This is a genomic window from Corynebacterium sp. ACRQJ (assembly GCF_022346045.1).
Lineage (GTDB): Bacteria > Actinomycetota > Actinomycetes > Mycobacteriales > Mycobacteriaceae > Corynebacterium > Corynebacterium evansiae.
Window position 1 is genome coordinate 1 of record NZ_JAKRMT010000017.1, and the last position, 48,675, is coordinate 48,675.

At 63.3% G+C, this 48,675-nt stretch carries 40 protein-coding genes and 1 tRNA gene; 31 read left to right on the top strand and 10 right to left on the bottom strand.

Annotated features, from left to right (window positions below; genetic code table 11):
* Positions 1–220: 220 nt before the first annotated feature.
* Complete coding sequence (locus tag MHX52_RS08620; RefSeq protein WP_239317722.1) at positions 221–1,408, top strand: IS481-like element IS3514 family transposase; 1,188 nt, start codon at positions 221–223, stop codon at positions 1,406–1,408.
* 97 nt (positions 1,409–1,505) lie between these two features.
* Here MHX52_RS08620 and MHX52_RS08625 read toward each other — a convergent pair.
* A tRNA-Arg gene (locus tag MHX52_RS08625) sits at positions 1,506–1,578 on the bottom strand.
* Between the two features lie 127 nt (positions 1,579–1,705).
* Here MHX52_RS08625 and argS point away from each other — a divergent pair.
* The 5 genes from argS to thrB all read left to right on the top strand — a co-directional run bounded on the left by argS (position 1,706) and on the right by thrB (position 8,377).
* Positions 1,706–3,376, top strand: coding sequence for an arginine--tRNA ligase (gene argS / locus MHX52_RS08630; RefSeq protein ID WP_239317723.1), 1,671 nt, complete (start codon positions 1,706–1,708; stop codon positions 3,374–3,376).
* 70 nt (positions 3,377–3,446) lie between these two features.
* Positions 3,447–4,859 (top strand): diaminopimelate decarboxylase, encoded by a 1,413-nt coding sequence (gene lysA / locus MHX52_RS08635; protein ID WP_370642239.1) that lies wholly within the window; start codon positions 3,447–3,449, stop codon positions 4,857–4,859.
* A 136-nt stretch (positions 4,860–4,995) separates the two neighbouring features.
* A complete protein-coding gene (locus MHX52_RS08640; RefSeq protein WP_034985613.1) occupies positions 4,996–6,321 on the top strand; it encodes a homoserine dehydrogenase in 1,326 nt (441 codons plus the stop codon).
* A gap of 56 nt (positions 6,322–6,377) precedes the next feature.
* Positions 6,378–7,451 carry a threonine synthase gene (thrC, locus tag MHX52_RS08645; protein ID WP_035003552.1) on the top strand — a complete coding sequence of 358 codons (1,074 nt, stop codon included), beginning with the start codon at positions 6,378–6,380 and terminating at the stop codon, positions 7,449–7,451.
* A complete protein-coding gene (thrB, locus tag MHX52_RS08650) occupies positions 7,451–8,377 on the top strand; it encodes a homoserine kinase (RefSeq protein ID WP_049049871.1) in 927 nt (308 codons plus the stop codon). Before thrC ends, thrB begins: the two co-directional genes overlap by 1 nt.
* A gap of 9 nt (positions 8,378–8,386) precedes the next feature.
* Here thrB and MHX52_RS08655 read toward each other — a convergent pair whose 3' ends face one another.
* Both MHX52_RS08655 and MHX52_RS08660 read right to left on the bottom strand, forming a co-directional pair.
* Positions 8,387–9,067 carry a DedA family protein gene (locus MHX52_RS08655; RefSeq protein WP_239317725.1) on the bottom strand — a complete coding sequence of 227 codons (681 nt, stop codon included), beginning with the start codon at positions 9,065–9,067 and terminating at the stop codon, positions 8,387–8,389.
* A gap of 151 nt (positions 9,068–9,218) precedes the next feature.
* Positions 9,219–10,916, bottom strand: a complete 1,698-nt coding sequence (locus tag MHX52_RS08660) for a long-chain fatty-acid--CoA ligase (protein WP_035003550.1) — start codon at positions 10,914–10,916, stop codon at positions 9,219–9,221.
* A gap of 293 nt (positions 10,917–11,209) precedes the next feature.
* Between MHX52_RS08660 and rho the strand changes: the two genes are divergently transcribed.
* The 17 genes from rho (at position 11,210) to MHX52_RS08745 (ending at position 27,480) form a co-directional block, all read left to right on the top strand.
* Positions 11,210–12,958, top strand: coding sequence for a transcription termination factor Rho (rho, locus tag MHX52_RS08665; RefSeq protein WP_239317727.1), 1,749 nt, complete (start codon positions 11,210–11,212; stop codon positions 12,956–12,958).
* 3 nt (positions 12,959–12,961) lie between these two features.
* Positions 12,962–14,038, top strand: a complete 1,077-nt coding sequence (gene prfA, locus MHX52_RS08670) for a peptide chain release factor 1 (RefSeq protein ID WP_034985602.1) — start codon at positions 12,962–12,964, stop codon at positions 14,036–14,038.
* A gap of 66 nt (positions 14,039–14,104) precedes the next feature.
* Complete coding sequence (locus tag MHX52_RS08675) at positions 14,105–15,031, top strand: HemK/PrmC family methyltransferase (RefSeq protein WP_239317730.1); 927 nt, start codon at positions 14,105–14,107, stop codon at positions 15,029–15,031.
* 55 nt (positions 15,032–15,086) lie between these two features.
* Positions 15,087–15,746 (top strand): L-threonylcarbamoyladenylate synthase, encoded by a 660-nt coding sequence (locus MHX52_RS08680; RefSeq protein ID WP_034985601.1) that lies wholly within the window; start codon positions 15,087–15,089, stop codon positions 15,744–15,746.
* Positions 15,746–16,918 carry an MraY family glycosyltransferase gene (locus MHX52_RS08685; protein WP_239317733.1) on the top strand — a complete coding sequence of 391 codons (1,173 nt, stop codon included), beginning with the start codon at positions 15,746–15,748 and terminating at the stop codon, positions 16,916–16,918. The genes MHX52_RS08680 and MHX52_RS08685 overlap by 1 nt, the downstream gene beginning before the upstream one ends.
* 5 nt (positions 16,919–16,923) lie before the next feature.
* Positions 16,924–17,394 carry a hypothetical protein gene (locus MHX52_RS08690; RefSeq protein WP_049049868.1) on the top strand — a complete coding sequence of 157 codons (471 nt, stop codon included), beginning with the start codon at positions 16,924–16,926 and terminating at the stop codon, positions 17,392–17,394.
* 501 nt (positions 17,395–17,895) lie between these two features.
* Complete coding sequence (gene atpB / locus MHX52_RS08695) at positions 17,896–18,696, top strand: F0F1 ATP synthase subunit A (RefSeq protein WP_070488303.1); 801 nt, start codon at positions 17,896–17,898, stop codon at positions 18,694–18,696.
* A 93-nt stretch (positions 18,697–18,789) separates the two neighbouring features.
* Positions 18,790–19,032, top strand: a complete 243-nt coding sequence (locus tag MHX52_RS08700; RefSeq protein WP_005292984.1) for an ATP synthase F0 subunit C — start codon at positions 18,790–18,792, stop codon at positions 19,030–19,032.
* 69 nt (positions 19,033–19,101) lie between these two features.
* Complete coding sequence (locus MHX52_RS08705; protein WP_034985593.1) at positions 19,102–19,662, top strand: F0F1 ATP synthase subunit B; 561 nt, start codon at positions 19,102–19,104, stop codon at positions 19,660–19,662.
* Between the two features lie 5 nt (positions 19,663–19,667).
* Entirely contained in the window at positions 19,668–20,486 is an 819-nt protein-coding gene (locus MHX52_RS08710) for a F0F1 ATP synthase subunit delta (RefSeq protein ID WP_034985591.1), read from the top strand.
* 86 nt (positions 20,487–20,572) lie between these two features.
* A complete protein-coding gene (atpA, locus tag MHX52_RS08715; RefSeq protein WP_034985862.1) occupies positions 20,573–22,210 on the top strand; it encodes a F0F1 ATP synthase subunit alpha in 1,638 nt (545 codons plus the stop codon).
* A gap of 66 nt (positions 22,211–22,276) precedes the next feature.
* Positions 22,277–23,257, top strand: a complete 981-nt coding sequence (locus MHX52_RS08720; RefSeq protein ID WP_034985590.1) for a F0F1 ATP synthase subunit gamma — start codon at positions 22,277–22,279, stop codon at positions 23,255–23,257.
* 2 nt (positions 23,258–23,259) lie between these two features.
* Positions 23,260–24,705, top strand: coding sequence for a F0F1 ATP synthase subunit beta (gene atpD, locus MHX52_RS08725; protein WP_005292972.1), 1,446 nt, complete (start codon positions 23,260–23,262; stop codon positions 24,703–24,705).
* Positions 24,706–24,717: 12 nt separating this feature from the next.
* Positions 24,718–25,089: a F0F1 ATP synthase subunit epsilon gene (locus MHX52_RS08730; protein ID WP_034985587.1), complete on the top strand. Its 372-nt coding sequence runs from the start codon at positions 24,718–24,720 to the stop codon at positions 25,087–25,089.
* 103 nt (positions 25,090–25,192) lie between these two features.
* The gene (locus MHX52_RS08735; RefSeq protein WP_035003544.1) at positions 25,193–25,612 is read left to right on the top strand and encodes a DUF2550 domain-containing protein; all 420 of its coding nucleotides are present in this window, start codon (positions 25,193–25,195) and stop codon (positions 25,610–25,612) included.
* 36 nt (positions 25,613–25,648) lie between these two features.
* Entirely contained in the window at positions 25,649–26,374 is a 726-nt protein-coding gene (gene nucS / locus MHX52_RS08740) for an endonuclease NucS (RefSeq protein ID WP_034985584.1), read from the top strand.
* Between the two features lie 98 nt (positions 26,375–26,472).
* Complete coding sequence (locus MHX52_RS08745) at positions 26,473–27,480, top strand: tetratricopeptide repeat protein (protein ID WP_239317736.1); 1,008 nt, start codon at positions 26,473–26,475, stop codon at positions 27,478–27,480.
* 6 nt (positions 27,481–27,486) lie between these two features.
* Here the strand turns inward: MHX52_RS08745 and glgB are convergent, their stop codons facing one another.
* Both glgB and MHX52_RS08755 read right to left on the bottom strand, forming a co-directional pair.
* On the bottom strand, positions 27,487–29,622 hold the full coding sequence (gene glgB, locus MHX52_RS08750) for a 1,4-alpha-glucan branching protein GlgB (RefSeq protein WP_239317739.1): 2,136 nt from the start codon (positions 29,620–29,622) through the stop codon (positions 27,487–27,489).
* Positions 29,623–29,633: 11 nt separating this feature from the next.
* Entirely contained in the window at positions 29,634–31,658 is a 2,025-nt protein-coding gene (locus MHX52_RS08755) for an alpha-1,4-glucan--maltose-1-phosphate maltosyltransferase (RefSeq protein ID WP_035003532.1), read from the bottom strand.
* 69 nt (positions 31,659–31,727) lie between these two features.
* Here MHX52_RS08755 and MHX52_RS08760 point away from each other — a divergent pair, with 69 nt between their 5' ends.
* The 5 genes from MHX52_RS08760 to MHX52_RS08780 all read left to right on the top strand — a co-directional run bounded on the left by MHX52_RS08760 (position 31,728) and on the right by MHX52_RS08780 (position 36,714).
* On the top strand, positions 31,728–32,669 hold the full coding sequence (locus MHX52_RS08760; protein WP_141741141.1) for an ABC transporter ATP-binding protein: 942 nt from the start codon (positions 31,728–31,730) through the stop codon (positions 32,667–32,669).
* A gap of 41 nt (positions 32,670–32,710) precedes the next feature.
* The gene (locus MHX52_RS08765) at positions 32,711–33,622 is read left to right on the top strand and encodes an NUDIX hydrolase (RefSeq protein WP_239317742.1); all 912 of its coding nucleotides are present in this window, start codon (positions 32,711–32,713) and stop codon (positions 33,620–33,622) included.
* A 9-nt stretch (positions 33,623–33,631) separates the two neighbouring features.
* Positions 33,632–34,858: a hypothetical protein gene (locus MHX52_RS08770; protein WP_035003526.1), complete on the top strand. Its 1,227-nt coding sequence runs from the start codon at positions 33,632–33,634 to the stop codon at positions 34,856–34,858.
* Between the two features lie 92 nt (positions 34,859–34,950).
* Complete coding sequence (locus tag MHX52_RS08775) at positions 34,951–35,739, top strand: electron transfer flavoprotein subunit beta/FixA family protein (RefSeq protein ID WP_034985575.1); 789 nt, start codon at positions 34,951–34,953, stop codon at positions 35,737–35,739.
* Between the two features lie 21 nt (positions 35,740–35,760).
* Complete coding sequence (locus MHX52_RS08780; protein ID WP_035012055.1) at positions 35,761–36,714, top strand: electron transfer flavoprotein subunit alpha/FixB family protein; 954 nt, start codon at positions 35,761–35,763, stop codon at positions 36,712–36,714.
* A gap of 90 nt (positions 36,715–36,804) precedes the next feature.
* On the opposite strand, the gene MHX52_RS08785 is transcribed toward MHX52_RS08780, so the two are convergent.
* On the bottom strand, positions 36,805–38,004 hold the full coding sequence (locus tag MHX52_RS08785; RefSeq protein WP_239317745.1) for an ATP-binding protein: 1,200 nt from the start codon (positions 38,002–38,004) through the stop codon (positions 36,805–36,807).
* 338 nt (positions 38,005–38,342) lie between these two features.
* On the opposite strand from MHX52_RS08785, the gene MHX52_RS08790 reads away from it, so the two are divergent.
* The 3 genes from MHX52_RS08790 to MHX52_RS08800 are packed head-to-tail and all read left to right on the top strand — an operon-like array spanning position 38,343 to position 41,984.
* Positions 38,343–39,608 carry a cysteine desulfurase family protein gene (locus MHX52_RS08790; RefSeq protein ID WP_370642240.1) on the top strand — a complete coding sequence of 422 codons (1,266 nt, stop codon included), beginning with the start codon at positions 38,343–38,345 and terminating at the stop codon, positions 39,606–39,608.
* A gap of 29 nt (positions 39,609–39,637) precedes the next feature.
* Entirely contained in the window at positions 39,638–40,861 is a 1,224-nt protein-coding gene (gene mnmA, locus MHX52_RS08795) for a tRNA 2-thiouridine(34) synthase MnmA (protein ID WP_239317748.1), read from the top strand.
* A 7-nt stretch (positions 40,862–40,868) separates the two neighbouring features.
* Positions 40,869–41,984, top strand: a complete 1,116-nt coding sequence (locus tag MHX52_RS08800) for a hypothetical protein (RefSeq protein ID WP_239317751.1) — start codon at positions 40,869–40,871, stop codon at positions 41,982–41,984.
* A 7-nt stretch (positions 41,985–41,991) separates the two neighbouring features.
* On the opposite strand, the gene MHX52_RS08805 is transcribed toward MHX52_RS08800, so the two are convergent.
* The 4 genes from MHX52_RS08805 to MHX52_RS08820 all read right to left on the bottom strand — a co-directional run.
* On the bottom strand, positions 41,992–42,810 hold the full coding sequence (locus MHX52_RS08805) for an aldo/keto reductase (RefSeq protein WP_239317754.1): 819 nt from the start codon (positions 42,808–42,810) through the stop codon (positions 41,992–41,994).
* A gap of 23 nt (positions 42,811–42,833) precedes the next feature.
* On the bottom strand, positions 42,834–44,891 hold the full coding sequence (gene ligA, locus MHX52_RS08810; RefSeq protein WP_239317757.1) for an NAD-dependent DNA ligase LigA: 2,058 nt from the start codon (positions 44,889–44,891) through the stop codon (positions 42,834–42,836).
* Positions 44,892–44,916: 25 nt separating this feature from the next.
* The gene (locus MHX52_RS08815; RefSeq protein WP_239317760.1) at positions 44,917–46,809 is read right to left on the bottom strand and encodes a VWA domain-containing protein; all 1,893 of its coding nucleotides are present in this window, start codon (positions 46,807–46,809) and stop codon (positions 44,917–44,919) included.
* Between the two features lie 112 nt (positions 46,810–46,921).
* Positions 46,922–48,675, bottom strand: a 1,754-nt coding sequence (locus MHX52_RS08820; protein ID WP_239317763.1) for a VWA domain-containing protein, incomplete at its 5' end; no start/stop codon positions are given.

The window sequence follows — 48,675 nt, forward strand, 5'->3', positions numbered from 1 at the left end:
GCAGACGACACTCCTGGTGCAACCTTCTAGCCCCCGATACCTTCGAAGCACTTAATTCAGCTACACTGACCCAAGCAGCATAGCTAACCCCCGACGTGTCTACTTTCCGGGGGTCAGGCCCTTGTGACGGTTGTCAGATCAGCCGCGACATAGTTGACAGTTAGCCACCACAAAGCAAAAGCAGTGATGGTTGACACCTCAGTTGCGACATTGTTGACAGATGAATAGTCCCAACCGCAACCTCGCCATCGTCAAGGCAGTCCGCGAACAAGGCGAACCCGTCACCAAAGTCGCCAAGCGCTTCAGAATCTCACGGCAACGTGTCTACAAAATCCTGTCCCAGTTTGATGCCGGAGGCGCTGATGCCATCGCCCCGAAATCCCGCGCCCCGCATACCCACCCGCAAGCAGTACCAACATCTTTACGCAATCAGATCATCGACATGCGTAAGCAACTGGTCAGATCCGGTTTAGACGCAGGCCCTGAGACCATCGCTTTCCACCTTCACCGCCAGGGGTTGCGAGTACCGTCAACGTCGACCATCCGACGGATCATCACCAACGCAGGCCTTGTCACGCCACAACCGCAGAAAAAGCCACGCAGTTCTTTCATCCGCTTCGAAGCCGCTATGCCCAACGAATGCTGGCAGGCAGACATCACCCACCTACACTTACTCGACGGCACTCGACTCGAAGTCCTCGACTTCATCGACGATCACTCCCGTTACCTGCTATCGATCACCGCAGCAGCATCCTTCAGCGGACCGGCTGTTGCAGCTGAACTGCAACGCCTCATCGCCACCTACGGCCCGCCAGCGTCCACCCTCACCGACAACGGACTCGTATTCACCGCCCGCCTAGCTGGAGCCAAAGGGGGACGCAACGCCTTCGAAAAAACCCTCAACAAATACCACATCCAACAGAAAAATGGCCGGCCAGGCCACCCCCAAACACAAGGGAAGATCGAACGGTTCCACCAAACCCTTAAAAAATGGATTGCTGCCCAATCCCCAGCGATCACCCTGGTCGAACTCCAACGACAACTCGACACCTTTGCCGACTATTACAACACTGTCCGACCCCACCGAGCCCTCGGAAGACGGACACCACATGAGGTCTACACCACCGGCCCCAAAGCCGAACCCAACGACAAACCGGAAGAAGAATGGCGCGTCCGCAACGATGTCGTCACCCCAAACGGCAAGGTAACCGTCCGTTACGCAAGTAGGCTCTACCAACTTGGCATCGGGCGAAAATACACGGGCGAAACCGTCCTTATGGTCATCACCGACAACCATGTCACCACATCATTAAAAGAAACCGGCGAGATCATCACCGAGCACTACATCGACACGTCCCGCAATTACCAAAAACCTTATTGGAAGAAAGGCCAACCACCCCTGACCTAAAAGCGAAAACGGCGCCCCGGAAAAGAAAAACCGAGACGCCGGTTTGTCCATGATGTCGCGACTGAAGTGTCAACTATGTCGCGACTCATGACAAGAGTGCCCTCGGCGAGATTCGAACTCACGACCCCTGGTACCGGAAACCAGTGCTCTATCCCCTGAGCTACGAAGGCGCGTATCGGCGGTTCATTTTGTGTTCGCGTCAATACGGGTTGAAAGTCTAGCACTGCACCGGGGCAGTAGTTCAATCACCTCCGCCACTGCGTAAGCTGTCCGGCCTCACTGCTAGTGTTTAATGCTGTGACTCCTGCTGAATTGTCTGAACTGATTACCGAAACTGCCCGCACGACCCTGGATGCCCACGGTCTGGATTCCTCCGTGGTGCCGGAGAGCGCCACCGTGGAGCGCCCGCGCAACCCGGAGCACGGCGACTACGCAACGAACATCGCCATGCAGGTGGCCAAAAAGGCCGGCACGAACCCGCGCGAGTTCGGCACCTGGCTGGCGGAATCCCTCGGCGCGCACGAGGGCATCGACGAAGCCACTGTCGCAGGCCCGGGCTTCATCAACATCCGCTTGGCCGCCGCTGCGCAGGGCAAGATCGTCGAGGACATCCTCACCGCCGGTGCAGACTTCGGCCACGGTGACGAGCTCGCTGGCTCGGCCATCAACCTGGAGTTCGTCTCCGCCAACCCAACTGGCCCGATCCACTTGGGTGGCACCCGCTGGGCGGCCGTCGGCGACTCCCTGGGGCGCGTGCTCACCGCCCGCGGTGCGAAGGTCACCCGCGAGTACTACTTCAATGATCACGGCGCGCAGATCGACCGCTTTGCCCGCTCCCTGGTAGCCGCCGCGAAGGGCGAGCCCACTCCGGAGGACGGCTACGGCGGCGACTACATTCAGGACATCGCCTCCCAGATCGTGGAGGCCAACCCGGATTGGCAGCAGCTCGGCGCGGACGAGGCACAGGAACTGTTCCGATCCCAGGGCGTGGAGCTGATGTTCGCCCACATCAAGCGCACCCTCGCGGAGTTCGGCACGGAGTTCGACGTGTACTTCCACGAGAACTCCCTGTTCGAGTCCGGTGCGGTGGAGGCTGCGATCCAGAAGATCAAGGACAACGGCAACCTCTACGAAGCCGACGGTGCATGGTGGCTGCGCTCCACCAACTTCGGTGACGACAAGGATCGTGTGGTCATCAAGTCCGACGGCAACGCGGCGTACATCGCCGGCGACATCGCCTACGTGGCCGACAAGTTCGACCGTGGCCACAACCTGTGCATCTACATGCTGGGCGCCGACCACCACGGCTACATCGCTCGCCTGCGTGCAGCGGCTGCTGCCATGGGTTACGACCCGCAGCAGGTGGAGGTACTCATCGGCCAGCTGGTGAACCTGGTCAAGGATGGCAAGGCCGTGCGCATGTCGAAGCGCGCGGGAACCGTCATCACCCTGGATGACCTGGTAGAGGCCATCGGCGTGGACGCTGCCCGCTACGCCATGATCCGCAGCTCCGTGGACTCCTCCCTGGATATCGACATGGATCTGTGGGCCTCGAAGTCCAACGACAACCCGGTGTTCTACGTCCAGTACGCGCACGCCCGCCTGTGCTCCCTGGCGCGCAAGGCTGCGGACCTGGGGGTTAGTCGCGAGGGCGCCGACCTTTCCCTGCTGACCCACGCCCGCGAAGGCGACCTGATCCGCACCCTCGGCGAGTTCCCAGCCGTGGTGAAGACCGCCGCCGAGCTGCGCGAACCGCACCGTGTGGCCCGCTACGCCGAGTCTCTGGCCGGCACTTTCCACCGTTTCTACGATGCCTGCCAGATCCTGCCTAAGCCGAGCGACGACGAGCAGACTGTGGCTGAGAACCAGGCCCTGTTCGCCGCCCGTCTCTCCCTGGCTGCGGCTTCCCGCCAGACCCTGGCCAATGCGCTCGAGCTGTTGGGTGTGTCTGTCCCGGAGCGCATGTAGTTGTTGTTTTTCTTTGTGACGCCACCACCTCCCGCCCCCTGCCGATAATTCACTCACCTAGGAGATTCCCTTGGATCCGGAGACTCACCTGAACTCCACGCCGTTGCGCCGTCGCACGGCCAGCACCGCGGAGTTCAACGCGATTCCCGCGCACGTCTACCCGCTGGCCCTTCGTCGCGAAACGGCAGGGGAGCGACAGGGCGAGGTCACCATCGGTGGCGTGCCGATCACCGAGATCGCCGACACGTTTGGCACGCCGGCGTTCGTGATGGACGAGGAAGACTTCCGAACCCGCTGCCGCCGCCTGGCGAAGGCTTTCGGTGGCGGGCACTTCGTGCACTACGCTTCCAAGGCATTCCTGTCGAAGACTGTCGCCCGCTGGGTGATGGAGGAGGGGCTATCCCTGGACGTTGCCTCCCTCGGCGAGCTGCAGGTCGCCCTGGCGGCGGGCTTCCCCGCCGAGCGCATCACCGTGCACGGCAACAACAAGTCCCCGGAGTTTTTGCGCCTGGCAGTCTCCGAGGGTGCGGAGTTGATCGTCGTGGACTCGCTGCAGGAGATCGAGGCGCTGTCCACGGTCGCCGGCGAGCTGGGGAGGTCCCAGGATGTGCTGGTGCGTGTGACCCCTGGCGTGCACGTCGATACCCACGAGTTCATCGCCACTAGCCACGAGGATCAGAAGTTCGGATTCTCCCTGGCCTCCGGGGCGGCCCATCATGCGGCCATGGCGTGCCACGCTGCTGATGGCGTGCGCCTGCGCGGCTTGCACTGCCACGTCGGCTCCCAGGTGTTCGAGGCCTCCGGATTCGCCCTGGCCGCCGAGCGCCTGCTGGGCCTGTGGAAGCAGCTGTTGGATTCCACCGCGACGCTTTCGGACGCCCCCACGTCGCTGGATACCCTCGATCTCGGTGGTGGCTACGGTATCGCCTACATGCCGGATCAGGAGGCTCTGGACGTGGAAGAGGTGGCGTCCGAACTCAAGAGCAAGGTGCGCAAGGCAGCAGAGGCGGCCGGCGTGCCCGAGCCGAAGCTCAACGTCGAGCCGGGCCGAGCGATTGCCGGACCATCGATGATCACGCTCTACCGGGTGGGCACGGTGAAGGACGTCGAGGTGGCCGAGGGCATGACCCGCCGCTATATCTCCGTTGACGGCGGTATGAGCGACAACATTCGTCCCGCTCTCTATCAGGCGGAATACGACTGCCGCGTGGCCAATCGCGAGGTCGACGGAGAGTTGCTGCCGACCCGCATCGTGGGCTCCCACTGCGAGTCGGGCGACGTGCTGGTCAATGACGCGCTGGTGCCGGAGGACGTTCGTCCCGGGGACCTGTTGATGATCGGCGCTACCGGCGCGTACTGCTACGCGATGGCCTCTCGGTACAACATGATGACCCGACCCCCGGTGGTGCGAGTAGCCGACGGCGAGGCGCGGTTGATGATTCGCCGCGAAACCATCGACGACGTGCTGGCTTTGGAGGAGTAACCTCCTGGATACAGGGCAAAATAGGGGTAATGGACAGCTTTGTCTAGTCGCACGGTAGATTGGTGCGATAACCTAAGAAAAAATTACCAGCTTTCCTCTCATTTGAGACCTTACAAAGGAGCGACAAAGGAGCGACATGACCGAGCAGAAGTTTAAGCCAGGCAAGGGAATCGGCCAGACCGTAGGTGTGGCTCTGCTGGGCATGGGTACCGTTGGTGCAGAAGTGCTGCGGCTGCTGGAGGAGCGCAGTGATGAATTCGCAGCCCGCATCGGTGGCCCGCTGGAGGTCCGGGGTATTGCCGTCAGCAACTTGTCCAAGCCCCGCCCGGGTGTGGATCCGGAGAAGCTGACCGACGACGCGCTGTCTCTGGTGGCCCGCGACGACATTGACCTGGTCATCGAGGTCATCGGCGGCATCGAGTACCCGCGCGAGGTCGTGCTGGCGGCGCTGCGCGCCGGCAAGTCCGTCGTCACCGCCAACAAGGCTCTCATCGCCGCTCACGCTGATGAGCTGGCTGCCGCTGCCGACGAGTCCGGAGTGGACCTGTTCTTCGAAGCGGCCGTTGCCGCCGCCATCCCGGTGGTTGGACCGCTGCGCCGCTCCCTTGCCGGCGACAAGGTCAACCAGGTGATGGGCATTGTCAACGGCACCACTAACTTCATTCTCGACGCAATGTACACCCGGGGTGCCAGCTACGACGAGATGCTGGCAGAGGCTACCGAGTTGGGATACGCGGAGGCCGACCCGTCCGCCGACGTTGACGGCTTTGACGCCGCCAGCAAGGCCGCCATCCTGGCCTCCCTGGCATTCCACACCCGCGTGTCCGGCGAGGACGTCCACACCGAAGGCATCCGCGACATTACCGTCGCCGACATCGAAGCGGCCAAGGCCGCAAACTCCACCATCAAGCTGCTGGCTATCTGTGAGCGTCTGGTGGATGAGGAAGGTAAGGAATCTGTGTCTGCAAGCGTGTACCCGGCGCTGATCCCCAGCAGCCACCCGCTTTCCAGCGTCTCTGAGTCCTACAACGCAGTCTTCGTCGAGGCGGAGTCCGCCGGTCGCCTGATGTTCTACGGCAACGGCGCCGGTGGCGGCCCGACCGCCTCCGCCGTGCTGGGTGACGTCGTGGCCGTGGCGCGCAACATTGTGCTCGGTGGCCGCGGACCAGGGGAGTCCACCTACGCCTCCCTGCCCATCGCCAACTTTGGTGACGTGCGTACCCGCTACCACGTGGACATGCAGGTGGATGATCGCCTGGGCGTGCTGGCTGAGGTGGCCTCCGTGTTCTCTGAGCAGGGTGTGTCGCTGAAGACCGTGCGTCAAGAAGGGCTGAACGACGGTGCGCGCCTCGTCGTCATCACCCACAGCGCGAAGGAAAAGAACCTGGAAGAGACCGTGGCGAAGCTCAAGGAGCTCGACGCTGTCAAGGCGATTGACTCCGTCATCCGCATGGAAGGCTAAACTCTAAGAGCGCTTTAAGCCAAGACCGACAACTGGGAAGAAACGACAGGGAAGCTATGACGAACAAGGTTCTGAACCACTGGACCGGCCTGATCAACATGTACCGCGATCGGATGCCGTTCGCGAAGGACTGGGAGCCGGTGACCCTCAACGAGGGCGGCACCCCGCTGCTGCGCGCGAACTACCTGTCGGAGATCACCGGCTGCGAGGTCTACCTCAAGATCGAAGGTGCCAACCCCACCGGATCCTTCAAGGACCGCGGTATGACCGTGGCCGTCACGGACGCTTACCACAAGGGCCAGAAGGTCCTGATGTGCGCCTCGACCGGCAACACCTCAGCCTCCGCGGCGGCCTACGCGGCCCGAGCGGGTCTGAAGTCCGCCGTGCTGATCCCAGAAGGCAAGATCGCCCAGGGCAAGCTCGCGCAGGCAGTAATGCACGGTGCGCAGATCATCCAGGTACGCGGCAACTTCGACGACTGCCTGGAGCTGGTCCGCAAGACCACCACCGAGTTCCCGGAGATCGCCCTGGTCAACTCCGTGAACCCGATGCGCATCGAGGGGCAGAAGACCGCCGCGTTTGAGATTGTGGATTGTCTTGGTGACGCCCCCGATGTTCACTTCCTGCCAGTCGGCAACGCGGGCAACATCACGGCGTATTGGAAGGGCTACTCCGAGTACGCGGAGGACGGCGTTTCCACCCAGCGTCCCGTGATGAAGGGCGTGCAGGCAGCCGGAGCTGCCCCGCTGGTCAAGGGCGAGCCTGTGCTGGAGCCGGAGACGATCGCTACCGCGATCCGCATTGGTAACCCGGCTTCCTGGCAGCAGGCCGTTGCAGCCAAGGAGGAGTCGGGTGGCGACTTCCGCGCACAGACCGACGAGCAGATTCTGGAGGCCTACCGCACCATCGCTGGCCGCGAGGGCATCTTCGTCGAGCCGGCCTCTGCATCTTCCGTTGCAGGTCTGCTGGACGCTCACGCCAACGGCGAGCTGACTGCTGGACAGCGCATTGTGTGTACCGTCACCGGCCACGGCCTGAAGGATCCGACGACTGCGCTGTCTCAGATGCCGGAGCCCACCGTCACCGACGTGGACCCGCACGCCGTTGCAGACAAGCTGGGGTTGAAGTAATGGGCGTCGAGATCCCCGTTGGCCGCAAGGCCACCGTCAAGGTTCCCGCATCGACCGCGAATCTGGGGCCTGGCTTCGATACCCTCGGCCTGGCGCTGGGGCTGTATGACTATGTGACTGCCGAGGTCATCGAGTCCGGCCTGGAGGTCGAGGTCACCGGTGAAGGCGAGGGCGAGGTTCCACTGGACGAGCGCCACCTGGTGGTACGCGCCCTGCGCGCAACGCTGAAGGAAGCCGACGTGACGGTTCCGGGGTTGCGTGTGAGCTGTACGAACTCCATCCCGCAGTCCCGCGGCCTGGGGTCTTCGGCCGCCGCGGCGACGGCAGGCGTGGCCGCGGGCAACGGCCTGGCAGGGTTCACGCTGGACGACCAGGCGCAGGTGCAGATCGCCTCTACCTTTGAGGGGCACCCCGATAACGCGGGCGCTTCCGTGCTGGGCGCGGGCGTGGTCTCGTGGACGAACACGCCCATCGACGGAGTATCCGCACCGGCCTACCACGCCCGTCGCATCGACGTGCACCCGGACATCAAGGCCACTGCGTTCATCCCGGACTTCCACGCCTCGACGGAGGCGATCCGTCGCGTGCTGCCGTCGGACATTAGCCACGTGGATGCCCGCTTCAACGTCTCCCGCACGGCAGTCATGACCGTCGCGCTGCGCGACGATCCGGAGCTGCTGTGGGAGGGCACTCGCGACCGCATGCACCAGACCTACCGCGCCGAGGTGCTGCCGGTGACCGCCGAGTGGGTGAACCGTCTGCGCAACCTGGGCTATCCGGCGTTCCTTTCGGGCGCGGGCCCGACGATCCTGGTGCTGAGCACCGAGCCGGTGGACAACGCACTGGTGGAAGAGGCCCGCGGCCGCGGGATGAAGGTCCTGGAGCTGGATGTCGCCGGTCCGGTTGAGGTGGACGTCACCGGATAAAGTACGAAACTAGTCCTGGGCAGTAGCTGGGGCGGGAGATTGTTTCCTCTCGCTCCGGCTTTTCTGTATGACGCCGAATAGCATCGGGACGACGGAAAAGGCGACAATTCCGAGGAAGATGGCGTCGATATTGTTGCGCACGAACTCCACTCCGCCGAATAGCGACCCCAGGTAGACGATGCCGCTGGCCCACAGCACACCACCAAGCACGTTGAAAAGAATGAACGTGTGATAGCGCATGCCGGACATCCCAGCTACTAGTGGGGCATAGGTGCGCACGAAGGGTACGAAGCGGCACAGGATGATCGTGATCGCACCGTATTTCTCAAAGAACGCCTCAGAGCGGTGCAGATGCTCCTGCTTAAAGAAACGCCCGTCCTTCCGGTTGCGCAGCGCGGGGTGGAAGCGGTGGCCAATCCAGTAGCCCACCTGGTCGCCCAGGATCGCTGCGATCGGGGTGATTAGCAATACCTGCCACAGGGGTGCGAAGCCATCGGGCTGGCTGGCCAGTAGACCAGCGGTGAAGAGCAGGGAGTCGCCGGGCAGGAAAGGGAAGAACAGCCCGGATTCGATGAAGATGATCGCAAAAATGGCGGGCAGGATCGCCGCGCCGAAAGGTCCGGAGCCCGAAAGCAAATACATCGGGTCGAACCACTGCGGCCCGAGGGCCAGCACAGTTACATCGGTCATGCAGGAAAACGCTACTCTACTTTTTCCCGCAATAGTTGGAATTGTTCCTGTTAAATTCTGGTGAATTTACCCCGACGCCCCAGGGGGTGTGCCCCCTTACCCGGTCCAGTTCGCCCCAGCCTGCCCCTCAGCAGGCACCCGGGTGCGCCCCTTAGATCGTGATGATCTCGAACTTCCCCTCGCGGAAGTACTGGCGCAGGTCCTTCTTGTCGAACTTATCCACGCTGGTCTTATCGATGTGATCCACGAAGGTCCAGTTCTCCGGCACCATCCAGCCGGGCACGCGCTTGCGTAGATCGTCGGCCAACTCCTGCGCGGTTTCCGCAGTCCAGGGGGTTCCTTCGGCAACCACTACCACCGCGAGCGGACGCTGCCCCCACTTCTCCGATGGAATGCCGATCACCGCCGCCTCGATCACCGCTGTGGGTTCCAGCAGGTAGTTCTCCAGCGCTGCAGAATAGATCCATTCGCCGCCCGAGCGGATGATGTCGGCCTTGCGATCGTGGATTGTCAGGTAGCCGTCCTTGTTTACGGTGGCGATGTCGCCGGTGCGCAGCCAGCCATCCTCGGTAAAGCGCGGGCTGTCGTCCTTATAGTACGAGGCTGTCACCGTGTTGCCGCGTACCTGCAGCTCGCCTTCGTTGCGGTCGTTGGCTTCCAGCACATTGTCGTGGTCGTCGACGATGCGGTAGCGCATGCCCGCGTGAAAGCGCCCTTGGCTTTCGCGGTACTTAGCGCGGGCAGCGCCGGCCACTCCGGCGGGTGGGTGGGCAACGGTGCCCACCGGGCCGGTCTCCGTCATGCCCCAGGAGTGGATGATGTCCACGCCGAAGCGCTCCTCCCAGGCATCGATCATGGCGGGGGAGACCTGCGAGCCGCCGACGTAGATTTCCTGCAGGCTCATCTTCTTCGGGTGCTTCTTGGCGTAGTGCACCAGCAGACCCGTCCACACAGCTGGCGATCCGTGGGCCTGGCGCGGCATGGCGTCTGCGATCACGTGCGCCAGGTGTTCTGGGGTGGCGCTGCGGCCGGTGAACACGATCGGCGCGCCGGCCATAAACGCGGCCAGTGGCACGCCCCAGCTGAGGACGTGATAGATCGGCACACAGCACAGGAAGCTGGTGCCGTTGCGGATGCTGAAGCTATCGGCGGCGCGCAGCTGCATGGAGTGCAGCCACAGCGCACGGTGGGAGTAGACTACGCCCTTCGGTGGGCCTTCTGTGCCGGTGGAAAAGCAGATGGCCGCCGGGTCGGTTTCTTCCATGTCCGGCCAATCGAAGTCGGCACTGCGCCCGTCGAGTGCGGCCTCCAGGTTCAATACGCGCAGGTGGCTCAAGCCCGGTTTGCCCTGTTCGCCTTGTTCGCCCTGTTCACCCTGTGCTGTGACGAGCCGTTGCACCGCCTCGGTGTCCGCAAGGTTCGGGCCGATCACCAGCACCGCCTCCACACACGGGCAGTCGGCTAGTAGCGGGACGATCTGTTCGCTGCAGGTCGGGTCGAGTACCAGCACTTTCGGCGCCGCTTTGTTGATGATGTGTGTGATCTGGGCGTCCATGAGGTGCCGGTTGATGGGGTTAAACACCGCGCCCATCGACGCCACGGAGAGCAGTACCTCCAGGTGCTCGGTGCAGTTCGGCAGGACAGTGCCCACGCGGTCACCGCGTTCGATGCCGAATTCGTCGCGCAGCATGTTGGCCATAGCGGCTGCGCGGATGCCGATGTGCAGGAAGCTGGTTTGCTCCGCGGTCTCGTCAAAATACGTGGTCACCGTGGTGTTTCGGTGAACGCTGGCCCCGTATTCAAGGATCCTCGCTACGGATAGTGGGATCTCCTGCATCGTCGACTTCATGCATTTCAGCCTAGCCGTTAGGTACTCGCGGTGTGGGAGGTGCTATGGTTAGCTACGGAAGCCGGATGTGAGGCTCGTTTCTTTTTCTCTATTCTTTCTTTTTACGACGCCACCCCGCGCTACACCCGCCGCCAGTCGCATCGTGGGACGTTAAGGCGGCAATCTTTCTGGAAGATTCCCGCAATCTTTGGGTTAAATTAAAAACTGTTGTCGAATACGCATGTCTGGCCAACCCTGGGGCTTCGCAGGCTTTTTGAAGGGTCGATGAAGAAGCCAGACGTGAAAGGACTTTTGTGAGCCTGTCCGATATTTTGGCTCGTGGCCAAGCCAATGGCCTCGCCTCGTTGAAATTGCCGGAGCTGCGACAGATTGCAGCGGCACAGGGGCTGAAAGGCACCTCTGGTCTTCGCAAAGGCGAGCTGATCGCCGTTATCGAATCCGGTGTTGCATCGAGTGGCGGTGGAGCGCCCCGGAAGCCTCAGCCTGCCGAAGAGACTGCACCGAAGGAGCCGAAGGAGCCGACGGAAAAGTCGGTCGCGGAGGCGCGGGAGGGGCGTCACCAAGAAAAGCGCCAAGAAGAAACCGCAGATAGCTCCGAGCAGAACGGTGGCAACCGCGGTGAAGAGCGCCACGAAGATCGCGAGAAGAACCGCCACGATAACGAGCGCGGCGATAACAACCGGGACGACAATAACCGCGGCAACCGTCGCAACCGTCGCAATCGCCGCAACCGCCGTAACCGTGGCCGCGACAATAATCGTGACAGCAACCGCGATAACAACCGCAACAACGGCGGCAACAACGGTGATGGCAATAACGGCGGCGGCAACGGTGGTAACAATGGCGGCAACAACAACCGCGACCCGAAGCCGGAAGAGCTGACACCCGTCGCGGGCATTCTCGACTTCGTGGACGCGAACACCGCGTTCATCCGCACCACCGGCTACCACGCGGGCCCGACGGACGTGTACGTGCCTATCAACACGGTACGGAAGTACGGCATGCGCCACGGCGACGCGATCGTTGGCACCATCCGCCCGAAGAACAACAACAATAACGGCGGCGGACGCGGACGGAACCGCCAGAAGTACACGCCGATCTACCAGGTAGAGACCGTTAACGGCCTGACCCCGGAGCAGGCGGCAGCGCGCCCGAACTTTGCGAAGCTGACCCCGCTGTACCCGAACCAGCGCCTGCGCCTGGAGACCGACCCGAAGACGCTGACCACCCGCGTGATCGACCTGATCATGCCTATCGGCAAGGGGCAGCGCGCGCTGATCGTTTCCCCGCCGAAGGCCGGTAAGACGACCATCCTGCAGGACATCGCCAACGCGATCTCCACGAACAACCCCGAGTGCTACCTCATGGTGGTGCTGGTGGACGAGCGCCCGGAGGAAGTGACGGACATGCAGCGCTCCGTCAAGGGCGAGGTCATCGCCTCCACGTTCGACCGCCCGCCGGGGGAGCACACCAACGTTGCCGAGCTGGCCGTCGAGCGCGCAAAGCGTCTGGTGGAGCAGGGCAAGGACGTTGTTCTGCTGCTGGATTCCATCACCCGCCTGGGTCGCGCGTACAACAACTCCTCGCCGGCCTCTGGTCGCATCCTGTCCGGTGGTGTGGATTCCAATGCTTTGTACCCGCCGAAGCGCTTCCTCGGCGCTGCCCGCAATATCGAAAACGGCGGCTCACTGACGATCATCGCCACCGCGATGGTGGAGACCGGCTCGGCCGGCGACACGGTGATCTTCGAGGAATTCAAGGGCACCGGCAACGCGGAGTTGAAGCTGGACCGCAAGATCTCCGAGCGCCGTGTGTTCCCGGCTGTGGACGTGAACCCGTCGGGTACCCGCAAGGACGAGCTGCTGCTCAGCCCGGAGGAGGCGCGCATTATGCACAAGCTGCGCCGCATCCTGTCCGCCCTGGATTCGCAGGCGGCCATCGACCTGCTGATCAAGCAGCTGCGTAAGACCAAGACCAACCGGGAGTTCATGCTGCAGGTTGCCAGCTCCGCGCCCCTGGCAGGCGAGGACGAGGAGGATTAAACCATGAGCCAATCACCGTCAGTCATCGACGACATCCTGGCCGAGTACCAGGGCCTGGAAATGCAGCTGAGCGATCCCGAGCTGCACAACGACCCGGCCGCCGCCCGCAAGGTCGGCAAGCGCTTTTCCGAGCTGCAGCCGATTATCCAGACGCACCAGAAGCTCGAGCAGGCCCGCGAGGACCACGAGGCAGCGTCGGAGATGGCATCCGAGGACAAGGAATTCGCCGAGGAAGCCAAGCGCCTGGAAGAGGAGATCGGCGAGCTGGAGGAGCAGCTGACCGACCTGCTGGCTCCTCGCGACCCGCACGACGGCGACGACATCGTCATGGAGATCAAGTCCGGTGCCGGCGGCGAGGAAGCCGCGTTGTTCGCCGGCGAGCTGGCGCGCATGTACCAGCGCTACGCTGAACGCCACGGCTTTAGCACCGAGATCCTGGGTCTGAACGAGACCGACCTGGGTGGTGTGAAGGATATGACTCTGTCCATTCGCTCCAAGCAGCCCTCCCGCGATGGCGCGTGGTCGGAGTTCAAGTTCGAAGGTGGCGTGCACCGCGTGCAGCGCATCCCCGTCACCGAGTCGCAGGGCCGCATTCAGACCTCCGCTGCGGGCGTGCTGGTGTACCCGGAGCCCGACGAGGTCGAGGACGTGCACATCGACGACAAGGACATCCGTGTGGACGTCTACCGTTCCTCCGGTAAGGGCGGCCAGGGCGTGAACACCACGGACTCCGCCGTGCGTATTACCCACCTGCCGACCAACATCGTGGTGACCTGTCAGAAGGAGCGTTCCCAGATCCAGAACCGCGCCCGCGCGATGCAGGTTCTGGCTGCGCGCCTGCAGCAGATGAAGGAAGAGGAAGCTGAGGCCGAGGCAGCCGAGGGGCGCGCAGCGCAGATCCGCACCATGGATCGTTCCGAGCGCATCCGCACCTACAACTTCCCCGAGTCCCGCGTCTCCGACCACCGCATCGGCTACAAGGCCAACAACCTGGATGCTGTCCTGGACGGCGACCTGGAGGCGCTGCTCGCGGCGCTGAAGGAGGCCGACCGCGCACGCCGCCTCGAGGCGGAAGACTAGCCTTTTCCGTCGCGCGGGTGAAGGGCACAGAACGGCAGGACAGTAGAACGGCAGAACGGTGGGACGTTGAACATCAACCAGGCGATCCGCGAGGCCACCGCGCAATTGACCGCAGCGGGCATCGATTCCGCTGCAGTCGACGCGCGGCTGTTGATGCGCTATCTACTCGCGGAACCCGGCACTAGCTCAGCTGCGCCCGGCACCGGCTCTGACCCTGCGCCTCGCGTCGCCGTCGACCCCGGCACTCTCTTTATGCGCGCCGACGATCCCGCCCCCAGCGCCTATGCCGACTGGGTGGCCCGCCGCGCCGCGCGCGAACCCCTCCAGCACATTGTGGGCTCCGCCCCCTTCTGCGGCCTGGACCTTTTTGTGGAGCCAGGCTGCTTCGTCCCGCGCCCCGAAACCGAGTTGCTCGCCGACTGGGCCGCGCGCTTCCTCAAGGGCCGCCCCGCGCCGCGCGTGGTCGATCTGTGCTGCGGCCCCGGCACGTTGGGGCTCGGGGTTTCTTTTCTTTATGACGCCCCCATCTCCCTAACCGGAGTCGAAGTCTCTCGCGCGGCGCTGCGCTTGGCCGAGAAGAATGCTCGACTTGTGCCGCAGGTCAAGGCCACATTCGTCCAGGCCGATCTGGCCGTAGATGATCCCGTGGAGTTATCAGAGACGGCAGGCGTTTACCCCGAAGGTTTCGCGCCCGCGGACGTGGTGGTATGCAATCCTCCGTATGTGCCGGAATCCGCGGAAGTTTCCCCCGAGGTGGCCGCCGACCCGCACGCAGCCGTGTTCTCCGGGGAAGACGGACTAGAGCTCATGCCACGGGTCCTGCAGTGGGCTGAGACGCTGGGACGCGCAGGTGGTGGCGTCGGAATAGAACACGACGACTCCAACGGCGCGCAGGTGGCGGCCATGATGCAGCAACGCGGCTGGCGAGAGATCACCCAACACCACGACCTGGCTGGCCGGCCGCGCTTCGTCACCGCCCTGCTACCGCAGTAGTACCGGCGATGGGGTTAAGGTAGAGCACGTAATAAATAGCCAAGAAAGGGCCGCAATGTCGAGAACCGTAGACGCAACCGATCCGCAGAACCGCGAGGCCGCGCTAGACGCCGCGGCGAATGCGGTGAAGGGCGGACGGCTGGTTGTGCTGCCGACCGACACGGTCTACGGCATCGGCTGCGATGCCTTCGACAATGAGGCAGTGTCCGCCCTGCTGCGTGCCAAGGGGCGTGGCCCCGACATGCCCGTTCCCGTGCTGGTTCCCAGCTGGACGACCATCCAAGGGCTCGTGCGCGAGTACACCTACAACATGCGTAAGCTCGTCGAGGCATTCTGGCCGGGTGGCCTGTCGATGGTCGTCCACCAGGCGCCCAGTCTGCCGTGGAACCTGGGGGATACCCGCGGCACCGTGATGCTTCGCATGCCCAACCAGCCCATTGCGTTGGAGCTCTTGGAGCGCACCGGCCCGATGGCCGTTTCCAGCGCCAATATCTCCGGCCAGCCGCCGGCGACGAATGTGCAGATGGCCGAGGACCAGCTGGGTGCGGACGTGACGACCTACATCGACGGTGGGGAAGCGCACCACGGCGTGGCCTCCACCATCGTTGACCTTTCCTCCGGCCGCCCGCGCATCCTGCGCGAGGGCGCGGCCACCACCGAGCGCGTGGCCGAGGTTCTGGGAATGAGCAGTGCGGAGCTGCGGGGAGACGTCTAATGACAGTCCTTGCCCAGCCGGCTATCGGCGCAGGTATTCCCCTGCGTGAGTTGGTGTTGGTGCTGCTCGTCGCCTGCACGGTGACGTATCTGGTGACGGGCGTGGTGCGCTCGGTGATCATGCGCTACGGGCGGATGGCCGCCCCGCGCGAGCGCGACGTGCACCAAGTTCCGATGCCTCGGCTGGGCGGGGTAGCGATGTTCACGGGACTGGTCGTGGCCGTAGTGGTGGCCAACCAGCTGCCCGCGTTGACGCGCGGGTTCCCGCCGGTAACGCCAGATATGACGGCGGTGCTGATGGCCGCCTTCGTGATTGTTGTCGTCGGGGTGGTGGACGACCTCTACGACATCTCCTGGGTGCTGAAGCTCGGCGGGCAGGTAGTGGGTGCCGTGGTGATGAGCCTGATGGGCTTGAGCTGGTACTTGTTCTACCTGCCTTTCGGGGACGGGACCACGCTGATCCTGGACCAGGTCCAGTCCACGATCCTGACGGCGCTGCTGACCGTCACGATCGTGAACGCCATGAACTTCGTCGACGGCTTGGATGGTCTGGCCGCAGGGTTGGGGGCGATCGCCGCCGGGACGATCCTGATCTACTCGCTGACAATCCTGCATGACCAGGGCGGCACCGTGGCGGCCTACCCGCCGGCGATCATCTCTGCGGCGCTGGTGGGAATCTGCATGGGTTTCCTGCCTCACAACTTTTCGCCCGCGCGCATCTTCATGGGGGATAGCGGCGCGATGCTGATCGGCCTGTTGCTGTCCGCGGCCTGCACGTCGGCATCCGGGCGCATCAACGCGGCGCTGTACGGGCCGGCGGATATGGCGGCTCTGCTCTCGCCGATGATCGTGGTTCTGGCGGCCCTGTCCATTCCGCTGCTGGACCTGGTGATGGCAGTTGTGCGCCGCGTGTCCCAGGGCAAGAGCCCGTTCTCGCCAGACAAGAAGCACCTGCACCACCGACTGCTGCACATTGGCCACAGTCAGAAGCGCGTGGTTCTGGTTTTGTACACCTGGGTTGGGGTAGTGGCCTTCGGTGCGGTGGGGCTGACCGTGTTGCCTCTGCACGTGATGGCAATTTCCTTTAGTTTGCTGGTGATCGTTGCCATCGTGGCGACGGTGGTGCCGCTGTGGCGGGAGAATCGGAAGTCGAACACGGCTCAGGTAAGCTAATCGCCATGACTGAGGCGACTGAGAACAACGGTGCGGCGGGCGCTAAAGAGCTGCCCGAGTTGAACGACGTATCCCAAGCCAGCGACCACGTCGGCCCGCTGAAGGCTGCCATGCGTTCCGGAGCGCTGGCGCTGGTGGTGTTGGGTGCGCTTTCCCTGTTGGTGTGGGGTCTTATCAGCGGCACCGAGGGGCTGTGGGGAGCAGGCATCGGGTGGCTGGTCGGCGGCGGATTTATGCTGCTGACGGTAGTGATCGTGCTGTTTAGTTCCAACACTTCGCCCTCGATGACGATGGGCTTGATCCTGGGCAGCTGGCTGGTTAAGGCGGCGGTGCTGCTGGGCATTCTGTTCTTCCTGAAGGACAAGACTTTCTACGACACCGCAGCGCTGGCCGTAACCGTGATCTTGAGCATGGTCGCCGTACTGGCCATCGAGACGCTGGCAGTTACTCGCACCCAGAAGCTTTACATCAGCTAGCGAGGCTAACGGCATCTAGTGCTAGTGCCCGAATCCACGCCCCGGTTTGCATAGCCAATGCAGGCCGGGGCTTTTTGTTTGTTGTGATGCTACGGGTGGCACTGCTTGCGCGCAGAAAGATAACGCCCTCACGCGGAGAGGCGACAACTGTCAGTAGCGAGCTGGGGTAAGTGCAGCGGGGAGGGAGCGGAGGTAGGCCTAAACACATACAAATGATTCTGGAACCAAAAACGTTGAAAACCACGACCAAGTGGGGGGACCCGCAACGTGTTTCACTTAGCGATTCGCGAGATAAAGCTGATATTGTTCTATCGGGCCATTTATTGGCACACGTATGTGTGAACAGTAGATACGGCACCGGCTGATTATGTAGGGACGTGCGACGGAGTCCCTCAGCGTCGGCCTAACTCTTCGAAAAGAGACCTCCATCGCACCGCAGTGATTCTGTGCAATCTTGCGGCCCAATCACGGGAGAGAACGCTGAGCGTAACAACCTTGGCCATGAAGGGCGAGTTTCACGTACCTTCATTGGAACACGAATTCTTCCCGGGGCAAGTGGATAGCAACCAGCTGTGGTTCAGTGAGTTTGCTGGTGGAGCCTTCGCGCTCGACCGCCTCATGGTCATCCGTATTGTGATGATTCTTCTGGTTACCGCATTCTTCTTCTTTGCAATGCGGAAGCCGAAGCTGATTCCGAGCGGCGTGCAGAACGTTGCTGAGTACTTCTTGGACTTCGTTCGGATTCACATCGCGGAGGATATCTTGGGCAAGAAGGAGGGGCGCCGGTTCCTGCCGATCATCGCCGCTATCTTCTTCACTGTTCTTGCCGTCAACATGTCGACGATCATTCCGTTCATGAACATTTCAGCCAGCGCTCGAGTGGGTCTGCCACTGGTGCTGGCTGTTGTCGCGTATATCGCATTCATCTACGCGGGTGTGAAGCGCTATGGCTTCGGCAAGTACATCAAGTCCTCGCTGATCATTCCTGGTTTGCCTTCTTGGCTCCACTTCATCGTGGCGCCGATTGAGGCATTCTCCACATTCGTCCTCCGTCCGGTAACGCTGACGATTCGTCTTATGGCGAATATGTTGGCTGGACACATCATCCTCGTCATGCTGTTCAGTGCCACGAACTTCTTCTTCTGGCAGATGAGCGGTTGGACTGTGGCTGCTGGCGGCACGATCCTCTTCGCGATCGCCTTCACCCTGTTCGAGCTCATGGTGATCTTCCTGCAGGCATACATCTTCTCCCTGCTGACCGCCGTGTACATCGAGCTGTCCCTCCACGCAGACGAGCACTAATTCGCCCCTTTTTAAGTACTCAAATGACCAAGCCGGACAACGACAAAAGAAAAGCTGCAACCGGCTGGTTCTCAGAAAGGTAATGGAAACCAAATGAACGACATCTTCCTCATCGCGCAGGACACCACCACCAAGTTCCAGGGCTTCGGCACCATCGGCTACGGCCTGGCTGCTATCGGCTCCGCTATCGGTGTGGGTAACGTTGCAGGTAAGACCGCTGAGGCAATGGCTCGCCAGCCCGAGATGGCCGGCCAGCTGCGCACCACCATGTTCCTGGGTATCGCTTTCGCCGAGGCACTGGCTCTGATCGGCTTCGTCGCCGGCTTCCTGTTCTAATTTCAGTGCGATTGGCCGCTCGTTAAGAGCACTTTCTAACCACCGCACCAGAATCGAAAGCTGGAGACTATGACGAACACCTTTTTGTTAGCAGCTGAGAAGCTGCCGATGGAGGAGTCGGTAAACCCGCTGCTTCCTCCGCTGTACGACATCGTCTGGTCCATCATTCCTTTTGCAGTCATCCTGTTTGTCTTCTGGAAGTTCGTGCTTCCGAAGTTCCAGGAAGTGCTGAATCAGCGCGAGGACCAGATCGAGGGCGGCATTCGGCGCGCCGAGTCCGCTCAGGCAGAGGCTAAGGCTGCCTTGGAGAAGTACAACGCTCAGCTTGCTGAGGCACGCACTGAGGCTGCGCAGATTCGTGATGACGCCCGTTCTCAGGGTCAGAAGATCATCGCGGACATGAAGGCTCAGGCAACCGAAGAGTCCAACCGTATCGTCGAGTCGGGCCACAAGCAGCTCGAGGCACAGCGTTCCGCCGTTGTCACCGACCTGCGCAAGGAGATGGGTGAAAACTCCATCAACTTGGCTGAGCGCCTGTTGGGCGAGCAGCTGTCGGACGACGTGAAGCGCTCGGGCACCATCGATAACTTCCTCGCCGGACTGGACAACGTCGGCGCATCCGGGAAGTGATCGGTATGCACGCAGCGAGCCGAGAGGCAATTGAGCGCCTCGAGCAGACCCTGGATCAGGGTCTTAACGAGACCTCCGACAAAGTGGGCACCGGTGTAACCACCGGCACCGAGCTGTTCGACGTTGTCGAGCTGCTCGACAGTGACCGCGGCCTGCGTGTCGCGCTGATCGACCCGGCGAGGGATGCCAACACCCGCGTGGAACTGGCCAAGAGCCTGTTCGGCGGCAAGGTATCTGCCTCGACGGAAGAAATCGTGTCTGCTGCTGTATCCCAGTCGTGGTCCAACACTCGCGACCTGCGCGACGGACTGGTGAAGCTGGGCCGCCTGGCCCTGCTGCGCGCCGCCGACGCTCAAGGTCAGCAGGACCGCGTTGAAGACGAACTGTTCCAGCTGGCCCGCATCATCGAACGTGAGCCGGAGCTGGAGCTGAAGCTGGCCGACCGCGCCGCATCCCCGGATGCTCGCCGCGACCTGCTGGCAAAGGTCCTGTATGGCAAGGTCACTTCCACGACCGAGGCACTGGCGCTGCAGGCAATTGGCCGTTTGCGCCAGCGTCCAGTCGAGGAACTTGACTCGTTGGTTGACGAGGTAGCTGCACTGGAGGGGCGCACCGTTGCGCGTGTCCGTGCCGCAGCTGCCCTGGGTGAACAGCAGAAGTCGACTCTGTCGGACAAGCTGGAAAAGATTTACGGTCGCAAGATTGCGGTCCACTCCGAGGTTGATACCAGCCTCCTCGGCGGTGCCGTGATCCGCGTCGGACACGAAATTATCGACGGCAGCACTGCAGGTAACCTGCGGCGCCTCCGCGCGTCGATCGCTTAGGGCGTCATAAAAAGGCGCCCCAAGGAACCGACAAAGACCAAGCAAGAAAATAGATGCTGGAAGACGAAACCGAGAGCAGGAAGAACATGGCGGAGCTGACGATCTCCTCCGATGAGATCCGTAGCGCGATTGCGAACTACACCTCGAGCTACTCCCCGGAGGCCTCCCGTGAGGAGGTCGGCGTGGTCACGGCGGCTGCAGACGGTATTGCCCAGGTAAGCGGCATGCCCTCTGTGATGGCTAACGAGCTACTCGAGTTCCCAGGCGGCGTGATTGGCGTCGCACAGAACCTCGACACCGACAGCGTCGGCGTCGTGATCCTGGGTAACTTCGAGACCCTCAAGGAGGGCGACGAGGTCAAGAGGACCGGCGAGGTCCTGTCCATTCCGGTTGGGGAGAAGTTCCTCGGCCGCGTTATCAACCCACTGGGTCAGGCCATCGACGGCCTGGGCGACATCGAGTCCGAGGAAGAACGTGCCCTCGAGCTCCAGGCGCCCTCCGTTCTGATGCGTCAGCCCGTCGAGGAGCCGATGCAGACCGGCATCAAGGCTATCGACGCAATGACCCCGATTGGCCGTGGTCAGCGTCAGCTGATCATTGGCGACCGCAAGACCGGTAAGACCTCGGTCTGCATCGATACCATCCTGAACCAGCGCGACAACTGGGCAACCGGCGACCCGAAGCAGCAGGTTCGCTGCATCTACGTTGCGGTTGGCCAGAAGGGTTCCACGATCGCTTCGATCCGTAAGACCCTGGAAGATCACGGCGCGCTGGAGTACACCACCATCGTGGCAGCACCGGCATCCGACTCCGCCGGCTTCAAGTGGCTGGCACCGTTCACCGGCGCCGCACTGGGCCAGCACTGGATGTACCAAGGCAAGCACGTCCTGGTTATCTACGATGATCTGACCAAGCAGGCTGAGGCTTACCGTGCGATCTCCCTGCTGCTGCGTCGTCCGCCGGGCCGCGAGGCTTACCCCGGTGACGTCTTCTACCTGCACTCCCGTCTGCTGGAGCGCGCAGCGAAGCTGAACGACGAGCTGGGCGGCGGTTCCCTGACGGCACTGCCGATCATTGAGACCAAGGCAAACGACGTATCTGCCTTCATTCCGACCAACGTTATTTCCATTACCGACGGTCAGGTATTCCTGGAGTCCGATCTGTTCAACCAGGGTGTCCGACCGGCTATCAACGTTGGTGTGTCCGTCTCCCGTGTTGGTGGTGCCGCACAGACCAAGGGCATGAAGAAGGTGTCCGGCTCCCTGCGTCTGGACCTGGCCGCATACCGCGACCTGGAGGCATTCGCTGCCTTCGCATCCGACCTGGACCCGGCTTCCAAGGCACAGCTGGAGCGCGGTAAGCGCCTGGTCGAGCTGCTGAAGCAGAAGGAGACCGAGCCGCAGTCCGTCGAGGACCAGATGGTTTCCATCTACCTGGCAGGCGAGGGCGAGTTCGACGACGTTCCGGTTGAGGACGTTCGCCGCTTCGAGTCCGAGCTGCTGGAGAACCTGCACGCTTCCCACGGTGGCGTGTTCGAGCAGATCAAGGGTGGCACCCCGTTCAGCGACGAGTCCAAGGCCGAGCTGGCTGGCGCAGTCCAGGACTTCAAGCAGGGCTTCCAGACCACCGACGGCACCCCCGTCATCAACGAGCCGGAAGCTCGCCCGCTTGGCGACGACGAGGTCACCAAGTCTCAGATCACTGTCTCCCGCAAAACCCAGTAGGCGCGGAAGGTAAGTGAGCACAGTGACCACCAAGACCATTAATGAAACAGAAGGGAGGCGATAGTTATGGCTAGTCTTCGCGAACTGAGGACACGCATCAAGTCCGTGAACTCGACTAAGAAGATCACGAAGGCCCAGGAGCTCATCGCCACCTCGAGGATCACGAAGGCTCAGGCACGTGTTGACGATGCGGAGCCTTACGCGGATGAAATCACCCGCGTGGTTCAGCGCCTGGCCTCCGCCAGCACCCTGGATCACAAGATCCTGCAGGAGCCGACGGATGCTTCCCGCGCCGCAATCCTCGTGGTTTCAAGTGACCGTGGCATGTGCGGTGGCTACAATAACAACGTCTTCAAAAAGACTGCAGAGCTGCGCAAGCGCCTGGAGAACGAAGGCAAGGACGTTGTTCTGTACGTCTCTGGTAACAAGGGCATCTCCTACTACAACTTCCGTGGCGAGGACATCGCAGGTGCCTGGTCGGGCTACTCTCAGGACCCCGACTACGCGGCTACCCACGATGTGCGCCGCCACCTGATTGACGGCTTCGTCGCCGGTTCCGAAGGAACCGCTAAGTGGCGCGAGGGCCTCAACGCGGAAGAGGGGCAGGCTGTACAGGGATTCGACGAGGTGCACATCGTGTACACCCGCTTCGAGTCCATGCTGAGCCAGAAGCCAGAGGCACACCGACTGTTGCCGATCGAGACTGTGGTTGAGGAAGAGAAGTTCGAGCTCGGCGAGGATCTGGTCTCCGACAAGGTTGACCAGGTTTCCGCCGACTACGACTTCGAGCCCGACCCAGACACCCTGTTGAAGGCTTTGCTGCCGCAGTATGTCTCCCGAGGCATTTTCGCAGCAATGCTGGAGTCTGCGGCGTCGGAATCCGCAGCGCGTCGTACCGCGATGAGCGCCGCAACCGACAATGCGACCGACCTGGTCAAGCAGCTTTCCCGAGTTGCCAACCAGGCTCGTCAGGCCCAGATTACCCAGGAAATTACAGAGATCGTCGGTGGCGCATCCGCGCTCGCCGATAGCGGAGAAAGTGATTAAGTATGACTACAGCAAACCAGGTTCAGCCTTCTGCTGAATCGGCTGTTGCGGGCCGCGTCGTGCGAGTTATCGGCCCGGTCGTCGACGTGGAGTTTCCGCGCGGCCAGCAGCCAGCACTGTTCAACGCCCTGACCGTCGAGGTTGACCTCGAGGCAGTGGCAAAGACCATCACCCTGGAGGTTGCACAGCACCTCGGGGACAACCTCGTGCGCGCCGTGTCCATGGCGCCGACCGACGGCCTGATCCGTGGCGCTGAGGTTACCGACACCGGCAAGCCGATTTCCGTACCGGTCGGCGACGTTGTCAAGGGCCACGTCTTCAACGCTCTGGGCGACTGCCTGGACGAGCCGGGCCTGGGCCGCGACGGTGAGCAGTGGGGCATCCACCGCGAGCCGCCGGCATTCGACCAGCTCGAGGGTAAGACCGAGATCCTGGAGACCGGTATTAAGGTCATCGACCTGCTGACCCCGTACGTGAAGGGCGGCAAGATCGGCCTGTTCGGTGGTGCAGGTGTGGGTAAGACGGTGCTCATCCAGGAGATGATTACCCGTATTGCCCGCGAGTTCTCCGGTACCTCCGTGTTCGCCGGTGTTGGTGAGCGTACCCGTGAGGGCACCGACCTCTTCCTGGAAATGGAAGAGATGGGCGTGCTGCAGGATACCGCGCTTGTGTTCGGCCAGATGGACGAGCCGCCGGGAGTCCGTATGCGCGTGGCTCTGTCCGGTCTGACCATGGCGGAGTACTTCCGCGATGTTCAGAACCAGGACGTGCTGCTGTTCATCGACAACATCTTCCGTTTCACCCAGGCTGGTTCTGAGGTTTCGACCCTGCTGGGTCGTATGCCTTCTGCCGTGGGCTACCAGCCCACCCTGGCTGACGAGATGGGTGTTCTGCAGGAGCGTATTACCTCGACCAAGGGTCGTTCCATTACCTCCCTGCAGGCCGTTTACGTGCCGGCCGATGACTACACCGACCCGGCACCGGCTACGACCTTCGCCCACCTGGATGCGACGACCGAGCTGGATCGTTCCATCGCCTCGAAGGGTATTTACCCCGCAGTGAACCCGCTGACCTCTACCTCTCGTATCCTCGAGCCGGGTATCGTCGGCGAGCGTCACTACGAGGTTGCCCAGCGCGTGATCCACATCCTGCAGAAGAACAAGGAGCTGCAGGACATCATCGCCATCCTGGGTATGGACGAGCTCTCGGAAGAGGATAAGATCACCGTTCAGCGTGCACGTCGCCTGGAGCGCTTCCTGGGCCAGAACTTCTTCGTTGCGGAGAAGTTCACCGGTATCCCGGGCTCCTACGTGCCGCTGGCCGACACGATCGACGCCTTCGAGCGCATCTGCGACGGCGAGTTCGACGCTTACCCGGAGCAGGCCTTCAACGGTCTGGGTGGCCTGGACGATGTCGAGGCTGCTTACAAGAAGATGACCGAAAAGTAAGGGGTTAAGCACATGGCTGAGATTGCCGCACAACTGGTCTCCGTGGAACGTCCGCTGTGGGTTGGTACCGCAACGTCCGTTACCGCGCAGACCACTGAGGGCGAGATCGGCGTGCTCCCTGGTCACGAGCCTCTGCTCGGCCAGCTGGTCGAGAACGGCGTCGTTACCATTCGGACGAACACCGGTGAGAAGCTGGTGGCCGCGGTGCAGGGCGGGTTCCTGTCCGTGTCCTCCAAGAAGATCACCATTCTGGCGGATTCTGCAACGTGGGCCAGCGAGGTCAACGTTGCGGATGCCGAGTCCCGCAAGCAGTCTGCAGAGACTGAGCACGACAAGGCCGTCGCAGAGTCCGAGTTGCGCGCTGTGAAGCGTATGGAAGCTTAAGAGCTATCTAGCTTTAAACTTCCCGACAAACGGGTTCCACTGTTTTCACGGTGGGGCCCGTTTTGCTTTTTCGAAACCCACTTCATGCCTGTAAGTTAGGTATATGGCGTGGTTGTTGTACTTTCTTGCGGCGGTGGCGCTGTTCGTCGTCATCGCCGTTGTGTGGCGCTTTTTTGCGCTGCGTTCCCAGGGGTATCCCGTGGTCGTCCGGCGCCTGCCAAATTCTGATGGCAGGCACTGGCGCCACGGGATTTTGAAGTATTCGGGCCAATCCGCCAAGTTCTACAAGCTGCGTAGCCTGCGCCCCGCTTCGGATGTGGTGCTTACGCGCCTGGGCACCGCAATCGTTTCTCGCCGCGAGATCACCCCGCGGGAGTCCGCCTTCTTGGAGGACGACGTGCACGTCGTCGAGGTGGTTCACCGCAAGACGCATTGGGAGATCGCCCTGGATAGTGCAGGGGATACCGCTTTGGTGTCTTGGCTGGAATCCGCTCCTTCGGAACGCCGCATACCCCGTCATTGAGTCGTCGCCGGCTTGCGTAGCGTAGGCTGAACAACCATGCGCTTAGTCATTGCCCGCTGCTGTGTCGATTACGTCGGACGCCTGGAGGCCCACCTGCCGCCCGCCGACCGTCTGATCTTGGTGAAGGCCGATGGTTCGGTCTCTATCCACGCCGACGATCGTGCGTATAAGCCGCTCAATTGGATGATGCCGCCGTGTTCCCTCGAGGTCGTCGAGGCTAGCTCTTTTGATGCTGATGACGCCCCTACGGAGTATTCGGAGCTTGGAAATGAGGGGGTCGAGCAGTTGTGGATCGTCACGAATCCAAAGGGGGAGCAGCTGCGGATCCAGATTTTCGAGATCTACTCCGATACGGAGCACGACCTCGGGGAGGACCCAGGCCTGGTGAAGGATGGCGTGGAGGCACACCTGCAGGAGCTGCTGGCTGAGCAGATTGAGATTTTGGGTGAGGGGTACTCCTTGATCCGCCGGGAGTACCCGACGGCTATCGGGCCGGTGGACATTCTGTCTAAGGACTCGACGGGCGCGACTGTGGCCGTGGAGATCAAGCGCCGTGGTGGTATCGACGGTGTGGAGCAGCTTACCCGCTATGTGGAACTGCTGAATCGGGACGAGCTGCTGGCTCCGGTAACGGGCGTGTTTGCCGCCCAGGAGATCAAGCCACAGGCTCGCACACTGGCGGAGGACCGCGGTTTCCGTTGCGTTACCCTGGACTATGAAGCAATGCGAGGAACCGACTCCTCGGAGCTGCGGCTTTTCTAGAAGACTCAGCTCTCTTAGTCGGTTTTAGCCCTCAAGGCGATTATTTTCTCCCGCGCGGCCAGCGCGTGGGAGGGCAAGTGAGAAAGGACACTTTCAAGGTGACGAATCCTTCTAATACTCCTCCGTCCCGTTTCGTGGCCGGGGCGGTGGACCTGGGCGCGGTGAAGCAGCAGGCGGAGCAGCGGGCACAGGCGCAGGCTCGCGCTGCCCAGGCTGGCGCAGCCGCTGGCGAGGCAGGTCAGCCGGGTGCGGCCGGTGGAGCTTCAGTCGCTTTTGTCAGCACCATTACCCCGGAGAACTTCGAGCTGGACCTCGTCGTTCGTTCCACTCAGGTGCCGGTGGTTACGCTGCTGGGTTCCGCCCGCTCGGAAGCCTCGGAGCAGATGCGCCAGGACTTCACCAAGCTGGCTGAGTCCCAGCAGGCGCCGACCAAGTGGCTCTTCCGTTACGTGGATGTGGATGCCACCCCGGAGGTCGCCCAGGCCTTCGGCGTACAGGCAATCCCCACCGTCATCGCGCTGGCAGCCGGGCGCCCGCTAACCAACTTCGAAGGCGGCCAGCCCGCCGCACAGCTGCACGGCTGGGTAGATGCTGTCGTGCAGGCGGTAGACGGCAAACTGCGAGGCCTGGCCCCGGAGGAGGATCCGGCTAATGCGGCTGGAGCCGCCGGTGGCGCAGGCACCGACTCGGATGGTGCTGACGCGAACCAGGATGCGGGCGACCCGCGCCTGGCTGCCGCTGCCGAGAAGCTGGAGGCGGAGGATTACGCGGGCGCAATTGCGGAGTATGACGCCATCCTTGCCAACCCCGCGCAGGCCGATGAAGAGCTCGTAGGGGAGGCCCGCGCGGCGCGTGCTAACGCGCTGCTGATGCAGCGCCTGTCCACGGGTGGGGACGAGTTCGCGGAATCCGACCGCCTGCTGCTGGCGGGCGACAAGCCTAAGGCCTTCGACCTGCTGATCGAGGAGCTGCGTCCGTCCGCCGAGGGCAACGCGGATCACAAGAAGCAGGCGAAGGCTCGCCTGCTGGAGCTGTTCAGCCTGTTCGACCCGGCGGACCCGGAGGTCATCGCGGGCCGCACCCGCATGGCCTCGGCGCTGTTCTAGCCGGGCTTAACTCTCCAGCACGAACCAGCGCGCGGTGTGCGCCGGGATCTGCAGCACGGCGGAGGCCTCCATACCGTGGGAGCCGGCGGGCTCCGTGTGCAGGTCGCCGTTCACGCGGCCGGCGCCCTCGTACTGCACGTCGTCGGTGTTCAGCACCTCGCGCCACGTGCCGGCCTGCGGCAGGCCGATGCGGTAGTTCTCTTGGGTGGTGCCCGAGAAGTTAATAACACACGCCAGCTCGCGCCCACGGTGGCGTCGAATAAAGGAAAGAACGTTATTCGTCGAGTCGTCGCTGGCGATCCACTGGAAGCCCTCCGGCGCGTGATCCTGCCCCAGAGCGGGCTCGGAGTGGTAGAGCTTGTTCAGCTGGCTGGTCAGGGCGCTGATGCCGCGGTGGAACTCGCCCTCCCAGCCCTCGAGGTCGTGCCAGTCCAGGCCGCGGGACTCGTTCCACTCCTCGGTCTGGCCCCATTCCTGGCCCTGGAAGAGCAGCTTCTTGCCCGGGTGCGCCCACATGAACGCCAGGTAGCTGCGCACCATCGCCGCCTTGTCCCAGGCGGAACCGGCGGGCATACGCGACCACAGGGTTCCCTTGCCGTGCACGACCTCGTCGTGGCTGATCGGCAGCACGTACTTCTCGGAGTAGGCGTAGACCATCGAGAACGTGATTTCGTTGTGGTGGTAGCTGCGGTAGGCGGGATCGCGCTGGATGTACTCCAGGCTGTCGTGCATCCAGCCCATGTTCCACTTCAGGCTGAACCCCAGGCCGCCCTCGTTGGTGGGGGCGGTCACACCCGGCCAGGAAGTCGACTCCTCGGCGATGGTCAGCGAGCCCGGGCACTCGCGGTGCACGGTGGCGTTCATTTCCTTCAGGAACTCCACCGCATCCAGGTTCTCGCGCCCGCCGAACTCGTTGGGCAGCCAGTCATCGCGGGAGTAATCCAGGTACAGCATCGAGGCCACGGCATCCACGCGCAGGCCGTCGATGTGGAACTCCTTGCACCAGTACAAAGCGTTCGCCACCAGGAAGTTGCGTACCTCGTTGCGCCCGAAGTCGAACACGTAGGTGCCCCAGTCCGGCTGCTCGCCGCGGCGCGGATCCGGATGCTCGTAGCAGGCCTCGCCGTCGAAGCGGCCCAGAGCCCAGCCGTCCTTGGGGAAGTGGCCGGGAACCCAGTCCATAATTACGCCGATGCCGGCGCGGTGCAGCGAATCGATCAGGTAGCGCAGGTCGTCCGGGCCGCCGTAGCGGTTGTTCGGCGCGTAGTAGCTGGTCACCTGGTAGCCCCAGGAGGGCTCGAAGGGGTGCTCGGAGACGCCCATGAGCTCTACGTGGGTGTAGCCCAGCTTCTGCACGTACTCCACCAGCTCCGCGGCCAGCTCCCGGTAGTTGCGCCCCTTGCGCCAGCTGCCTAGGTGCATCTCGTAGATGCTCATGGTCTCGTCCACGCCCACGGCGGCGCGGTGAGCCAGCCACTCGTCGTCGCCCCAGGCATAGTCGCTGTCCGCCACGACGATGGAAGCGGTCGCGGGGGCGGGCTCTGCCAGGCGCGCCATCGGGTCGGCCTTGTCCAGGCGTACGCCGTCGCCGGTGGTGATGGAGAACTTGTAGTGCGCCCCGGCACCCACGCTGGGGATCCACAGTTCCCAGATGCCGCTGCTACCCAGCGCGCGCATGGGGTGTTGGTTAGCGTTCCAGCCGTTGAAGTCGCCGATCACGGAAACACCCGCGGCATGCGGCGCCCACACGGAAAAGGACACGCCGCCGTCCAGCACGTGCGAGCCGAGCACCTTCCACAGCTCCTCGTGCCGCCCCTCTCCGATGAGGTAGCGATCCAGGTCGCCGACGGTAGGCAGACGCCGGTAGGGGTCTTCCAGGGTGGCGGTGGTGCCGCCGGCCCAGGTGACTTCGAAGACGTAGGTGTCTACGAAGTAATCCACGGTTGCGGTGAATAGCGCCGGGTATTCCTCTGCCGGCTCCATCTGCACCGGCTCGCCGCCGTTCATGCGCACGGCGACGGACTCCGCCCCGCACTGAACCGTGCGAATGGTGGTGGTTCCGTCTCCGTTTTCGTGTGCCCCAAGCACGTCGTGCGGGGCGTGGTGCCTACGTTCTGCGAGCCGGTGGTAATCGTGGTTCATACCCGCCGATTCTACCTGCGGGGATCGTATTCTTCCTGGGCTCGCATGCAAACGCGCTCGCGCTCACCCTCACCAAGGGTGGGCAGCCGGAAGATGTGCGCAACCTGGAAGTCCGGGTCCAGGCGCACGTAGTTGCTGGCGCCCCAGGTGTAGGTCTGGTTCGTCGGCAGGTCGGTGACCTCGAAGTGCGCCTCCTCCGGCGCGCCCAGGCCTAGCGCTTCGGTATCCAGGTACACAGAGCCCTCGACAATCGCGTTGGGGTTCAGGTTTACCACCACGAGCACCGCGTTGCCGGTAACACCGTCGACCTTCGAGTACGCGAGGAGGTCGTCGCTCGTGGTCTCGTGCAAGCGCAGGGTGCGCTGTTGTTGCAGCGCCGGGTTTTCTTGACGCCACAGGTTCAGATCCCTGATCCATTCAGCGCAGTTGTCCACTGAGTAGTCGCGCGGACGCAGCTCGTACTTCTCGGAGTCCAGGTACTCTTCCGAGCCCGCGTGAACCGGCGTGGATTCGTAGATCTCAAAGCCGGAGTACACGCCCCACAGCGGGGAGAGGGTGGAGGCCAGAGCGGCGCGGATAGCGAACATGGCCTTGCCGCCGGTCTGCAGGGATTCGTGCAGGATGTCCGGGGTATTGACGAACAGGTTCGGGCGGAAGACATCGGCGTAGTTGGCGATGTCCCCGGCGAACTCCTCCAGCTCCTCCTTGGTGGTCTTCCAAGTGAAGTAGCTGTAGGACTGCGTGAATCCCGCCTTGGCCAGGCCGTAGAGGCGTGGCGGTCGGGTGAAGGCCTCGGAGAGGAAGACCACGTCCGGGTCGGTGGCGTGGACCTCGGCGATCAGCCACTGCCAGAAGTTCGTGGGCTTGGTGTGTGGGTTATCCACGCGGAAGATGCGAACGCCGCGGCCGATCCACAGGCGCACAACCTTCAGCACCTCGCGGTACAGACCCTCCGGGTCGTTGTCGAAGTTCAGCGGGTAGATGTCCTGGTACTTCTTCGGAGGGTTCTCGGCGTAGGCGATGGTGCCGTCCGGCAGCACGGTGAACCACTCCGGGTGTTCCTTAGCCCACGGGTGGTCGGGGGCGCACTGCAGCGCAAGGTCCAGGGCGACCTTCAGACCCTGCTTGTTGGCGTCGGCGACGAAGTTCTCGAAGTCCTCGACGGTACCGAGGCGTGGGTGTACGGCCTCGTGGCCGCCGTCCTTGGAGCCGATGGCCCACGGGGAGCCGACGTCCTCCGGGGTGGGGGTCAGAGTGTTGTTCTTACCCTTGCGGTTGATCTCGCCGATCGGGTGAATCGGCGGCAGGTACAGCACGTCGAAGCCCATGTCCGCGATGCGCGGCAGGTCCGCGGCAGCGGTGGCGAAGGTGCCGTGCACCGGGTTGCCGTCGGCATCCCAACCGCCAGTGGAGCGGGGGAACATCTCGTACCAGGCGCCCACGCCGGCGGTCTTTTCCTCCACCAGCACGTGGAACTCCGGGCCGCGGGTCAGCAGGTCGCGCAGCGGGCGCTTGTCCAGGGCCTCCTTGATTTCCGGAGACAGGGCGGTGGCCAGGCGCTCGTCGATGCTCAAGGATTCATCGCGCAGCTGGCCTGGCACGGAAGCCACCAGCTCCCGGTGCTTACGGGAGGCCTTCTCCGCCGCCCGCTCGAACAGGCGCGCGCCGAGCTCAAAATCATTGGCCAGCGCCTGGGCATCCTGTCCTGCGGCTACCTTCTTGGTGATTGCGTTGAACCATGTGGCTGCTGGATCCGACCAGGCGTCAACACGAAAGGTCCACATACCCGGCACATCCGGAACGAACACGGCATGGCGACGGTCGACGTCATCGGGGTCAGGCGACATCGTGATCTTCGCGCGGCCACCCTCGGCACCGGCGGGGCGACGGACGACGAGGGTGGCGGAGATGGCGTCGTGCCCCTCGCGCCAGACGCTCGCGCTGACCGGAAACACCTGGCCGACGATGGCCTTGGCGGGGGTGGCTCCGTGGGAGATGACGGGGGAGATGCAGTCGATGCCGAGGCGGCCGGTCATGGGAAAGCTCCTTTAAATGGCAGTGGGGGATCCGTTGGCAGTTCGCGTTGGTGCTTACACAGCAAGCCTATGTTGTTGGCACACTTCGCGCGGATCTTGAGGCACCATGGGGGAGTGAGCGAGAACGTGACGAACTTGATTTCCACCCCGGCCACCGCGCAGGTTGACGAGGACGACCTGATCGTAAACATGCGCAACGTCTCCGTCGTGCGCGACGGACGAGCCATCCTGGCGCCGATGGATTGGCAGGTGGAGCTGGACGAACGCTGGATCATCGTCGGCCCCAACGGGGCGGGCAAGACCACCCTGATGCGCCTGGCATCCGCGCAGATGTTCCCGACCACTGGCACCGTGAAGCTCATCGGCGAGCAAGTGGGCAAGGTGGACCTGCGCGAGCTGCGCACCGCCATCGGCATGAGCTCCTCGGCGCTGGCGCAGCGCGTGCCGGGGGATGAGAAGGTCGCGGACATCGTGATTTCCGCCGGCTATGACGTGCTGGGCCGCTGGCGCGAGGATTACGACGAGCTGGACTACGAGCGCGCCATTGAGATCCTGGAAAGCGTCGGCGCCTACCACCTGGCCGAGCAGACCTGGAGGACCCTAAGCGAAGGTGAGCGCAAGCGCGTGCTGATCGCCCGCGCCCTGATGAACGACCCCGAGCTGCTACTGCTGGACGAGCCGGGCGCCGGCCTGGACCTCGGCAGCCGCGAGGACCTGGTGGCGCTGCTGTCGGACCTGGCGGCGGATGCGGACTCGCCGGCGATCGTGATGATTACCCACCACGTAGAGGAGATCCCGCCGGGGTTCACCCACGCCCTGCTGCTGGACGAGGGCGAGGTTGTTGCCCAGGGCATCCTGGAAGACGTAATGACCAGCGAGAACCTCACCCGCACCTTCCACCAGCCGATCGAGGTTAAGCACGAAGACGGCCGCTGGTTCGCCCGCCGCAGCCGCCAGCGCCGAGGTAGCCACCGTTCCGGTGGGGCCGGTGGAGCCAGTGGAGCCCGGTGAAGACAGCGACCGCCGCTAGGAAGATCGGTAGACTCTGACGCATGAAGGAAAACCGTTTGGGCCCAGTGCAGCCACGTCACGCGTCAACGGTGATTCTGTTGCGCGACACGTTGTCGGGGATCGAGGTGTACGTCCAGGAGCGTGCCTCGACCATGAAGTTCTGCGCGGAGATGACGGTTTTCCCAGGCGGCGGAGTGGATTCCCGCGACATGCCGGGAGACGTCGACGGCGATGGCCACATGTCGCCGGCCATCAATTGGCAGGGCGCGGAGGTCAAGTGGTGGGCCAAGCGCCTGCAGAAGCCGGAATCCATGGCCCGAGCTCTGGTCTGCGCTGCGGTGCGTGAGACCTTCGAGGAGTGCGGCACGCTGCTGGCCACCCACCGCGATGGCTCCCCGGTGGTAAACACCACGCCCTACCAGGAGGAACGCAAGCTGCTGGAGAACCACCAGCTGAGCTTCTCCGACTTCATGAGCAACAACAACCTGGTCTTGCGCTCCGACCTGCTGCGCCCCTGGGCCAACTGGGTTACTCCGGTGGAGCAGCCGATTCGCTACGACACAGCCTTCTTCGTGGCAGCCATGCCGGAAGGGCAGGAGACCCGGGCCGATACCCCGGAGGCTACTTCGACGGGTTGGTTCCGTCCTTCCACGCTGCTGGACGGCTGGCGCTCCCGCAAGATCTCTCTGATGCCGCCGACGTGGGCGCAGCTGAAGTTGCTGGATACCTTCCGCACCGTCGAGGAAGTGTTGGATTTTTCCTCCAGCCTCTCCGTCGATCCGGTGCTCGAGGAGCCCGTCGACGAGCCGTACATGGCCGAGTACTACCTGATGGAGCAGCAGATGTATGGCGCACCTGCCCGCCAGTTCGCGCCGGGCATGAAGTTCGTCGTAGACCCCGCCGAGATGCCGGAGAACCCTTTCGCCATTCGTCCCCACTCCTACGAGCAGTAGCGCGCAAAGATGGCCTTTTCTGCCGCCGAGCTGGATTTTCTGCTCGCCGATTGCGCCGCTGGCTCGCCCCTTATTAATGACGCCACCACGTACCAGCTGACCAAGAAATCTCTCGTGCAGGACCTTTCTCACCTGCGAAAGGCACACGGTGAGCACGCTCGTGCCCTGGTGGAACTGGTACAGGCCCGCCGGGCAGGCAAGCTGCTGGAGAATTGGCTGATGGATAGCGAATCGGTTCAGCAGGCCACCCCGCCGGTAGTCGCCGCATGGCGCGCGGAGGTGTTGAAGGGCGCCGGGGTGGAGGCTGCCGTGGATGTCACCTGCAGCATCGGCACCGAGCTGCACGCGCTGGCCAATGCAGGGCTGCGGGCACTGGGCGGGGACCTGGACCACCAGCGCCTGCGGATGGCTCGCTTCAATGTGCCGGAAGTTCCGGTCGTGCGGATGGATGCGCTGCGACCCGCGTTCGCCGGTGACCTGAAATCCGGCGCACTGAAATCCGGCGTGGTGGTGGCGGACCCCGCACGCCGGAACTCCTCGGGGCGCATCACCAAGCTGGACGACCTGCAGCCGCCACTGCCGGAACTTATGGACTGCTACGACAAACTGGTGGTCAAATGCGCGCCGGGTATCGACTACTCCGAGTTCGACGGCCACGTGGAGGTCGTTTCCGTCGACGGAGGAGTAAAGGAGACGTGCCTGTATTCACCCGCGATTCTCGGGCGGGGGCGCCGGGCGGTGGTGATGGGGGCGTCATCAGTTAAAGAAACAGTGACAAGCGACGAGCCCGAGACCGACCGCGTGGGCGGGGTAGGGCGCTACATCGTGGACCCCGATGGTGCCATCGTGCGCGCCGGGCTGGTGCGCCAATACGCGGCGCGGCATGGGCTGTGGCAGCTGGACCCCCACATCGCGTACCTAACCGGCGACGAGCTGCCCGCGGGCGTGCGAGGCTTTGAGGTTGTGGAAGAAGTGCCGCTGAAAAAGGCGCGTTCTGCGTTGGTGGGGTTGGGTGCGAAGAGCGTGGAGATCCTCGTGCGCGGTGTGGATGTGGACCCCGATGAGCTGCGGAAGAAGTGGAAGCTGAAGAAGGGCAACGCAGGCGGAAACGGTGGCGCAAGCGGTGCCGGAGCGGCTGATACTGCTTACTCCGTGGTGGTTACGCGCATCGGCGAGGGCGGCGCTGCCAAGGCTGTGGCCTTTATCTGTAGGGCTCGCCGCAGCTCGCGGGGGTAGTTCTAAAACAATATAAGAAATTTGTGGCGGTGGTCACCTGGTGGTAGGTACTATGGTGCCAAATCACAATACCCAAGCAGGAAGGTCAACGAATGTCGAACATCGTTGTTCTGGTTAAGCAGGTGCCGGACACCTACTCCGAGCGCAAGCTCACCGACGATGACTTCACCCTCGACCGCGACAGCGCAGACGCTGTCCTGGACGAAATTAACGAAAACGCTGTTGAGGCTGCACTGCAGCTGAAGGAAGCAGACAGCTCCCGCAACGTCATCGTTCTGTCTGTCGGCCCGGAGCGCGCAACCGAGGCGCTGCGCAAGGCACTGTCCCTGGGCTGCGACGAGGCCAAGCTGGTTGTCGACGAGAACCTGGCTGGCTCCGACGCGCTGGGCACGGCATGGACCCTGTCCAACGCTCTGAACCAGATCGAGGACATCGAGCTGATTATCGCCGGTAACGCCTCCACCGACGGTGGCGCTGGCTCCATCCCGGGCCTGCTGGCTGAGTACCGCCAGATCCCGGCTCTGACTCACATGGAAGAGCTGAGCGTTGAGGGCGGCAAGGTCACCGGTAAGCGCGTTACCGAAGAGGGCGTGTTCGGCCTGGAGGCTCCGACCCCGGCCATCGTGTCTGTGACTGAGAAGTCCAACACCCCGCGCTTCGCTGCCTTCAAGGGCATCATGGCTGCCAAGAAGAAGACCATCGAAGAGCTGTCTCTGGAAGAGATCGGCGTGGACGCTGCAAACGTTGGCCTGGCAAACGCCACCACCTCCGTTTCCGCTTCCACCCCGAAGCCGCCGAAGTCGGCTGGTGAGATCGTCAACGACGAGGGCGAGGGCGGCAAGCAGCTGGTCGAGTTCCTGGTCAAGGAAAAGCTGGTTTAAGGGAAGTAGGGATTTAAGGACATGACCAACGTACTAGTACTGGTTGAGCACGGTGAGGGTCAGCTGAAGAACTCCACCGTCGAGCTGATCACCGCTGCACGTGTGTTCGGCACCGTCGGCGCCGTTGTTGTTGGCGCTCCCGGCACCACCGAGAAGCTGCAGGGCGCACTGGCCGAGGCTGGCGCAGAGACCATCTACGCCGCAGAGTCCGACCAGGCAGAGTCCCTGCTGGTTACCCCGGAGGTCGACGCACTGTCCGGCCTGGCAGCTCAGCTGCAGGTTCCGGTTATCGTCTCCGCTACCGCAACCGGCAACGAGGTTGCAGGCCGCGTAGGCGCTCGCGTTGCTTCCGGTGTTCTGTACAACACCAGCAGCATCACCGCCGAGAAGTCCGCTGAGATCAGCATCTTCGGTGGCGCTTACACCGTTACCGCTTCCGCCGCTGGCGCATCCCCGGTCTTCACCCTGGCTCCGGGCTCCCTGGATCCGGAGCCGCAGGCTGCCGCTGGCAACGTCCAGCAGGTTGAGCTGCCGGGTGCTGGCCCGACCGCCGTCACCATCACCTCCTTCGCTCCGGCTGAGGCTGGCGACCGTCCGGACCTGACCGAGGCCAACATCGTGGTCTCCGGTGGCCGTGGCGTGGGTGGCTCCGAGGGCTTCACCGACGTTGTCGAGCCGCTGGCCGACGTCATGGGTGCCGCTGTTGGTGCTTCCCGTGCGGCTGTGGACGCCGACTACTACCCGGGCAAGTTCCAGGTTGGTCAGACCGGTGTTACGGTCTCCCCGAACCTGTACATCGCACTGGGTATCTCCGGCGCTATCCAGCACAAGGCTGGTATGCAGACCTCCAAGACCATCGTTGCTGTGAACAAGGACGAAGAGGCTTCCATCTTCGAGATCGCAGACTTCGGTGTTGTCGGCGACCTGTTCAAGGTTGCTCCGCAGGCTACCGAGGAGCTGAAGAACCGCAAGTAGTTCTTCGCCCTAGGCTTTAACAGCCGGCGCCCTTTCGCTTAGCTTTTCGCAGGCGGGAGGGCGCCGGTTTTTCCTATGCCCTGTTCGGCGCTATGCGTCCTGCTGTCGGATGTAGTCCTCCATGTACGGCAGCGTGAATCGCACGTGACCGAATCCCGCCGGCTCGATCAGGTCGCGGGTAATCAGGCGGCTTCGCCAGGTGGACAGGCCTCTCGGCTCCACGCCCAGGTGAGTGGCGATGTCGCCAGTCTTGACAGCTCTCGTTGCCGGTGCCGCTGCGCTTACCGGTTCTGGTTCGGACGCCCCCTCGTCGGCACTAATCGCAACCATCGCGCGGAGGAAGTTCATTTCACCCTCCGGCAGGCGGCTGAGTGCGGGCCGGTGGACGTGGCTAGTCATGCGGTCGATAGCCCGCTGGGAGGCCGTCTCCACGTGTGCGGCCTCGATGCTGTTCGAATCGTCGATCCCGGCGGCCGCCCAGGACAGTGCGCCAACCACTTGGATGAGGTATGGGTATCCGCGGCAAATGTCGGTGGCGCGGCCCAGGGCGTCATCAGTAAAAGGGCGGCCAGAATCCGCGGCGGTGATGGCGAGGGTCTTCGAGACTTCTTCAGTCGGCACAGCGTGGAGGTCTACGCGGAAGGCGCGGCGGAGGAACGTGGTGCCCTCGTGCTGCAGTAGCGTGTCCACGCCGTGGGGCAGACCTGCGCAGACGAAGGCGATGTCGCGCTCGTCGCGCATGAGGTCCTGGACCGCTGTGGCCAGGCGGTGGAGCTGGTCGAGGTCGGCGGATTGCAGCTCGTCGAGGGTGATGAGGATGCCAGTGCCGGTGATTGCGTCGGAGAGTTCGCGCAGGCGGGTGATGAGCGTCGGTACGCTACGGAGTTCTTCGGCCCGCGAGTGCGCTTCCGTGCGGAAGCTGCCCACGCCGGTGATGGAGGCCCCGGAAAGCTTGCGCTCCGGTGGCTGCTCGATGCTAGTGATGGCGGTGGGGATCGTTGTTTCGACCAGCTCGGAGATCATGTCGCTATTGGGGTAGGCGCGCAGGACGATCCAACCCTGGGCGCGGGCTTTGTCCTCGATCTCGTTAAGCAGCACCGTTTTGCCCACGCCACGTAGACCGCTGGCTAAGATCGTGCGGTGCGGGGAGCCGGGACCTTCGGCGAGACTGAGCTCGAAATCCTGCAGTAGCTCGGCCCTGCCCGCCAGGTAGTACGGCGACGTGCCGAAGCTGGGGCGGAAGGGGTTTCGCTGGCCGGGTACAGCGGACTGGCGTGCCGAGTTGGTCATGCTTCACAGCATAGTGGAGCTTTGCTAGATTCTGTTAGATCTGTTAGATCTCAGTGGGCTTGTTAGAAGTGTTAGATCCGGGATCTTTCGATCCGGCTGTGTCCTTGTCTGTGTCCCTGTCCGTGTCCTTGCCCTTATTGTTCTTCCGAAGCAAATAGATGATCGCGATGAGCATCCCAGGAACTGCAAGGACAAGAAGCGCGATCAGTGTCATCAGCAGGAATTCTGGGAGCCCTATTGTGGTCGCTCCTGTCGCGATCGGCTCTGAGTACTTGAATAGTATCAAGACGCAACGGTCCCGTGAGCGGTGTGCGGTGCCCAAGAAGTAGGGTAGGGGCGTGAACAAGACCAACAGCGCAGAAACCGACGGTGCGGGAACTAGCGGCGCGGGAGCTGGTGCCGCGGGAGGTAGTGCAGCGAGCGCGCGGGGGCGCCTGTACGTGGACAACGCGGCGTCCCAGGCCCTGCGGCCCGAAGCGCAGGAGGCGATGGAGCGTGCTGCAGGGCTGCTAAACCCTGCTGGCCAGTACAAGACAGGTCGCGATGCCCGCCGCAGCCTCGAGGACGCCCGCGAACAGATCGCCGAACTCCTCGGTGCGGATGCAGCAGAGGTGATCTTCACCGGCTCCGGCACGGAGGCCGACAACATCGCCATCCAGGGGCTCGCGTTTGGTTCGAAGGCTCACCGTGGCGCACACGTGATCGCCAGCTCCGACATCGAACACCCCGCCGTGGTCGAGTCCGTCGACTGGCTCACGGCCGGGCCGCTCGATCTGGGCTTTGACCGTGTGGTCCTTCCTGTGGACGCCGCCGGCCGCATCCGCGCCGAAGACTGGATTGCCGGTCTAGAAGATAGCGCGGGCGCGCCCAGCGACCTGGCGCTGCTGACCTGCATGTGGGCCAACAACGAAACCGGCGCAATCCAGCCGTTGGAGAGTCTCGCCAGCTTCGCCCGCGACAACGGCGTACCCTTCCACACCGACGCGGTGCAAGCTGTCGGCCACATCCCCGTCGACTTCCACGCCCTCGGCGCCACCACGCTGGCCGCCAGCGCCCACAAGTTCGGCGGCCCGAAGAACACGGGCCTGCTGCTCGCCCGCCGGGACGCGGACATCTTAAGCCCCGTGCGCGGAGGCGGCCAGGAGCGAAAGCTCCGCTCCGGCACAGTGAACGTGCAGGGTGCGGTGGGATGTGCGGCGGCGCTGGCGTCATCAATTAAAGAACTAGAACAAGCAACCGCCAGAATGCGCGTGGCGCGCGAGAGGCTACGGGCGGCAGCGCAGGGCATTGACGGCGTGCGGATTTGGACTCCCGAGGTTGGCGCGCTGCCCGGGCACCTGCACATGAGCTTCCCCGGCGCGGAGGGTGACTCACTGATCATGCTTTTGGACGCCGCCGGGGTGGACGCATCGACGGGCTCCGCCTGCAGCGCCGGGGTGAACCGCGCTAGCCACGTGCTGACTGCCATGGGCGTGCCAGTGGACGTGGCGCGCGGAGCGCTGCGGCTAACCCTGGGCGCGGACATCACCGAAAAACAGGTCGAGTACCTGGCGGACATCCTGCCGCGCGTGGTCGAGCAAGCCCGCGCCGCCGGAATGGCCTAACCCGCCGGTACGCGAGTAGGGTGCCAAGCATGCGAGTAGTAGCAGCAATGAGTGGCGGTGTGGATTCCGCCGTGGCGGCCTCCCGAGCGCTCGAGGCCGGGCACGAAGTGATCGGCGTACACCTGGCGCTATCCCAGTCTCCCGAGGCCGTGCGGGCGGGTTCGCGCGGGTGCTGCTCCCTGGAGGACTCCGCGGACGCACGCCGCGTGGCCGACAAGCTGGGGATTCCTTTCTACGTGTGGGACTTCTCCGACCGCTTTAAGGCCGACGTGATCGACGATTTCGTGGATTCCTACGCCATCGGCGAGACCCCGAATCCGTGCCTGCGCTGCAACGAGAAGATCAAGTTCGAGGCGCTGCTGGACCGTTCCATCGCGCTGGGATTCGATGCCGTGGTGACCGGGCACTACGCCCGCCTGCACGACGGCGTGATGCGCCGCGGAGTGGACGCCAACAAGGACCAGTCTTACGTGCTGGGCGTGCTGACCGACGAGCAGTTGGCGCACTGCATGTTCCCGGTCGGCGACACGATCAAGCCGGAGATCCGCGAGGAGGCGAAGGACCGCGGCTTCGGTGTGGCCTCCAAGCCGGATTCCCACGACATCTGCTTCATCCCCGACGGCCAGACGCAGGCGTTTCTAGGCAAGAAGATCGGTCTGCGGCCGGGGCTCATGAAGGACCAGGACGGCTCGACTGTTGCCGAACACGACGGCGTGTACGGCTTCACCATCGGCCAGCGCAAGGGATTGGGGCTGCCGCGCGAGGGCCTGGACGGCAAGCCGCGCTATGTGACGGATATTGACGCCGCCACGGGCACCGTGACCATCGGTCAGCGCGACGATCTACGGGTCGGTGGGATTACGGCCGATCGGCTGAAGCGCCTGGACCCTTCCGTGCATGGCCGCGAGTTTGAGTGTGAGGTGCAGGTGCGCGCCCACGGTGGGGTAGTGCCCGCCACCGCACGGCTGGTGGACGACCCGGAGGGGACCACGCCGGCGGGGCGCGTCAAGAAGGAGGGGGAGACCCCGTGGCGCCTGGAGCTGGACCTGCACGAGCCGCTGCAGGGCGTGGCGCGCGGTCAGGCCGCCGTGGTCTACAAGCCGGACGCCGAAGGCGACATCCTGCTGGGCAGCGGCACCATCCGCGCCACCGCGCCGTGGAACGACGCGGGTGAGTCTGCGCCGCGGGATAGCACTGCGGACGCCGAAGCCGCTGGCAGCGCGGGTGAGCGCGCAACGCCAGCAGAGGCGTAGCACGGCGATGGCAGGCAACACCGCGCAGCCGGAGCCGATCGGGCGCCTGGGCTGGTGGGAGAACACCGTCACGGACCACGCGGAGGTGCGCGCCGCGATTCAGTCCGCGCTGACCCGCACGTGCGACGTCGACGAGGACACAGGCGTGCCGCCAGCTTTGTCGTTCCCGCGCTGCGGCCGGGCGGGAGATCTCACAGCGCTGACGGCCAGCTTCGCGCAGCTGCCGATCCGCGCTAATCCCCGTGGCTGGGAGCTGACTGCCCACCCGAGCCTGGAATCCCGCCGCATGGACGGCTGGGTACGCGAGGCGACGGATGCCGCCGAGGAGCTGCTGACGGGCAAGGTCGAGCGGCTGATGCTGCACGTCACCGGCCCGTGGACCTTTGGTGCGGAGGTGGAGTTCCGCGGCCACCCCGTGCTGCGCGACCGCCCGGCGTTTAAGGACTGCGCCCTGCACCTGGGTTTCGGCGTGGAGCAGATCGCCGGTGCGCTGTCAGCGGCGCTCGGCTGCGAGGTCGTCATCGCACTTCACGAGCCGCGCGTCCGCGAGGTCATGGGTGGCCTACCCGGCGCCACCCGCTTCGACACCATCCCCGCCGTCGACCGCGAGTTCATCTACGGGGTGTGGCAGCGCTTCCAGCAGCAGGTCGCGCGTCCAGTGGTGCTGGATCCGGGGTCTTTCATCGATGACGCCCTCTCGCACGCGCCGGGCTTCCACCGCATCGTGGTGCCCGCGGATCAGTTGCAGACAACCAGCGGCAAGGACCTGGTTGGCGGGATGATCGGACGCGGCCAGGGGATTGGTTGGGCGGTACCCCAGGCGGCGCCGTCGGTGGGCGGGGAGACTCCCGGCGCCCGAGGGCACGCTGCTGCGCATCCGGGGCCAGCCGGTGGGGAGAGTGTCGGCGCCCCTGCCGAGGACGTCAGCGGGGCCGACGTGGAGGCCGCCGCGGGCGACATCGCCCGCGCCGTTCTGCGCCAGTGGGAGCAGTGGACCCTGCCCGCCGACGAACTGCCGGGGCTGGTGGACATCGTGGTTCCCGAGGGCAAGCGCACCGCCGCGCAGGCCTCCGTGGCGGCAGCTCGGGCGCGCCACGCGGCGGCCCTGCTCTGGCGCAACTGATTTCGCGCTAAAACTCCTCGTAGACCGCCGGATCCTGGTTCTTCCGGCGCCCGTCCGGCCGGCCCAGCGCGGTGATCGCCTCGATCTCCGCCTCGCTCAGCGTGACGTTCAGCGAGTCCAGGTTTTCGCGCTGCCGCTCCTCCGAGGCAGCCTTCGGGATCGCCAGCACCCCGCGGCCGCGGTGCCACGCTAGGACGACCTGCCCGGGGGATGCGGAGTGGGCGTCAGCAATCTCGGCAATGACCGGCTCCTCCAGAACCGCGCCGCGCAACAGCGGCGACCAGGCCTGCGTCACGATGCCGAGCTCCCGGTGTGCCGCGACGGCCTCGGCCTGTGGGAAGTGCGGGTGCAGCTCGATCTGGTTGACCACCGGGTACTCGCCGGTGGCGGCGTGGACGGCCTCCAAGTGCTCGGGCAGGAAGTTGCACACGCCCACGTGGCGGATCAGCCCGCGTTCGCGCAGCTCCAGCAGCGTTTCGAAGGCCTCGACGTAGTGGCCCTGTTTGGGGTTCGGCCAGTGGATGAGGTGCAGGTCGATGCGGTCCAGGCCTAAGCGGAAGAGGGATTCCTCGACGGAAGCGACAGCGTCGTCGTGGCGCTGATAGCGGCCGGGCAGCTTGGAGGTGACGATCACCTCGTCGCGGTGGATCCCGCTGGCGCGGATGCCAGAGCCCACCGCGCCTTCGTTTTCGTAGTTGTAGGCCGTGTCGATCAGACGGTAGCCCGCGCGGATGCCCGCAGCCACGGAGTCCGCGCCCGCCTGGCCCTGCATCTTGTAGGTGCCGAGCCCGATCTCCGGGAGGGAAAGAGCTGTAGTTTCAGTCATTCGTTCCTGCCTCTCTACTCAGTTCAGTCTTGCGCCGTTCGGTTTGCGCCGTTTTCCAGCAGCTCCTTAAAGCCTGCCTCGTCCAGCACCGGCACACCCAGGTCCTCGGCCTTCTTCAGCTTGGAACCAGCCTTTTCGCCTGCCACCAGGAAGTCCGTCTTCTTCGACACGCTGCCCGCCGCCTTGCCGCCGCGAGCCTCGATAGCCTCCTTCGCAGCCGTGCGGTCGAAGTCCTCCAGCGATCCGGTAACCACGATCGTCAGGCCTTCCAGCAGCGCGGAATCCACGCTATCCGCCTCGCCGGAAGCTTCCCCGGCCTCCTGACGCATCCGCACGCCAGCCGCCGCCCAGCGGTCCACGATCCGGCGGTGCCAATCCACCGTGAACCAATCCGAGATCGACTCCGCGATCGTCTCTGCTACACCGTCGATGCCGGCCATCTCCTCGACTGAGGCCGAGGCGATGTCCTCCACGGACTCGAAATGCTTCGCCAAAGCCTTCGCCGCAGTCGGCCCCACGTGCCGGATGGACAGAGCCACCAGCACCCGCCACAGGTCCGCCTCCTTCGCAGTCTGCAGCTTCTCCAGCAATGTCTCACCGGACTTATTCAGTTTCCCGGCCTTCGTCGCATAGGAACTGGTCTTTTCCAGATCCTCGGCGCTCAAGTCGAATAGCTCCGACTCGTCGGCCAACACACCGGAATGGATCAGATCATAAGCGCCCTTTTCCCCCAAAGCGTCGATATCAAACGCCTTGCGGGAAGCCAGATACGTCAACCGGGTATGCAACTGACCAGGGCAGTATTGAGTGTTGGGGCAACGCCAGTCGGCGTCACCAACCTTCGAAGGAGCCAAACGGGTGCCACACTCGGGGCAGAACGTCGAGAACAGGAAAGGCCGCTCCGCACCCGTGCGCTTGTCCTCAACCGGGCCCAGCACCTCCGGGATGACCTCGCCGGCCTTGCGGATGGTGATCGTATCGCCCAGCATCACGCCCTTGCGGTGTGCCTCCGTCGGGTTGTGCAGCGTGGCCATCGAAACCGTGGAGCCCGCGACGTACTTCGGCGCCATGACGGCGTAAGGCGTGGCGCGCCCCGTGCGGCCAATGCCGACGCGAATGTTGTGCAGCGTGGTCATCGCCTCTTCTGGCGGGTACTTGTATGCGATCGCCCAGCGCGGGGCGCGGCTGGTGTGCCCCAGCTCCAGCTGCTCTTCCAGGGAATCGACCTTGACGACCAGCCCATCCATCTCGTGCGCCGCGTCGTGGCGGTGCTCACCCCAGTACTCGACCTGCTGCTGGACCTCCTTAGCGGAATGAACCTGCTTGGTGTACGGGCTAACCGGCAGCCCCCACGCGGCAATCGCGCGGTACGCATCGTGCTGGGAAGCAGGGGAGAAGCCCTCGCGCGCGCCGATACCGTGGCAGATCAGCTTCAGCGGGCGCTTGGCCGTGTCCGCGGAATTCTTCTGCCGCATCGCGCCCGCGGCGGCGTTGCGAGGGTTAGCGAACATCTTCAGCCCCTCAGTTTGGCGCTGGGCGTTCATGGCGGCGAAATCCTCGACGTCGATGAACACCTCGCCACGGATTTCCACCAGAGCCGGTACGGGGAATTCGTCCGTGTCGTGGAGGGTATCCGGGATGTCGTCGAGGGTCCGCGCGTTGTGGGTGATGTCCTCGCCCGTCGTACCGTCGCCGCGGGTCAGCGCGAGTTCCAGCTGGCCGTCGATGTAAAGGAGGTTTATTGACGCCCCGTCGATCTTCAACTCCGTCAGATATGTCTTCGCGGGGGTGCGGTCCAGCCAGCCGGCGAGTTGCTCGGTATCAAAGACGTTATCCAGGCTGAGCATCTGCTCGCGGTGGTCGACGTTGCGGAACGGACTGCTGGTGGGCGGAGCGGGGGCGACCTCCTCGGTAGGGGAAGAGCCGGTGACGACCTCCGGGTGGGCCCGCTCTAGGTCTTTGAGCTCCTGCAGCAGGGCGTCGAAGTCCGCGTCCGAGATCTCCGGTTCGCCGTAGTAGTAGAGCTGCCGGTGGTGGCGCACCTGGTCAGCGAGTTCTTGCCAGCGGGATTGAGTACTCACCCCCGCTAGTCTACTTGCGGGGGATCTACTTGCGGCGGACGGTGGTGAAGTAGACGGCGCCGCCTGCGATCAGGACGATGGCCAGCAATCCCAGGCCGGCGTACATGATCGTTTGGCTCTGGGGGGCGTTGTCGATGTCCTTTGCCTGCGGGGCGGATCCGTCCGCGCCGGTGCTGCTTGGGGGTTCGGGGGAAGGAGCCGGACCAGGCTCGAGGGGTTGGCGCCACGCCGGCCCGTCAGCTCGCTCGCCTTCTACAGCGGCGGACAGGCGGAACTCGACTTCTTTGTTCGGCTTGCCGTTGTCTTTGGATCCCTCAAGGGAGACGACGAAGTACCACTGGCCGGCATCCGCTGCATTCCAGTCCCGCAGGGTTCCCTCGCGGTTGAGGTAGTACACGTATGGCGTGTTGACAGCTTGAACGGTAACGGGAGCATTCTCTTTTAGATTTTCCGACAAAGGATCCGACGTAACTGCGCGGCGTGGGGATGCAATGTACAGATTCCCCCTGCGGGTACGGCTTCCCGGTTCCTCGTTCTTGTCGAACTCGACTTCCGCGACGGGGCGCTGACCCCAGTCGACGTTCATGCGGTAGAACTTCATCTCGCCTGGGACGAGGGTGTCGGAAACCGTGCTTTTGGTGATTTCAGGTGCAGTGGCGTAGGACGTGCCACCGGGGGTTGGCTGCGGAGAAGTGTCGGGGATTTCGATTTTGTCCCCGTCTTCAGGGACCCCTCTGCCATGTTTGGGCCCGGCTTCGGACTCGCTAGCTATGGGTTCAAAGCCGACAAGGATTTCGACCGGGAGTTCAGTGTCGTGTAAATCGCCAATGCCGGAAATCTTGATTCGATATTTCGTCGAGTCACATGACTGTTCGGGAGTGATTGTGATGTTCTCTGCTGAAGGTAGGGCTGGCCAAATGTAATAGTCTTCGTAGGTCTCCCTATATTCACAAGAGTCGTTCCTGACCTCTGCTTCAGTGCCGTATTTGATCCAGTTGCTGCCCTCGAATCCTAATGGGATTGGGGTGATCGCGATCCGGCCTTGGGTGTTGTCCGGGACGCTGATGCTGAACCACTTCTCGTCGCCTTTTTCTTTTCCCTTGGGTGGAGAAGGCAGGCTGCTTTGGTAGAGGCCTTCGCCGAGGTAGAACCCGTTGTCGGGGTTGTCGGCTAATTGGACGGGCGTGCCCGAGGGCGCGCCGTAGTTCGGCACGCGCCCTTTCACGTCGATGAGTTCCACCAGGAGGTCTTGAATGTTATCGGCGTCGGAGTAGGTGCCGCCGGAGGCTTTGGCGATGCACTCGAGTACCTTTTTCCCCTTGTCATCAGCGTCCACACCGATGGTGTGAATGGTCTCCATTGGATCATTGTATGAAGTCTCGGCGTGTTCGCACGCAGGTGGATGCGGGCACGTGTCGATGCCAGAGGAAATGAGAACAATGCTGCGCTTTTTGCTGAAATCCATTTCCCTTTGGGCCTGCTTAAGGGCATTAGTGATCGGTGCATAGCCCTTGGGCTGCAGCTTGTTGATGTCACCTTCGAGGTCGGAAGCTTTGTTGTCCCCCAGAGGCGAAAGGGAAGTGATATCGAGGCAGCCACTGTTTTCGTTTTCGGGAGCTTTTGCTACCTCGGAGCCATATCCCAAGACCATGGTCTCTGACCTGTCGGCCACCGCTTTGGCTGTTTCGTTCGCGGCCTTCTTCGCCACGTCCATCCGGGTTTCGCTACCGCTTCCGCTGCTTTTCTCGGTCATGTGGCGTGAGGCGTCAACAATAATGGCGACCTGGCTATCGGTACCGTCACCGCGGCGCTGGCCGGAACCGCCATGCTGGCCGACACTGTCCTTATCCTTCGCTTGTGCGTCGACTGCCAAGGTCGGCACAAGAGCGAGGACAGTGAGGAAAGCCAGCAGCGCCATAGCGGCTCGCCGAGTTCGTGGCGGTTGAGTGGCGTGAGCCTTGGGCACCGAATGGGCGGGGAGCAAGGGGAATCAGCCCTTTCTAGTTCCGGACTTCGCGGAGGCTGAGCCGCTACTTGCGGCGGACGGCGGTGAAGTAGACCGCCACTGCTGCGATCAGAATGAGGACCAAGACTCCCAGGCCGATGTACAGGATCGTGTTGCTTTGGGAGGCGTTGTCGATGTCCTTGGCTTGGGCGTTGGACTCTTCGTCGTTGGAGTTGCCGTTGTTTTCCTGGCCGCCGTTGCCGTCGTCACTGGTTCCTGGTGCCTCGGGGGTGGGGGCCGGTCCGGGCTCTAGGATTTGACGCCACTCCGGTCCATCGACCTTGTTACCTTCCACCGCAGTGGACAGGCGGAACTCGATGTCCTTTGCTTGCTTTCCGTTGTCCTTGTAGCCATCGAGGGTGACCATGACATACCACTGACCGGCGTCCGAAGCTTCCTTATGCGCCACATTTTCTTCACGGTTGCGGTAGAAAACGTACGGCGTACCTACGGCACGTGCGGTGGTGGGGACATCCTTGTCGAGGGTCTGAATTGTCTGCTCAGACGTGACTTCGCGGCGCGGCGACGCGACGTAAATGTCACCGTTACGGGAACCATCCGTGTTCTTCTTGTCGAACTCAACTTCCGCGATGGGGCGCTGGCCCCAGTCGACATTCATGCGGTAGAACTTCGTCTCGCCGGGAACCAGGGTGTCGGACACAGTACCCGGGGAGATCTCGGTTGCCTGATTGTAGGACGTGCCGCCGGGGGTCGGCTTCGGAGTGGTGCTCGGCACCTTGACCTTATCCTTGTCCTTGCCCTTCGGAGTCTCCCGATCGTTTTCCGGGCCGGCATCGGCGCCGTCGACCTGAGGTGCGAACCCAACCATGATCTCAACCGGCAGGTCACGATCCAATTCGGTGCCGGAGTGGTTCAGCTTCACGCGATACTTCGTCGGATCGCAGTCCTCTTCAGGGTCGATAGTGACGGACTCCGCTTCCGGCGGGCCGGGCCAATTGGAGCTTCCGAAGTAGCCGGAGCCCTTGTCGCTGCAGCTATCGTTCTTGTATTCAACGTTGATGTTGTAGTAAATGTGGTCGCCACCCTCGAAGCCTACGGGAACCAGGTTTGCAGTTACCTGCGCCTTCTTGCCTTCGGGGACGCTGATGCTGAACCATCTATCGTCGCCGTCCTTGTTGGATCCCTTAGGGGAAGGCAGGGTGCTTTGGTAGAGGCCTTCGCCGAGGTAGAACCCGTCGGTGGCGTTGTCGGCGAGTTGGACTGGGGTGCCTGCGGATTCGTAGTTGCCGGCGACGCGTTGGGCGGCGTCGGTGAGGGCTTCGGTGAGTGCTTCGGTGTCGTCTGCGGAGGTGTAGGTGCCGCCGGAGACGTCGGAGATGCATTCGAGTTCTTTTTGGGCTTTGTCGTCGACTTTGAATCCGACGGTGTGGATGGCTAGGTCGATGCCGTCGCCGGCGATGTCTTCGGCGACGTCGCAGACTGGTGGTGGGGCGCAGGTGTCGATGCCGTCGGAGACGAGGATGATGTTGCGCTTGCCGGAACTGCCGAGTTCCTCGGCGGCCTTTTTGATGGCGTTGCCGATGGGGGTGTAGCCCTTGGGTTCTAGCCCGTTGATTTTGTCCTCGAGGTCTTCGGGCTTGTTGTTGCCGAGGGAGGCGAGGGTGGTGATGTCTTGGCAGCCTTTGTCGCGGTTGTCCGGGGCGTTGGATTCTTCGGAGCCGTAGGCGATGACTGCGGTTTGGGCTGAATCGGCGAGGGTGTCGATGGTGTCGTTGGCTGCTTTTTTGGCGGCGTCCATGCGAGTGCCGCCGTCGCCGG

Coding starts and splice junctions, on each gene's coding strand:
- MHX52_RS08620 (WP_239317722.1), top strand. CDS start 221: ATGAATAGTCCCAACCGCAACCTCGCCATCGTCAAGGCAGTCCGCGAA.
- MHX52_RS08640 (WP_034985613.1), top strand. CDS start 4,996: ATGACCGAGCAGAAGTTTAAGCCAGGCAAGGGAATCGGCCAGACCGTA.
- thrC (WP_035003552.1), top strand. CDS start 6,378: ATGACGAACAAGGTTCTGAACCACTGGACCGGCCTGATCAACATGTAC.
- thrB (WP_049049871.1), top strand. CDS start 7,451: ATGGGCGTCGAGATCCCCGTTGGCCGCAAGGCCACCGTCAAGGTTCCC.
- MHX52_RS08655 (WP_239317725.1), bottom strand. CDS start 9,067: ATGACCGATGTAACTGTGCTGGCCCTCGGGCCGCAGTGGTTCGACCCG.
- MHX52_RS08660 (WP_035003550.1), bottom strand. CDS start 10,916: ATGAAGTCGACGATGCAGGAGATCCCACTATCCGTAGCGAGGATCCTT.
- prfA (WP_034985602.1), top strand. CDS start 12,962: ATGAGCCAATCACCGTCAGTCATCGACGACATCCTGGCCGAGTACCAG.
- MHX52_RS08680 (WP_034985601.1), top strand. CDS start 15,087: ATGTCGAGAACCGTAGACGCAACCGATCCGCAGAACCGCGAGGCCGCG.
- MHX52_RS08685 (WP_239317733.1), top strand. CDS start 15,746: ATGACAGTCCTTGCCCAGCCGGCTATCGGCGCAGGTATTCCCCTGCGT.
- MHX52_RS08690 (WP_049049868.1), top strand. CDS start 16,924: ATGACTGAGGCGACTGAGAACAACGGTGCGGCGGGCGCTAAAGAGCTG.
- atpB (WP_070488303.1), top strand. CDS start 17,896: ATGAAGGGCGAGTTTCACGTACCTTCATTGGAACACGAATTCTTCCCG.
- MHX52_RS08700 (WP_005292984.1), top strand. CDS start 18,790: ATGAACGACATCTTCCTCATCGCGCAGGACACCACCACCAAGTTCCAG.
- MHX52_RS08705 (WP_034985593.1), top strand. CDS start 19,102: ATGACGAACACCTTTTTGTTAGCAGCTGAGAAGCTGCCGATGGAGGAG.
- MHX52_RS08710 (WP_034985591.1), top strand. CDS start 19,668: ATGCACGCAGCGAGCCGAGAGGCAATTGAGCGCCTCGAGCAGACCCTG.
- atpA (WP_034985862.1), top strand. CDS start 20,573: ATGGCGGAGCTGACGATCTCCTCCGATGAGATCCGTAGCGCGATTGCG.
- MHX52_RS08720 (WP_034985590.1), top strand. CDS start 22,277: ATGGCTAGTCTTCGCGAACTGAGGACACGCATCAAGTCCGTGAACTCG.
- atpD (WP_005292972.1), top strand. CDS start 23,260: ATGACTACAGCAAACCAGGTTCAGCCTTCTGCTGAATCGGCTGTTGCG.
- MHX52_RS08730 (WP_034985587.1), top strand. CDS start 24,718: ATGGCTGAGATTGCCGCACAACTGGTCTCCGTGGAACGTCCGCTGTGG.
- MHX52_RS08735 (WP_035003544.1), top strand. CDS start 25,193: ATGGCGTGGTTGTTGTACTTTCTTGCGGCGGTGGCGCTGTTCGTCGTC.
- nucS (WP_034985584.1), top strand. CDS start 25,649: ATGCGCTTAGTCATTGCCCGCTGCTGTGTCGATTACGTCGGACGCCTG.
- glgB (WP_239317739.1), bottom strand. CDS start 29,622: ATGAACCACGATTACCACCGGCTCGCAGAACGTAGGCACCACGCCCCG.
- MHX52_RS08755 (WP_035003532.1), bottom strand. CDS start 31,658: ATGACCGGCCGCCTCGGCATCGACTGCATCTCCCCCGTCATCTCCCAC.
- MHX52_RS08760 (WP_141741141.1), top strand. CDS start 31,728: ATGTTGTTGGCACACTTCGCGCGGATCTTGAGGCACCATGGGGGAGTG.
- MHX52_RS08765 (WP_239317742.1), top strand. CDS start 32,711: ATGAAGGAAAACCGTTTGGGCCCAGTGCAGCCACGTCACGCGTCAACG.
- MHX52_RS08770 (WP_035003526.1), top strand. CDS start 33,632: ATGGCCTTTTCTGCCGCCGAGCTGGATTTTCTGCTCGCCGATTGCGCC.
- MHX52_RS08775 (WP_034985575.1), top strand. CDS start 34,951: ATGTCGAACATCGTTGTTCTGGTTAAGCAGGTGCCGGACACCTACTCC.
- MHX52_RS08780 (WP_035012055.1), top strand. CDS start 35,761: ATGACCAACGTACTAGTACTGGTTGAGCACGGTGAGGGTCAGCTGAAG.
- MHX52_RS08785 (WP_239317745.1), bottom strand. CDS start 38,004: ATGACCAACTCGGCACGCCAGTCCGCTGTACCCGGCCAGCGAAACCCC.
- mnmA (WP_239317748.1), top strand. CDS start 39,638: ATGCGAGTAGTAGCAGCAATGAGTGGCGGTGTGGATTCCGCCGTGGCG.
- MHX52_RS08800 (WP_239317751.1), top strand. CDS start 40,869: ATGGCAGGCAACACCGCGCAGCCGGAGCCGATCGGGCGCCTGGGCTGG.
- MHX52_RS08805 (WP_239317754.1), bottom strand. CDS start 42,810: ATGACTGAAACTACAGCTCTTTCCCTCCCGGAGATCGGGCTCGGCACC.
- MHX52_RS08815 (WP_239317760.1), bottom strand. CDS start 46,809: ATGGCGCTGCTGGCTTTCCTCACTGTCCTCGCTCTTGTGCCGACCTTG.